Source organism: Streptomyces sp. NPDC085524 (genome assembly GCF_044541755.1).
Lineage (GTDB): Bacteria > Actinomycetota > Actinomycetes > Streptomycetales > Streptomycetaceae > Streptomyces.
The window spans coordinates 122,341-169,214 of the sequence record NZ_JBITTH010000021.1 but is presented as its reverse complement, the minus strand read 5'-3'; the positions used below and the strand labels follow the sequence as shown (position 1 = coordinate 169,214).

44 protein-coding genes, 2 tRNA genes and 1 riboswitch are annotated in these 46,874 nt (G+C 71.9%); of the genes, 11 read left to right on the top strand and 35 right to left on the bottom strand.

Annotated features, from left to right (window positions below):
* Positions 1–133: 133 nt before the first annotated feature.
* A complete protein-coding gene (locus tag ACIGFK_RS29130; protein ID WP_376655656.1) occupies positions 134–892 on the top strand; it encodes an IclR family transcriptional regulator in 759 nt (252 codons plus the stop codon).
* Between the two features lie 114 nt (positions 893–1,006).
* On the opposite strand, the gene ACIGFK_RS29125 is transcribed toward ACIGFK_RS29130, so the two are convergent.
* The 7 genes from ACIGFK_RS29125 to ACIGFK_RS29095 form a co-directional block, all read right to left on the bottom strand.
* Positions 1,007–1,080, bottom strand: a tRNA-Lys gene (locus ACIGFK_RS29125).
* 45 nt (positions 1,081–1,125) lie between these two features.
* Positions 1,126–1,776: a response regulator gene (locus ACIGFK_RS29120; protein ID WP_400054193.1), complete on the bottom strand. Its 651-nt coding sequence runs from the start codon at positions 1,774–1,776 to the stop codon at positions 1,126–1,128.
* Positions 1,764–3,041 (bottom strand): sensor histidine kinase, encoded by a 1,278-nt coding sequence (locus tag ACIGFK_RS29115; RefSeq protein WP_400054191.1) that lies wholly within the window; start codon positions 3,039–3,041, stop codon positions 1,764–1,766. Before ACIGFK_RS29115 ends, ACIGFK_RS29120 begins: the two co-directional genes overlap by 13 nt.
* A gap of 98 nt (positions 3,042–3,139) precedes the next feature.
* Complete coding sequence (locus ACIGFK_RS29110) at positions 3,140–4,828, bottom strand: AMP-binding protein (RefSeq protein ID WP_400054189.1); 1,689 nt, start codon at positions 4,826–4,828, stop codon at positions 3,140–3,142.
* A gap of 26 nt (positions 4,829–4,854) precedes the next feature.
* Positions 4,855–5,466 carry a lytic polysaccharide monooxygenase gene (locus tag ACIGFK_RS29105; protein ID WP_376655652.1) on the bottom strand — a complete coding sequence of 204 codons (612 nt, stop codon included), beginning with the start codon at positions 5,464–5,466 and terminating at the stop codon, positions 4,855–4,857.
* Between the two features lie 200 nt (positions 5,467–5,666).
* Positions 5,667–7,583, bottom strand: a complete 1,917-nt coding sequence (locus tag ACIGFK_RS29100; RefSeq protein ID WP_400054187.1) for an SPFH domain-containing protein — start codon at positions 7,581–7,583, stop codon at positions 5,667–5,669.
* Between the two features lie 11 nt (positions 7,584–7,594).
* Entirely contained in the window at positions 7,595–8,911 is a 1,317-nt protein-coding gene (locus ACIGFK_RS29095; RefSeq protein WP_376655650.1) for a peptidoglycan-binding protein, read from the bottom strand.
* Between the two features lie 250 nt (positions 8,912–9,161).
* Here ACIGFK_RS29095 and ACIGFK_RS29090 point away from each other — a divergent pair.
* Positions 9,162–9,235 (top strand) — tRNA-Lys (locus ACIGFK_RS29090).
* Between the two features lie 66 nt (positions 9,236–9,301).
* Here the strand turns inward: ACIGFK_RS29090 and ACIGFK_RS29085 are convergent.
* The 13 genes from ACIGFK_RS29085 to ACIGFK_RS29025 all read right to left on the bottom strand — a co-directional run bounded on the left by ACIGFK_RS29085 (position 9,302) and on the right by ACIGFK_RS29025 (position 22,472).
* The gene (locus ACIGFK_RS29085; RefSeq protein ID WP_376655649.1) at positions 9,302–9,964 is read right to left on the bottom strand and encodes a class F sortase; all 663 of its coding nucleotides are present in this window, start codon (positions 9,962–9,964) and stop codon (positions 9,302–9,304) included.
* Positions 9,961–10,593 carry a hypothetical protein gene (locus ACIGFK_RS29080; protein ID WP_400054184.1) on the bottom strand — a complete coding sequence of 211 codons (633 nt, stop codon included), beginning with the start codon at positions 10,591–10,593 and terminating at the stop codon, positions 9,961–9,963. Before ACIGFK_RS29080 ends, ACIGFK_RS29085 begins: the two co-directional genes overlap by 4 nt.
* A gap of 137 nt (positions 10,594–10,730) precedes the next feature.
* Positions 10,731–11,510 (bottom strand): HAD-IIA family hydrolase, encoded by a 780-nt coding sequence (locus ACIGFK_RS29075; protein ID WP_376655647.1) that lies wholly within the window; start codon positions 11,508–11,510, stop codon positions 10,731–10,733.
* A gap of 113 nt (positions 11,511–11,623) precedes the next feature.
* Positions 11,624–13,162 carry an alkaline phosphatase family protein gene (locus tag ACIGFK_RS29070; protein WP_400054182.1) on the bottom strand — a complete coding sequence of 513 codons (1,539 nt, stop codon included), beginning with the start codon at positions 13,160–13,162 and terminating at the stop codon, positions 11,624–11,626.
* A 147-nt stretch (positions 13,163–13,309) separates the two neighbouring features.
* The gene (locus ACIGFK_RS29065; RefSeq protein WP_386467831.1) at positions 13,310–14,389 is read right to left on the bottom strand and encodes a 2-aminoethylphosphonate ABC transporter substrate-binding protein; all 1,080 of its coding nucleotides are present in this window, start codon (positions 14,387–14,389) and stop codon (positions 13,310–13,312) included.
* A 115-nt stretch (positions 14,390–14,504) separates the two neighbouring features.
* The gene (locus ACIGFK_RS29060) at positions 14,505–15,302 is read right to left on the bottom strand and encodes an ABC transporter permease (protein WP_386467829.1); all 798 of its coding nucleotides are present in this window, start codon (positions 15,300–15,302) and stop codon (positions 14,505–14,507) included.
* Entirely contained in the window at positions 15,289–16,188 is a 900-nt protein-coding gene (locus ACIGFK_RS29055; protein ID WP_386467862.1) for a 2-aminoethylphosphonate ABC transporter permease subunit, read from the bottom strand. The genes ACIGFK_RS29060 and ACIGFK_RS29055 overlap by 14 nt, the downstream gene beginning before the upstream one ends.
* 241 nt (positions 16,189–16,429) lie before the next feature.
* Positions 16,430–17,479: an ABC transporter ATP-binding protein gene (locus ACIGFK_RS29050; protein WP_400054179.1), complete on the bottom strand. Its 1,050-nt coding sequence runs from the start codon at positions 17,477–17,479 to the stop codon at positions 16,430–16,432.
* A complete protein-coding gene (locus ACIGFK_RS29045) occupies positions 17,476–18,171 on the bottom strand; it encodes a phosphonatase-like hydrolase (protein ID WP_400054177.1) in 696 nt (231 codons plus the stop codon). Before ACIGFK_RS29045 ends, ACIGFK_RS29050 begins: the two co-directional genes overlap by 4 nt.
* Positions 18,172–18,176: 5 nt before the next feature.
* On the bottom strand, positions 18,177–19,298 hold the full coding sequence (locus tag ACIGFK_RS29040) for a TIGR03364 family FAD-dependent oxidoreductase (RefSeq protein ID WP_400054175.1): 1,122 nt from the start codon (positions 19,296–19,298) through the stop codon (positions 18,177–18,179).
* 148 nt (positions 19,299–19,446) lie between these two features.
* On the bottom strand, positions 19,447–20,211 hold the full coding sequence (locus ACIGFK_RS29035; RefSeq protein ID WP_376655640.1) for a GntR family transcriptional regulator: 765 nt from the start codon (positions 20,209–20,211) through the stop codon (positions 19,447–19,449).
* 102 nt (positions 20,212–20,313) lie between these two features.
* The gene (locus tag ACIGFK_RS29030) at positions 20,314–21,114 is read right to left on the bottom strand and encodes a hypothetical protein (RefSeq protein ID WP_386467823.1); all 801 of its coding nucleotides are present in this window, start codon (positions 21,112–21,114) and stop codon (positions 20,314–20,316) included.
* Positions 21,115–21,365: 251 nt separating this feature from the next.
* A complete protein-coding gene (locus ACIGFK_RS29025; protein ID WP_386467821.1) occupies positions 21,366–22,472 on the bottom strand; it encodes an ROK family protein in 1,107 nt (368 codons plus the stop codon).
* 56 nt (positions 22,473–22,528) lie between these two features.
* Between ACIGFK_RS29025 and ACIGFK_RS29020 the strand changes: the two genes are divergently transcribed.
* Positions 22,529–23,608 (top strand): Gfo/Idh/MocA family oxidoreductase, encoded by a 1,080-nt coding sequence (locus tag ACIGFK_RS29020; protein ID WP_376655637.1) that lies wholly within the window; start codon positions 22,529–22,531, stop codon positions 23,606–23,608.
* Between the two features lie 68 nt (positions 23,609–23,676).
* Here ACIGFK_RS29020 and ACIGFK_RS29015 read toward each other — a convergent pair whose 3' ends face one another.
* From ACIGFK_RS29015 to ACIGFK_RS29000, 4 genes are all read right to left on the bottom strand, one after another.
* Positions 23,677–24,534: a fumarylacetoacetate hydrolase family protein gene (locus tag ACIGFK_RS29015; protein WP_376655636.1), complete on the bottom strand. Its 858-nt coding sequence runs from the start codon at positions 24,532–24,534 to the stop codon at positions 23,677–23,679.
* 122 nt (positions 24,535–24,656) lie between these two features.
* Positions 24,657–25,361 carry a YidC/Oxa1 family membrane protein insertase gene (locus ACIGFK_RS29010; protein WP_400054173.1) on the bottom strand — a complete coding sequence of 235 codons (705 nt, stop codon included), beginning with the start codon at positions 25,359–25,361 and terminating at the stop codon, positions 24,657–24,659.
* A gap of 106 nt (positions 25,362–25,467) precedes the next feature.
* The gene (locus ACIGFK_RS29005) at positions 25,468–25,821 is read right to left on the bottom strand and encodes a DUF6412 domain-containing protein (RefSeq protein ID WP_376655634.1); all 354 of its coding nucleotides are present in this window, start codon (positions 25,819–25,821) and stop codon (positions 25,468–25,470) included.
* Positions 25,822–25,935: 114 nt separating this feature from the next.
* Positions 25,936–26,721 carry a class E sortase gene (locus tag ACIGFK_RS29000; RefSeq protein ID WP_376655633.1) on the bottom strand — a complete coding sequence of 262 codons (786 nt, stop codon included), beginning with the start codon at positions 26,719–26,721 and terminating at the stop codon, positions 25,936–25,938.
* Positions 26,722–26,804: 83 nt separating this feature from the next.
* Between ACIGFK_RS29000 and ACIGFK_RS28995 the strand changes: the two genes are divergently transcribed.
* A complete protein-coding gene (locus ACIGFK_RS28995) occupies positions 26,805–27,809 on the top strand; it encodes a tetratricopeptide repeat protein (protein ID WP_400054171.1) in 1,005 nt (334 codons plus the stop codon).
* 51 nt (positions 27,810–27,860) lie between these two features.
* On the opposite strand, the gene ACIGFK_RS28990 is transcribed toward ACIGFK_RS28995, so the two are convergent.
* On the bottom strand, positions 27,861–28,952 hold the full coding sequence (locus tag ACIGFK_RS28990) for an MrcB family domain-containing protein (protein WP_400054199.1): 1,092 nt from the start codon (positions 28,950–28,952) through the stop codon (positions 27,861–27,863).
* A gap of 169 nt (positions 28,953–29,121) precedes the next feature.
* On the opposite strand from ACIGFK_RS28990, the gene ACIGFK_RS28985 reads away from it, so the two are divergent.
* Positions 29,122–32,262, top strand: a complete 3,141-nt coding sequence (locus ACIGFK_RS28985; RefSeq protein WP_400054169.1) for a DUF3427 domain-containing protein — start codon at positions 29,122–29,124, stop codon at positions 32,260–32,262.
* A 28-nt stretch (positions 32,263–32,290) separates the two neighbouring features.
* On the opposite strand, the gene ACIGFK_RS28980 is transcribed toward ACIGFK_RS28985, so the two are convergent.
* On the bottom strand, positions 32,291–32,587 hold the full coding sequence (locus ACIGFK_RS28980) for a hypothetical protein (RefSeq protein ID WP_386467812.1): 297 nt from the start codon (positions 32,585–32,587) through the stop codon (positions 32,291–32,293).
* Positions 32,588–32,867: 280 nt separating this feature from the next.
* On the opposite strand from ACIGFK_RS28980, the gene ACIGFK_RS28975 reads away from it, so the two are divergent.
* Both ACIGFK_RS28975 and ACIGFK_RS28970 read left to right on the top strand, forming a co-directional pair.
* Positions 32,868–33,503: a hypothetical protein gene (locus tag ACIGFK_RS28975; protein WP_400054168.1), complete on the top strand. Its 636-nt coding sequence runs from the start codon at positions 32,868–32,870 to the stop codon at positions 33,501–33,503.
* A gap of 63 nt (positions 33,504–33,566) precedes the next feature.
* Positions 33,567–34,793, top strand: a complete 1,227-nt coding sequence (locus ACIGFK_RS28970) for a zinc ribbon domain-containing protein (RefSeq protein WP_400054166.1) — start codon at positions 33,567–33,569, stop codon at positions 34,791–34,793.
* Here ACIGFK_RS28970 and ACIGFK_RS28965 read toward each other — a convergent pair.
* Positions 34,790–34,981, bottom strand: coding sequence for a hypothetical protein (locus ACIGFK_RS28965; protein ID WP_386467807.1), 192 nt, complete (start codon positions 34,979–34,981; stop codon positions 34,790–34,792). The two genes, ACIGFK_RS28970 and ACIGFK_RS28965, sit on opposite strands and share 4 nt — an antisense overlap.
* Before the next feature lie 228 nt (positions 34,982–35,209).
* On the opposite strand from ACIGFK_RS28965, the gene ACIGFK_RS28960 reads away from it, so the two are divergent.
* Both ACIGFK_RS28960 and ACIGFK_RS28955 read left to right on the top strand, forming a co-directional pair.
* Complete coding sequence (locus tag ACIGFK_RS28960; RefSeq protein ID WP_386467805.1) at positions 35,210–35,746, top strand: GNAT family N-acetyltransferase; 537 nt, start codon at positions 35,210–35,212, stop codon at positions 35,744–35,746.
* Between the two features lie 34 nt (positions 35,747–35,780).
* Complete coding sequence (locus tag ACIGFK_RS28955; RefSeq protein WP_400054164.1) at positions 35,781–36,791, top strand: hypothetical protein; 1,011 nt, start codon at positions 35,781–35,783, stop codon at positions 36,789–36,791.
* On the opposite strand, the gene ACIGFK_RS28950 is transcribed toward ACIGFK_RS28955, so the two are convergent.
* The 5 genes from ACIGFK_RS28950 to ACIGFK_RS28930 all read right to left on the bottom strand — a co-directional run bounded on the left by ACIGFK_RS28950 (position 36,761) and on the right by ACIGFK_RS28930 (position 42,393).
* Positions 36,761–38,209, bottom strand: a complete 1,449-nt coding sequence (locus ACIGFK_RS28950) for a DUF445 domain-containing protein (RefSeq protein WP_400054162.1) — start codon at positions 38,207–38,209, stop codon at positions 36,761–36,763. The two genes, ACIGFK_RS28955 and ACIGFK_RS28950, sit on opposite strands and share 31 nt — an antisense overlap.
* 667 nt (positions 38,210–38,876) lie before the next feature.
* The gene (locus tag ACIGFK_RS28945) at positions 38,877–39,572 is read right to left on the bottom strand and encodes a DUF1707 domain-containing protein (protein ID WP_400054160.1); all 696 of its coding nucleotides are present in this window, start codon (positions 39,570–39,572) and stop codon (positions 38,877–38,879) included.
* Positions 39,573–39,690: 118 nt separating this feature from the next.
* Positions 39,691–40,659: an ATP-binding cassette domain-containing protein gene (locus ACIGFK_RS28940; protein WP_386467799.1), complete on the bottom strand. Its 969-nt coding sequence runs from the start codon at positions 40,657–40,659 to the stop codon at positions 39,691–39,693.
* Positions 40,660–40,661: 2 nt separating this feature from the next.
* The gene (locus ACIGFK_RS28935) at positions 40,662–41,432 is read right to left on the bottom strand and encodes an ABC transporter permease (RefSeq protein WP_376655673.1); all 771 of its coding nucleotides are present in this window, start codon (positions 41,430–41,432) and stop codon (positions 40,662–40,664) included.
* A gap of 157 nt (positions 41,433–41,589) precedes the next feature.
* Entirely contained in the window at positions 41,590–42,393 is an 804-nt protein-coding gene (locus ACIGFK_RS28930; protein WP_386467860.1) for an ABC transporter permease, read from the bottom strand.
* A gap of 187 nt (positions 42,394–42,580) precedes the next feature.
* On the opposite strand from ACIGFK_RS28930, the gene ACIGFK_RS28925 reads away from it, so the two are divergent.
* Entirely contained in the window at positions 42,581–45,028 is a 2,448-nt protein-coding gene (locus ACIGFK_RS28925; RefSeq protein WP_376655671.1) for a transglycosylase domain-containing protein, read from the top strand.
* A 34-nt stretch (positions 45,029–45,062) separates the two neighbouring features.
* Here the strand turns inward: ACIGFK_RS28925 and ACIGFK_RS28920 are convergent, their stop codons facing one another.
* The 3 genes from ACIGFK_RS28920 to ACIGFK_RS28910 form a co-directional block, all read right to left on the bottom strand.
* A complete protein-coding gene (locus tag ACIGFK_RS28920; RefSeq protein ID WP_361137712.1) occupies positions 45,063–45,383 on the bottom strand; it encodes a multidrug efflux SMR transporter in 321 nt (106 codons plus the stop codon).
* Positions 45,384–45,423: 40 nt separating this feature from the next.
* A riboswitch (guanidine-III (ykkC-III) riboswitch) is annotated at positions 45,424–45,496 on the bottom strand.
* 50 nt (positions 45,497–45,546) lie between these two features.
* Entirely contained in the window at positions 45,547–45,888 is a 342-nt protein-coding gene (locus tag ACIGFK_RS28915; RefSeq protein WP_376655616.1) for a GroES family chaperonin, read from the bottom strand.
* Between the two features lie 43 nt (positions 45,889–45,931).
* The gene (locus ACIGFK_RS28910; protein ID WP_376655615.1) at positions 45,932–46,291 is read right to left on the bottom strand and encodes a DUF3618 domain-containing protein; all 360 of its coding nucleotides are present in this window, start codon (positions 46,289–46,291) and stop codon (positions 45,932–45,934) included.
* 82 nt (positions 46,292–46,373) lie between these two features.
* On the opposite strand from ACIGFK_RS28910, the gene bcp reads away from it, so the two are divergent.
* The gene (gene bcp, locus ACIGFK_RS28905; RefSeq protein ID WP_376655614.1) at positions 46,374–46,841 is read left to right on the top strand and encodes a thioredoxin-dependent thiol peroxidase; all 468 of its coding nucleotides are present in this window, start codon (positions 46,374–46,376) and stop codon (positions 46,839–46,841) included.
* The last annotated feature ends 33 nt before the right edge of the window (positions 46,842–46,874 follow it).

Genomic DNA, 46,874 nt, shown 5'->3' with positions numbered 1-46,874 from the left:
GGCATATGCCAGCGGAGTAGCCACAGGCGAGGAGGCGCGATTGAGCCATCAATCTCCTCAACAGGCGCTCCACATGGGCCTCTTGATGGCTATCGTGGTAGAGCAAGCGGTAACAACCTGGTAGGGGGAAACCGTGGCGCTGAAGCCCGAGCCGACCGCGCCGTTCCACTCGGTGCAGTACGCACTGCGCGTACTCGAAACGATCGCACGGCACACCGGTGGTGTGACCGACGTGCAGATCGCGCGTGAGACCGGCCTGCCCGCAGTCCACCTCGCCCCGATGCTGCTCATGCTGCGCCGGGAGGGATACGTGCTGCAGGTGTCCGACGGCGCCTACGCCATAGGGGATTCCCTCGTCCTGCTCGGCTCCGGCGCCGACCGGCAGCAGGCGCTCACCGACAAGCTCCAGGACACCCTCGACCGGCTGCGGGATTCCGTCGGCGCCGCCGTCTACATCAGCCGTTACGTGGACGGCGAGGTCAGGATCACCCAGTTCGCGGACAGCCCGCGCACCCCCAAGGTGCACGAGTGGGTCGATTTCCGCTCCGCCGCGCACGCCAGCGCGGTGGGCAAGTGCCTGCTGACGCAGCTCGACCTGAACGGCCGCCGCGACCACCTGTCCCGGCACAAGATCGCCCGGCTCACGTCGAAGACGATCGTGAACGAGCGGATCCTCTTCTCCAAGCTCGACGCCCAGCCGGCCACCGTGCCGATGCTCGACCTCCAGGAGTACGCCGTGGGCACCGTCTGCGCGGCGGTCCCGATCACGGCGGGCGCCTCGGTGGGCTGCCTGGCCCTGTCGATGCCCGTGGAACACGCCCACCGGCTGCGCGCTGCGGCGGACACCCTGAACCGGAAGGCCGCACCGCTGCTGCTGTCGCTCACCCTGTGAGGCCGGTCGGACCGCGGCGAGCGCGGTGAGGGGCAGCTGCAGCGTTGAGGGGCGACGAGCGCGGAAAACACTTCGGGCGGTTCCCGGTGAACCGGGAACCGCCCGAAGTACAGGTGCGCCGCCAGGGACTCGAACCCCGGACCCGCTGATTAAGAGTCAGCTGCTCTAACCAACTGAGCTAGCGGCGCCTGACAAAGAAAATACTACCTGGTCCCAGGGGGTGCTCCAAACCATCACCCCCGCAGGTAGGCGAGGACGGCCAGCACCCGGCGGTGCGTGTCCTCCGCGGGCGGCAGGTCCAGCTTCCCCAGGATGTTCCCGATGTGCTTGCCCACGGCCGCCTCGGAGACCACCAGCTCCCGGGCCACGGCCCCGTTCGACTTCCCCTCCGCCACCAGCCCCAGCACCTCCCGCTCCCTCGGCGTCAGCGCCGCGAGCGGGTCGCGCCGCCGGCGCAGCAGCCGGCGTACGACCTCGGGGTCCACCACCGTGCCGCCGGCCGCCACGGTGGCCACCGCGTCGAGGAACTGCTCCACCTGCCCGATCCGGTCCTTGAGGAGGTAGCCGACGCCGCTGCCGTCGCCGGAGTCCAGCAGGTCGGCGGCGTACGAGCGCTGCACGTACTGGCTGAGCACCAGCACCGGCAGGCCCGGGCGGGCCGCCCGGAGCTCGACGGCGGCGCGCAGCCCCTCGTCGGTGAAGCCGGGCGGCATCCGTACATCGGTGACGACGACGTCCGGGTCGTGGGCGGCGACGGCGGCGCGCAGCTCGTCCGCGTTCCCGACGGCGGCGGCCACCTCGTGGCCGAAACGCGTCAGCAGGCCGACGAGTCCTTCGCGCAGCAGGACCCCGTCCTCGGCGAGGACGACCTTCAAGGCGTGCAAGGGATCTCCAGGCTCAGGACGGTCGGGCCGCCGGGCGGGCTGGTGATCGTCAGTGTGCCATCGAGGACCGCGATCCGGTCGGCGAGTCCGGTCAGCCCGGACCCGGCGCCCGGATCCGCCCCGCCGCGCCCGTCGTCCCGTACGTCGATCAGCAGCGCGGAGCCCGTGTGCCGGGCGGCGACGGCGGCGCGGGCGGCGCCGCTGTGCTTGCCGACGTTGGCGAGGGCCTCGCACACGCCGAAGTAGGCGGCGGCCTCCACGGACTCGGGGAGCCGGGGCAGGGCCGTGTCGATGTCGGTGTCGACGGGGACGGCCGACCGCTCGGCGACGTCTTCGAGGGCGCCGGGGAGCCCGTAGTCGGTGAGCACCTGGGGGTGGATGCCGTGGATCAGTTCGCGCAGCTCGGCGAGGACCTTGCCGGCCTCCTCGTGGGCCGCGGCGAGCTGGTCGGCGAGCGGGCCGGGAGGCGTGTCGAGGCGGGCGATGCCGAGGCTCATCGTGAGGGCGACGAGGCGCTGCTGGGCGCCGTCGTGGAGATCGCGCTCGATGCGGCGGCGCTCGGCCTCGAAGGCGTCGACGAGCCGGGCGCGGGAGCGGGTGACCTCGTCGAGGCGTCCCTCCAGCTCGTGCTCGCGGGGTGTGAGGAGGGCGCGCGTGAGGGCGGCGCGGGCGCCGGCGAAGGAGCCGAGCGGGAAGAGCAGCGCGGGAAGGAGCACGGCTCCGGCGGCGGCGGTGGCGAAGGCCTGGGGGTAGGTGGTGATCAGCCAGAGTTTCGCGATCCGGGCCTCGCCGTCGCCGAGGGCGAGCTGGAGGGGGGCGGTGAGCAGGGCGAGCGGGAGACCGAGGAAGAAGCCGAGGGCGCAGAGGTCCACCCACCAGAGCAGGAAGCCGTGCAGGAAGGCGTAGCCGAGCTCGCGCCAGGTGGCCTGTTCGCGGTAGCGCAGGCGCGCCCATGCGGCGAGCCCGGGCTCGGCGGGGGTGCGGTGGGGGCTGGGGGCGGGCTCGGTGTCGACGAGGCGGAGCCTGCGGCGCTCGACGGCGGCGGCGGGTATGCCGGCGAGGCCGAGCAGGGCGAGGAGGGGCAGCCCGACGAGCACGACGCCGAGGGCTGCGCCGGCGCCGGCCAGCAGGACCAGTGCGAGGAGCAGCGGGATGCCGGTCAGCGCACTGGCGGCGAGGTAGCCCGCGGAGCGCCAGGGCCAGGCGGAGCGGAGGTACCGGCGGCCGTGGGAAAGGGCCTGCCAGGTGCTGCGGGCGTCGTCCATGCGGCCCAAGCTAGCCGGGGGCGGCGGGTGGTCCCATGGCCCCAGGGGGCGTCCGGGAGGTACGCCTGGCCCTACCCCCGGGCCCCCGGCAGAGGCGGTCAGTGGTTCAGGAGGGGGGATCGGCCGTGGGCCTCGTACTGGGCCAGGAGGGTGGACAGGGCCGGGGCGTCGAGGGGGGCGTAGCCCCCGGTCGGGGTGCGGTGCCAGACCGGGTCCGGGGCGCAGCGGAAGCCCGCGCGGCGCAGGGAGACCCGGTGGACCTTGTTCGTCGCGGTGACCGGCATGTCGGGGACGATGCGCACGTAGCGCGGGGACATCTTCGTCCCCAGGTCCGGCTGCGCGGCCAGGAACGCCGTGAAGGCGTCGGGGTCGAAGCGGGCGCCCTCCCGGAGGGAGACCGCGGCCATCACCTGGTCCCCCGCGACCTCGTCCGGGACCGCGTACACGGCGACCGCCGCCGCGGCCGGCCAGCGGGCCAGGATGTTCTCGATCACCGCGGCGGCCAGGTTCTCGCTGTCGACGCGCAGGCGGTCGTCCGTGCGGCCCGCGAAGTAGAGGAAGCCCTCCGCGTCGCGGAAGAAGAGGTCGCCCGTCCAGTACCAGCCGTCCCGCGTACGGGCGGCCTCCGCGTCCGGGTTGCGCCAGTAGCCCTCGAACAGGCTGCGGCCCCGGTTGACCAGTTCCCCGATGGACGCGGAACCGTTGAGGAGGCGGCCCTCCGCGTCCAGTTCGGCCGGCGGGCATTCGCGGCCCGTCTCCGGGTCGATCACCGCGAGGTCGTCGCCCGCCCCCGCGCGGCCCAGCGCGCCCGGCGGGGTGTCGGGTGTCCGCTGGACGGAGGCGCCGCCCTCGGTGGCCCCGTAGCCCTCGACCAGCCGGACCCCGAACCGCTCGGCGAAGCGGGCCGCGTCCACCGCGCCGGCCTCGGTGCCGAAGCCGAGCCGGAGGCTGTGCGCACGGTCGTGCGGGGTGGGCGGGGTGGCGAGGAGGTACTGGATCGCGCGGCCCACGTACGTGAAGTAGGTGGCGCCGTAGGCCCGTACGTCGTCCAGGAAGGAGGAGGCGGAGAAGCGGCGGCGCAGGGCCACCGCCGCGCCGCCCACCAGCGCCGGGAGCCAGTCCGCGATCACCGCGTTGCCGTGGAAGAGCGGCATGCAGACGTAGTGGACGTCGTCCTCGCCGACCGAGAAGCTCCGGGCCAGTGAGGCCCCGGCACCCGCCAGCCGGCCCTGGGTGCAGACGGCCGCCTTGGGGGCGCCGGTGGATCCGGAGGTGAAGTAGAGGAGGAGGCGGGTGGCCGGCCCCGGCGCGGACAGCACCGCGTCGCCGGGCTTGGCGGCCGCGTAGGGGGCGAGGAGGGCTGCGTACTCCTCGGTGTCGGTGATCAGGAGCCGTACGCCGGGCAGGTCGAGGCCGCGCAGGAGCGGCAGGTGGGCCCGCTCGGTGACGAGGATCCGGCACTCGGTGTGCAGGATGTCGCGGGCCAGCTCGGGGCCGCGCCGGGTGGGGTTGATCCCGGCGACGGCGGCCCCCGCGAGGGCCGCCGCGCCGAGCCAGAACGGGAACTCCGGGGTGTTGTCGAGCAGCACCCCGATGTGGGGCTCGGCCCCCGGGGGCATGAGGTCGACGAGGAGCGCGGCGCGCGCGGCGGCTTCCTGGGCGGTCCGGTGGTGGGTCAGGACGCGCCGCTCGGCGTCGGCGTCCTCGTACATCAGCCCGGGCCGGTGATCACCCCATTGGCGCGCCGTGAGCTCCGCGACGGTTTCCGGTGCAGTCGTCGTCCGCATGCCGCCGGAGGGTAGCTGACGTAGCGTCAGAATTGAACGTCGGAGCAGGCGTAGAAGGCCATCGGGGTGTCGTTGACGGTCCAGACGGCCAGGATCAGGTGGCGGCCGGTCTTGCCGGTGGGCATGTTGCCCTGGTGGACGGTGGTCATGGCGGGCCGGGCGCCGTTGTAGGCGACGGTGAGGAAGGGCTGGGGTTCGAGGTCGGCCCGGGTGAGGGCCTTGGTACCGGTCCAGCCATTCTTGGTGATGTAGTACTTGAAGTCGGTGGTGGAGTGGTTGGCGGTGAACTGCCACCGGAAGCCGTAGCTCTGCCCGTTGGTCACGGCCGTGGTGGGCCAGGCGCCGCCGCGCGGGTCGTCGAGTTCCGCGAACTGCGAGAGGCCCGCGGAACATATCTTGCCGTCGGCGGGGCCGGCCGCCGGGAAGCCCTTGTAGCCCTCCACGCTCTGCGGCTCCCACTGGATGGCTCCGCAGTTGGAGACGGTCTTGTTGGCGCAGAGCTTCTGGCGGCTGATCGGGGTGTCGGTGTAGCCGTGGCTGCTGGCGGTGGGGGCGCTGAGGAGGGTGATCCCGGCGACGAGGCCGAGACCGAGCGCGGCGGCGCCGGCCGCCCGCCCGGGCATGCGGAAGGGACGCATGATGCTGATGCTCCTTGAACGTGGGGGGAGGTTCGGTGAGAGCGTGCGCACGCGTGGGGATTGCTCTTCAGGTCTAGACCAAGTTCCAGGTTATTGACGGGAGTTGGCCATGTCCAGACCAATGGGAGAACGGGTGGTCCGGTCGGTTCCGGCCACCCGTTCTCGTCTTCCTCTCCGTGGTGTGGGAGTGGTGCGCGGTGCTACTCCGCCCGGCCCGTGTAGAAGGCGACCGTGAGGTCCTTCACCAGCGCCTTGCGCTCGTAGTCGTCCAGCTCGACCAGTCCGCGGGAGGTCAGCCGGTGGACGGTGTCGTCGACGGCGTCCACCACCGAGGTCAGCACGGTGTCCCGGTGCTTCGCGTCGATCGCGGCCACCCGGCGGCGGCGCATCGCCTCCGCGACCTCGGGGGCGTACTCGATCCTGGTGGGCTGCGCCGAGTAGACCTCGATCCCGACGGCCTCGGTCTCGGCCGCCAGCATCCGGGTCAGCGCGTCACCGACGGCCTCGGCGTCGCGCAGGGTCGGCGCGTCCTCGTGGAAGGCGTCGGCGGGCAGTTGGGACAGGACGCGGGCCATGGCCGATTCGACCTGCTCGGCCAGGTAGTCGACGTGGTCCTCGACGGCCAGGGTGGCCCGGGCCGTGTCCTTGACCTGCCACACGACTTGGACGACCACCTGGAGGGCGAGGCCGCCGGAGTCCACGGCGGGCATGGGGTCGCTGCGCCAGTGGCGCAGCCGTACGTCGACCCGGCGGCGCAGGAGGAGCGGGCTGATCCAGGTCAGGCCGGTACGCCGGACCGTGCCGCGGTAGCGGCCGAAGAGGGTGAGCACCCAGGCGTGGCCGGTACGGGCGCGGCCGAGGCCGCCGAGGGCGAGGAGCGCGACGACGCCGAGGAAGGCGAGCGGGGGCCAGTGCTGCGCGCGCAGGCCCTGGTAGGCGCGGGGCGTCCCGCCGAAGGCGGCCACGAGGGAGGCGGGTAGGATCCCGGCCCGCCAGAGCACGGCGGTGCAGCCGGAGAGGGCGAGCCCGCCGACGAGCACGCCGACCCAGCCGGGCAGCACCGGCCCGCGGTGCTCCCGGAGCCGGTCGTCCCCGCGGGGGACGCGGCGGCCGGGGGTGGGCTTGGGGGCGGGCCGGGGGGTGCTCTTGCGCGTGGGGGCTGCGGCCTGCTGCGGGGCGGGGGGCGACGTGGGGGACGGGGCGGGCTTGGGCTCGCCGAGGAACGGGAGGTGTACCGGGACCTCGGTGGCGGCCGTGCCGCGGGCCGCGGGGCGGAGGCGGGGGATGTCCTGGGTGTCGTCCTCGCCCTCGCCCTTCTTCCGTTCCGCCTCCCCCGGCTCGGCGCGCAGTCCGCGTGCCACCGCCTGGGCGACGATCTCGGCCACGCCGGGGCCGGGGATGCCCGAGGGTTCGTGGGGGTGCGGGATCTCGGGCTCGGGGCCGGGGTGGCTCCGCAGGCGGAGGGTGGGCTGGGGGGTGGGTTCGGGTGCGTGCGCGTGTTCTGCCACAGGGGGCTCGGGGTCCGCGGCCTCTCGGGGGGCGGCCACGTGCGGGGTGGGGGCCTGCGGCGCTGCCCCCCTGCCCGCCTCTTCCCACAACCGGGGCTCCGCCCCGGACCCGGACCCGTCGCCGGCGCCCTGCTCCGGCCCCTCGCGGGGCGGGGCCACGACCAGTACGGCCGGCAGCCCGGCGGCCCGTACCGGGACCGGGCACACCTCCGGCTCCGCGGCCCAGGACGGGGCGGGGCGCTCCCCCGGCTCCGCGGCCCAGGACGGGGACGGGTGGGCCTCCGGCTGCGCGGCCATGGTGAACGCCGCTGCCGCGACCAGCGGGGCGGCGGGGTCCGCGGCCTCTCGGGGGGCGGCCACGAGGGGGGCGGGGGCCTGCGGCGCTGCTCCCCTGCCCGCCCCTTCCCACAACCGGGGCTCCGCCCCGGACCCCGGGTGCGCGTGCGCCGCCGGGACGGCGGGCCCGGCCGAGGGCTGGTACGGCTCCGGACCGGAGGCTGCTGTCGGCGCCGGGGTGGCAGCAGCCCCGGCCTGGTGGGGGGCCGGCTTGGCCGGAGCGGTGGTGAGTCGGAGGGTGCCCGTGGTCGTGGTGGTGCGGGTGGGGTACATGCTTGCCTCCGTCATGCGAACAGTCGGCGCCAGGTTTCCGGGCCCGGATAGCCGTCGGCCGCCGCTCCGCGCCAGCCCTGCGCGCGCTGGAACGCCTCGACGGCACGGCGGTCGGCCTCGCTCCAGCGCGGGCCCGGGCCGGTCCGGTAGTACTTGCCGAAGCCCTTCTGCACCAGCCGGCGGCCCAGCGCGGTGATGGCCTCGTGGGAGGAGCCCGGGCGGAACACGGACGCCCCGGGGTAGGCCCGTACGCCGCCCGGGCCCGGCGCGCCGCCCGTCGTCGGCGGGATGTCCTTGCCCTGGCGGTCGACCAGCAGCCGCCAGGTGTGCGCGCCCGGGAACCCGTCCGCCTCCGCTCCCGTCCAGCCCTGGGCGAGTTGGAAGGCCTGCGTGGCCAGCCGGTCGGCGTCGGTCCACGCCTTGCCCGGGCCCTGCGGGTAGAAGCGCAGGCCGCCCCGGTCGATCAGCATCCGGCCGAGCCGGGCGATGTGCTCGTTGCTCTGCCCGGGGCCGAACTTCCCGGCGCCCGGGAACGCCGCGGAGGCCTCGGGCGGCGCGCCGGGGGTGTCGATCCCGCCGACGACCCCGTTGTACCGGTACGGGATGTACTTCGCCGCGTTGTTCCAGTACCCGTACGGCGTCGCCAGCTTCCGCGTCGTCGGGCGCGTCTGCTCGTAGGCGATGTAGTGCGTGCGGGTCTCGTCCACCCACCCGCCGAAGAGGGTGACGTGCGAGCCCTTGTTGGGGTCCGCCGGGTTGTGGAAGAGCAGCATGTCCCCCGGCAGCAGCTCCTCCTTCGTGATGCGGGTGGCGAACCTGTCCAGGCTGCCGGTCCATTCGTTCGAGCCCAGGTTCCAGACCATGGAGACGAACCCCGAGCAGTCCTGCCGGTAGCCGTCCGTCCAGTAGTCGGACATGCTGTACGGGACCTTCGCGTCCAGCCACAGCTTCGCCCGGTTGACGATCGTCGCCCGGTCCAGCCGCTTCAGCGCGGTGGCCGGCGCCCCCGGGGCTCCGGGCTTCCCGGCCGGGCCGCCCTTAGGGCCGTGCAGCGGGGACCGGCCGCCCTGGGGGGTGCCCGGGTCGTCCTTCGCCACCGGTCCCGGAGCCGGGGTGGTCACCGCGACCGCGGCCGAGCCGCCACCGCCGAGGACCACTCCCGCCGCGGTCGCCAGGACCAGCGCGCGCCGCGCCCCGCGCGCCGCGGGATGTCCCCCGTCCCGCAGCGGTATGGCCCGCGCGCGGGCCAGTGCCCGGCGATGGTCCGCGCATCCCCGGCAGGGGCAGTCGCCCGCGGGCTCGTACTCCCTGAAAGCGGGCATCGGCATCTGTGCGGGCGTCGGCGCCGACGGCGGCGTCGGCGCCGGCTCATGCATCGGAGGCTGCATCGTCATGCGGTTCCGTCCACTCCCCTGCTCGTCCACTGGTCGACCGGACCGCGTCTGGCGGGGCATCAGATGCGGTACGGCCAGACATATCGTGCACGATAAACCCCCCAAACATGGGTTAATCGGACAAGGCGGGCGTGGCTGGTCACGAGCACCCGCAGAGGTGGGGTAGAGTTTTCCCTGTCAGCAAGCGCCGCTAGCTCAGTTGGTTAGAGCAGCTGACTCTTAATCAGCGGGTCCGGGGTTCGAGTCCCTGGCGGCGCACAGACGGAGGAAGCCCCTCGCAGTGAGAACTGCGAGGGGCTTCTTCGTCTTCCGTCGCGCGCGCCGCTACGCCGCCGTGCCCGGGCGGACTCCCGCGCCCGTCAGGTACGCGGAGACCACCACGTTGGCCGTGTACTCCTTGGCCTCCTTGTCGTACGACCCTCCGCAGGTCACCAGCCGCAGCTCCGCCCGGCCCGCGACCCGCTGCCCGTACGCCTTGTGCGGGTCGAAGCCCGCGCGCTCGTAGACCCGTACGTCCTCGATGGTGAACTCGGCGACGGACCCGTCCGCCCGCGCCACCCGCACCTTGTCGCCCGGCTGCGCCGAGCTCAGGCCGTAGAACACCGCGGGCTTCGCGCGGGTGTCGACGTGCCCCACCATCAGCGCGGTTCCCGCCGCGCCCGGCTGCACGCCCTTGCCCCACCAGCCCACCGTGCCCGGGCTGTCGTACGGGGGCGGCTCGATCGCGCCGTCCTTGTCCAGGTCCCGGGGGATCACCGGGGCCTGGATGCCTATGGAGGGCACGTCGACCCGCTGCGGCAGGGCCCCCGCGAGCGGGGCGCGCGCGGCCGGCAGCCCGGGGCCGACCGCCCCTCCGGCCTGGCCGGCGAGCGGGGCCGGGACCCCGGTGATCTGGCGGCCCCACAGCCACAGCCCGAGGACCAGCACGGACCAGGCCGCGAAGGTCAGCAGCCGCCCGCCGGGGGAACCCTTGGCCTCCCCGCTCATTCGCCGCTGCGTCGGCGGCGCAGGGTCAGCGCCCGGCCCGCCACCGCCAGGGTGGCCACGGCGGCGAGGACCGCGCCGATCACGGTGTGCGGCAGGCCCGGCCCGCCACCGCCGTGGTCCTTCTTGGCCGCCGCGGCCAGCTCGGCGCCGCCGGCCTTCTGCGGCTGCTGCTTGGCGACCTCGGCCGCCATCCCGCCGCCGCCCGCGTGGACCGGCCAGACCGGCGAGGCGTGGTGGCTCGGGTGGTGGCCGATCTCGATGGAGCCGGTGACCTTGTCGTGGCCGTCGCAGGTCACCCGGACGGCGTGCCAGCCGGGCGAGGCGTGCGACGCGATCCGGCCGGACCCGTAGAGCGGGCTGCGGCCGCCGTCGCGCCCGTACAGGTCGACGTCGTCCACGAAGACGGAGGACTTCGCCGAGCCCCGGGTGCCCTCGCAGCCGTGGACGCGCAGCTTGACCTCCGCTCCGGGGTGGGCCGGGTTCGGCTCGACCGAGATGCTGCCACCCCGGTCGCGGCGGTCGCCGTGGTCCTCCTCGCCCGCCAGGGCGGTGGGCGCGGCCACCGTGGTGAGCGCCGTCAGGGCGACGGCCACTCCGGTGGCACGGAGAGCGATCAGAACACTGCGCATGGTGAACCTCCTCGTCAAGGAGATTCACGCGCGGCGCGCCGCTCCGCATCCGGAGCGGCGCCGTACGTGTCAGCCCTGTCAGCCGTACGCCTCAAACACGGTTCGCCCCCATGGCCGAACGCGCCGGGCCGGCCGGGTCAGACGAGGTCGACGAGGTCCGCGATCGAGTCGACCGTCTTCGTAGGGCGGTACGGGAACTGCTCGGTGTCCGCCACCGAGGTCAGGCCGGTGAGCACGAGGAAGGTCTGCATGCCCGCCTCCAGTCCGGCCAGGACGTCGGTGTCCATGCGGTCGCCGATCATCGCGCTGGTCTCCGAGTGCGCGCCGATGGCGTTCAGGCCGGTCCGCATCATCAGCGGGTTGGGCTTGCCGGCGAAGTACGGCTTCTTGCCGGTCGCTTTGGTGATCAGCGCGGCGACGGCGCCGGTGGCGGGGAGCGGACCCTCGGTGGAGGGGCCGGTCTCGTCGGGGTTGGTGCAGATGAAGCGGGCGCCCGCGTTGATCAGGCGGACCGCCTTCGTCATCGCCTCGAAGCTGTACGTCCGGGTCTCGCCGAGGACGACGTAGTCGGGCTCGTGGTCCGTGAGGACGTAGCCGATGTCGTGGAGGGCGGTGGTCAGACCGGCCTCGCCGATGACGTACGCCGTGCCGCCCGGGCGCTGGTCGTCGAGGAACTTCGCCGTGGCCAGGGCCGAGGTCCAGATGTTCTCGACGGGGACGTGCAGGCCCATCCGGGACAGCCGGGCCTGGAGGTCGCGCGGCGTGTAGATGGAGTTGTTGGTCAGCACCAGGAAGGGCTTGCCGGATTCGCGCAGCCGCTTGATGAAGGCATCGGCGCCGGGGATCGGGGTGCCCTCGTGGATCAGGACCCCGTCCATGTCGGTGAGCCAGGATTCGATCGGCTTGCGCTCTGCCACTGGACTGTTCTCCGCTCTGGTGGCTCTGACCTGTGGTCTGTACCACCACCCTAGCGGGAGCGGGCCGCGGACGACGACGGCGTCCACGGCCCGGACACGCGGGCGGAGAGTGCCTAGCCGAGGCGGACGTCGTCGACGGTCCAGTACCAGTTGTTGCTGCCCGCGTAGCGGAAGCGGACCTGGACGTCGGTGGCGCCGGCCGGGACCTGGAGGGCGATCGACTCCGACTTGGCGACGGCGTCGGCGGTGTAGCTCTTGACGACCGCCGGCGCGCCGCCGTTGTACGAGACGAGGACCTGGGCGGTCTGCCCGGCCTCCTGGCGGTAGTGCGTCTGGAAGGTCAGGTTGCGCGTGGTGCCCCCGGTGACCGCCCACTTGGGGGTGATCAGGGTGGAGTCGTAGCTGCCGGTGTGGCTCTTGTCGTCCCACTCGTCGGAGTCGGCGACGGCGAAGACGTCACGGGAGCGGACGTTCAGCTCGCGCCACTGGTCGCGCTGCGCCTGGCTCCAGAACTCGTCGGTCGCGAAGGCCCAGCCGGCCCACTCGGTGACACCGCCCGTGCCCATCTTGGAGTTGTCGACCGCCCAGCCCGCGGGCGGGGTGTGCGTGAAGCCCTTGGTGCCCGCCGGGATGCCCGTCTCGTCCACGCGCGCCTGGAGGTCGGGGCGCAGGGTGTCGAAGGGGTCGTCGTCCGGGGAGTCCAGCGGGACGCCGTCCAGCCCGGTGGTGGGGACGCCGACCTGCTGGAGCGCGGTCGCGGCCACGTCCACCAGCTTGACGTCGCTGCGGACCGAACCGGCCGGGATGCCCGCGCCCTTGGCTATGACGAAGGTGCCGCGCTCCTGGAGGGAGGAGCCGCCGTGGCCGCCCGCGTCGGTGTGCCCGTGGTCGGTGGTGACCAGGATCTTCCAGTTCTCCTGGCCGTAGGTGGGCCGGTTCTGGACGGCGGTGAGGACCTGGCCGATGAGCACGTCGACGCGGGCGATGGTGTCGAGGTACTGCTGGCTGGCGGCGCCGTAGGCGTGTCCGGCGTGGTCGATCTCGCCGAGGTAGACGAAGGCGGCGTCCGGGTTCTGGTCGCGCAGTTCGGCGGCGGCAGCGGCGGCGATCTTCGGGTCCTCGCTGCCGTAACCGTCGCGGTCGCCCTTGAGGTTCAGGCGCTTGTCGACCTTGGCGGAGAAGACCGGGCCGTTCTGGTCGGTGGAGGTGATGGGCTCCCAGTCGGCGGCCGCGTACGTGTTGAGCGCCGGCTTGGCGTTCTCCATGCGGGTCAGGAAGTCCGGGTAGGCCGTGTAGTTCTTGCCGGTGAAGGAGTTGTCCTTCACGCCGTGCTTGTCGGGCCACACGCCGGTGGCGATGGTGGACCAGCCGGGGCCCGAGGAGGTGGCGGCCATCGGGTTCGCGTACAGGGTGCTCTTGGCGGTCATGCCCTGGGCCATCAGGCCCTGCAGGTTCGGGGCGTTGGCGGCCTTGACGCGGTCGAGGACCGTGCCGTCGATGCCGATGACGAGGACCTTGTCGGTGGTGCCGGCCGCGCCGGCGGCGGTGGCGTCGGCGGTGTGCACGCCGAGGGCGGTGGCGAGCAGGGCCGTGGCGGTGGCGGCCACGGCGAGCGTGCGGGTGCGGGTGCGTCCGGGCAGGACAGTGGACACGTACTCCTCCTGGGAGCAAGTGAGCGGCGGAAGGTGCGGGACCTTGCGGGGGCGTGCGTACGGGCCCGGACCGGAGGGTGCGGCTTCGGTCCAGACCCGTTACGCAAGCGTCACCCTCCCGGTCGCGGGTGACCGGGAAGTGACCGGTCAGCTTCCGGTCGCCGACTTCCACGCGTCGACGTAGGCGGAGAGGTTCTTGTCGATGTCGGCCCAGTCCGGCTCGAAGACCTCGACACCCGTCATGATCTTGGTGAGTTCGACGGCGTTCGCGTCGGTCGGCTTGACGTCGGTGCGCGCCGGGAAGCCGCCGCCGACCTCGCTGACCAGCTTCTGGGCGTCCTCGCCGAGGAGGAAGTCGAGGAACTTCTTGCCGTTCTCGGTGTGCGGGGCCTTGGCGACCAGGCCGGCTGCGTAGGGCAGGGCGAAGGTGGTCGGCTTGCCGCCGTCCTTCGCCGGGAACCAGATGCCCAGGTTCGGCATGGACTTGGACTGCGCGTAGTTCATCTGGACGTCGCCGTTGGCGACGAGCAGCTCGCCCTTGTCGGTCTTCGGAGCGAGCTTGCTGGTGGAGGAGGACGGGCCGACGTTGTTGGCCTGGAGCTTCTTCAGGTACTCGTTCGCCGGCTCCTTGCCGCCGAAGTCGTGCATCGCCTTGATGAGCACGGCGGTGCCGTCGCCCGCGACGCCCGGGGTGGAGTACTGGAGCTTGCCCTTGTACTTGGCGTCCAGCAGCTCCTCCCAGGTCTTGGGGGCCTGCGGCAGCTCCTTCTTGTTGTAGACGAAGCCGAAGTAGTTGTTGACGACCGAGGTCCACTTGCCGTCGGCGGCCTTGTCCGCGCCGTTGACCTTGTCGGAGCCCTGGGGCTTGTAGGACTGCAGCAGGCCCTTGCCGTCGGCCTGCTGGATGAAGGGCGGCAGGGTGACGATGACGTCGGCCTGGGTGTTGGTCCTCTCGCGGGCGGCGCGCGCCACGAGCTCGCCGGAGCCGCCCTCGACGAGCTTGACCTCGATGCCGGTCTTCTTGGTGAAGTCGGCGAAGACCTTGTCGTACCAGCCGTCGCCCTTCTCGCCCTTGAGGCCGTCGGCGCTGTAGACGGTGACGACCTTCTCGCCGCCGTCCCTGCCGGAGCCGGCGCTGGAGGGGCCGCCGCAGGCGGTGAGGGAGACGGCGAGGGCGAGGCTGCCGGTGAGGGCGGAGGCGGTGCGGAGCAGGAGCTTGCTGGGCATGGAACTTCCTTACGGGGAAAGGGAGTCAGCGGGGATTCGGCAGGGGACCGAGCGAGGGGGTGGCGTGCAGGGGGTCCTGCGGCGGTCAGCCGGTGGCCGGCCGGCCGGTCGGCGGTCAGCGGTACGAGGCCTTGGTGCGGATCCGGGAGACCGCGAGCAGGACGATCAGGGTGGTGGCCATCAGGACCACGGCGACGGCGGAGCCGCTGTGGAGCGAACCGCGGTCGGTGGCCGTGAAGATGCGGACCGGAAGGGGCATCCAGTCCGGCGGGTAGAGCATCATCGTGGCGCTCAGCTCACCCATGGACAGGGCGAAGCAGAGCCCCGCGGCCGCCGTGAGGGACGGCAGCAGGAGCGGGAGCCTGACCCGCCACAACACGTACGAGGGGCGGGCGCCCAGGGAGGCCGCCGCCTGCTCGTAGGCCGGGTCGAGACGGACGATGGCGGCCGAGACCGACTGGTGGGCGAAGGCCGTGACGAGAACGGTGTGCGCCAGGACGACGATGGAGCCGGTGCCGTTGAGCAGTACCGGGGGCCGGCTGAAGGCGACGAGCACGGCGAGGCCGACGACCACGGACGGCACGGCGACGGGCAGCATGAACAGCGCGTCCAGCAGGCGCTTCCCGCGCTTCTCCAGTGCGGCCCCGGCCAGTGCGGCCCAGGTGCCGACGGTGAGTGCGAGCACGCTCGCGGCCACGGCGGTGACCAGGCTGGTGGTCAGGGCCTGGAGGGATTCGCCCTGTACGGCGGAGGCGTAGTTCGCCGCGGTCGCACCGGAGGGGAAGGCCCCGGACCAGCGGGTGGCGAAGGAGGCCGCGACCACGACGAGCAGGGGCAGGGCGAAGAGGGGCAGGAAGAGGAGGGCGAACAGGCCCCAGGCGGCCCAGCGGCCGGTCCTGCTATGCACCAGCACGCTTGCTCACCACCCGGTAGAGGCCGAACAGGCCGACGGAGATCGCGATGTTGACGACGGCGACCACGCAGGCGGCCGGGTAGTCGGATTCGAGGATGGCCTTGCCGTAGATCAGCATCGGGAGGGTGGTGACGTCCTTGGCTCCGGTGAACAGGACGATCCCGAACTCGTTGAGGCACATGACCAGGACGAGGCTGCCGCCGGCGGCGAGCGCCGGGAGGGCCTCGGGGAGGATCACCCTCCGGATGATCCGGGCGGGGCGGGCGCCGAGGCTCGAGGCGACCTCGAGCTGGGCGCCGTCCAGCTGGGAGAAGGCGGCGAGCAGCGGGCGCATCACGAAGGGCGTGAAGTAGGTGATCTCCGCGAGGAGGACGCCCCAGGGGGTGGTGAGGAAGCGGAACGGCCCTTCGGCAGCGCCGGTGAGGTCGGTCCAGACCCCGTTCGCCATGCCGACGGTGCCGTAGATGAAGAGCAGCGCGAGGGTGATGAGGAAGGAGGGGAAGGAGAGGAAGACGTCGATGAACCTGGCGACGCCGCGGGCGCCGGGGAAGGGCACGAAGGCGATGATCAGCGCGAGCGTGAACCCGAGGAGCAGGCAGCCCGCGGTGGCCCCGACGGCGAGCCAGACGGTGGTTCCGAGCGCCTCGCGGAAGGAGGCGGAGGCGAAGACGGAGCCGTACGCGTCGAAGGCCCCGCCCCCGTTCGCCGGGGTGAACGACTGCTGGACCACCAGCGCGAGCGGGTACAGGAACACGAGCGCGAGCACGACGACGGGCGGCACGGCCCATACGCTGCGCGGCAGCCGGGTCCCCTGCGGGGTGGCTCGCCGGGTCTGCTGCCGGGCTTCGCGCGGGGTGGTGCGGCAGCTCGGCTCCGCCGCACCCACCGGCTCGGAGGCCCGCCCTTCCGGCCCCGCCGGTGATCGCCGCGCGGGGTCCGGGATGTCCGGCCCCTCCGGCGTTCGAGGCGCGGGGTACGGGATCTCCAGCCCCTCCGGCGTTCGAGGCGCGGGGTACGGGATCTCCAGCCCCTCCGGCGTTCGAGGAGCGGGGTGCGGGGCGGAGCCCCGGGGCTTTGCGGAGGGGGCCTGGGGCTGGGCGGCGGCGGGCGCCGCTCGGCGCGTCGGCTCAGCCATCGGACACCCCTGCGGCCAGCAGCACGGCATCGCGCGGTTCGAAGTGGAGCGTGACCCGGTCCCCCAGCGCCGGAGTCTCCCGCAGTTCGGGGAGGTCCGCCTTGACCCGGTGGCCGTCGACGTCCACGTACAGCCGGTGCGTGGAGCCCCGCCACTGGACCTCGGCGATCGTGCCGCTCAGCGCGTTCGGGCCGGCGCCGAGGCCGAGCAGGTGCGGCCGTACGCACAGGGTGGCCGTGGAGCCCGGCAGGGCCCGGCCCCGGTCGAGGGCCAGGGACCGCCCGGCGAACACCGCGCCGCCCTCCGCGACGGTGACCGGCAGCAGGTTCGCGTTGCCGACGAACGACGCCGTGAACTCGGTGCGCGGGGCCCGGTACAGCTCCTGCGGGGTCCCGCAGTCCTGGAGCCGGGCCCTGTCCATGACCGCGATCCGGTCGGCCAGGGTGAGCGCCTCCACCTGGTCGTGCGTGACGTACAGGATGGACACCTCGGGCAACTCGCGGTGCAGCCGGGCCAGTTCCGTGAGCATCCCGGAGCGCAGCTGCGCGTCGAGGGCGGAGAGGGGCTCGTCCAGGAGGAGGACCCCGGGGCGGATGGCCAGCGCCCGCGCGATGGCGACGCGCTGCTGCTGCCCGCCGGACAGCTCGCGGGGGTGCCGTTCGGCGTAGGCCGCCATGCCCGTGAGCTCCAGGGCCTCGGCGACCCGCCCGGGGATCTCCGCCTTCGGCGCCTTCTGCGCCTTGAGGCCGAAGGCGACGTTCTCCTCGACGCGCATGTGCGGGAAGAGCGCGTACTGCTGGACGACCATGCCGATGCCCCGCTTGTGCGGCGGGAGCGCGGTGACGTCCTGCCCGCCGATCAGCACCCGGCCCGCGACGGGCCGGACGAATCCGGCGACCGCGCGCAGCGCCGTGGTCTTGCCCGAGCCGGAGGGGCCGAGGAGGGCCATCACCTCGCCGGGCTCGACGGTGAGGTCGAGGGTGTCCAGTACGGTGTTGCCGCCGTACGCGACGCTGACCCCGTCGAAACGTATGCCGCTCACGCCGACTCCGCCAGCAGCGCGGGGAGTTCGGCGACGGAGCCGAGTACGTGGGTCGCGCCGTGGCGGGTCAGGGCGGCCCGATCGTGGGCTCCGGTGAGGACGCCGGCGACGGTGCCCGCGCCGGCCCGGGTGCCGCTGAGCATGTCGTAGGCGGTGTCGCCGGCCGTCACGATCCCGCGTACGTCGTCCACGGCGCCGGTGCGCAGGAAGGCGGCCAGCACCATGTCCGGGTACGGGCGGCCGCGGCCGCCCGCGTCGGCCGGGCACAGGGTCAGGTCGGCGAGGCCCTGCCAGCCGAGCGCGTCGAGGATGGCGTCCTGGGTGACGCGGGCGAAGCCGGTGGTGAGGACCACGGTGCGGCCCTCGGCGCGGAGCTGCTCGATCGCGGCGCGGGCGCCGGGGATCTCGGAGATCAGGCCGGCGTCGACGAGTTCCCCGTAGGCCTGCTCGAAGGCGGAGTTGGCGCGCCGTGCGAGTTCCTCCGTACCGAAGAGGTGGCGGAAGACGGAGATCTTGGACTCGCCCATGGTGTCGCGGACGTACTGGAGCTTGGCGGCGTGGTCGGCGCTGCCGGGCTCGACTCCGAGGTGTCCGGCGGCCCGCTCGAAGGCGCGCTCGACGAGGCCGCCGTCGGCGACGGTGGTGCCGGCCATGTCGAGGACGACGAGCCTGCTGTTGTGTTCGATGGTCATGCGGCTCACCAGCCCAGTTCGTTCGCGGTGGTCTCGGCGATGGCGGGCGAGCAGGTCATCCCGCGGCCGCCGGGCCCGGTCACCAGCCAGACGCCGTCGGCCACCTGCCGGCGGTGGACGACGCGGGTGGTGTCGGTGCACTGCGCGTACACGCCCGCCCAGCGGCGCCGGACCTTCGGCAGCGGGCGGCCCAGGAAGGACTCGACGACTCCGGCGAGGTGCTCGTACGGGTCCTCGAGGGTGTCGAACGCGAAGGGGTGCTCGTACTCGTGGGTGTCCCCGATGGTCAGCCCGCCGTCGAGGCGCTGGACCATCAGCAGCTGCATCTTGTGCTCTGCTGCGACCGGCGCCTGCGCCTGCCCGGCGTTGAGCGCGTCGAGGGCTTCGCTCCGGTAGGCGGGGTAGTAGCGGAAGCTGTCGGCGTCCGCGACGGAGGTGGTCAGCGGCTCGCCGAGCGGGGCGGTCTGCATCATCTGGAGCCGGACGCGGCGCACGGGCAGTTCGGGGACCAGTTCGCGGACCAGGCCGGACAGCCAGGCGCCGGTGGCGAGGACGACCGCGTCGCCGCGGTGGACGTCGCCGTGGTCGTCGCGGACGGCGCTCGTACCGACGACCTCGCGGACCTCGCGCCCGGGGAGGAAGGTGTAGCGGCCGGTGGCCGTCAGCGCGGCCCGCAGGTGCGGCTGCGCGGTGCGCGGCTCGACGGCCGCGTCCCGCTCGCACCACAGGGCGGCGTCGAACGCGCCGCGCAGGGCCGGGTTGATCTGCCGGGCCTCCTCGGCGGTGACCAGCTCGTAGCCGCGGGCCGCGGCGTCGGGGCGGGCGAGTGCCGCCTCGGCGACGGCGTACTCGCGCTCGCCGCGGACGGGAGTGAGGGAGCCGATGGCGCGGAAGCCCAGGCCGGGCACCTCCGCGCCGATGCGCTCCCAGAGCTCGCGGGCCCGCAGGGCGGTGTCGAGCTCCTCGCCCCCGGCCCGCCCGCTGACCCAGATCTGGCCGAAATTGCGCAGTGATGCGCCGCGGGCCTCGGCCTCTCGCTCGATCTGGACGACCTCGTGGCCGCGTTGGACTGCTTGCCAGGCGTGCATGGTGCCGACCACGCCGCCTCCGACGACTATGACTCTCACGCCGACCAAAGTGGGCGCGCCCCGTGGCCGAGGAGGATCCGAAGGGCAACGCGGCGGTGAACAGCCCCCCAAGCTTGGCCTAGACCCGTTATCTTTCAGTGACCTTCCTACGCCCCATGCCACCCCTTATGGGCGGTTTCCTGCCGGACTATTCGGGGCGCAGACGGGTCGTGAAGCTGAACCGGTCGCCACGGTAGAGCGAACGCACCCGCTCGAGCGGCAGGCCGTCCGTATCCCGCGAGAAGCGGTGGATGAGCAGCATCGGGAGGGCGGGCGGGGTGCCGATCAGCAGGGCTTCGCGGGGGGTCGCGAGGACCGTCTCCAGCTTCTCGTCGGCGTCGCCGAAGGTGATCCCGAGGCTGTCGCGCAGGTAGCCGTAGAAGGAGGAGTCGGGCTGGAAATCGCTGTCCAGGCGGGGTGCGCGGGCCACCCGGATGTAGGTGCTCTCCAGGCCGACGCGCTCGTCGTCGGCGAGCAGCACGCGCTCCAGGTGCCAGACGGGCTCACCGGCTTCGGCGCCGATGCCCGGGGTGAGGTCGGGCGGGCAGGGGAACTGTTCCAGGCCGATGAGGTGACGGCCCGGGCGCCGCCCCTGGCGCCGTACGCCCTCGGTGTAGCTCGCCAGCGACAGCGGCTGCTCCAGCTTCGGCCCGGCGACGACGGTCCCGCGCCCGGAGCGGCGCAGCCGGCCCTCGAGCAGCAGCTCGCGCAGCGCCTGCCGGACGGTCTCGCGGGACACCTCGTACCGCTCGGCGAGATCACGCTCGGTGGGCAGCAGGCCGCCCTCGCCGAGCTCGTCGAGCAGACCGGAGATCCGGGCCTTGACGGCGTAGTACTTGGGGATGCGGCCGTGCTCGGGGATGCCGGAGCGCACGGGTGAGCCGGGGCGGTGCGGCGGGTTCTGTTCTTCCACGGTGGGACTCTATGCGGGAGCGATGTCCCGGCTGAGGTACGGGGGTTCGGGGGGGCGGCCTGCCACTTCACCGGGTGGGGGTTCGGGGGGCGGCCTGCCACTTCACCGGGTGGGGGTGCGCAGGCGCAGCCGCCGGGCCCCGAGTACGAGCCCGCCGCCGACGGCGAGGGCGACGACGGCGCCCGCCCCGTACACCGAGACGGCGTCGCGGTCGCGGTCGCCGGTGTGGGCGAGGGAGCCGGCCGCACCGGGGTCGCTGTCGCCGTCACCGTCGCCGTCGGCGTCCGGGCCCTCGACGGAGAAGCGGTATCCGCCCGCCTCCCCGACCCAGTCGCCGTCGTCCCCCTTGCGCTGGACGAGGGCGGCGTCGGCGACGACCTCGCCGTTGGGGGCGTCCGGCGCGAAGGCGAGGGAGACCTTGACGGTCAGGGTCCCGCCGGCGCCGACGGTGAACCCGGGGAACGCGTCGCCGCCGTCGAACACCGCGATGATCTCGTCGCGGTCGGTCCGCTCCAGGCTGACCGGGAAGGGGCCGCCGGGCGCGTCGAAGTCCATGCGCAGGTGCGCGGGGCGCAGGGCGCGGGCCTTGTCCGTGAAGACGATGACGGGGTGGATGGCCGTGCACTCGGAGTTGGTGGTGTTCGTCAGGTCCAGGTACCAGCTCTGGGGCCCGCCACCGGTCCGGTACACGGCCGGCCCGCCGCGGATCCGCGCCCCGATGGGGAACGCGGCGCTCTTCCCGTCCCCGCAGGTGGCAAGCGCCCGCGAGGGCAGCGCGGGCGCGGGGCGGGCGCCGCCGCCGGTGCCGATGTCCGCGAGGGCGGTGGATCCGGTGGATGCGGTGGCGGCCAGGGTGGCACACAGGACGGCGGTGAGGGCCAGGGCTTTGCGCAGTCGCCGCATGGAAGACCCTCACTGCTCGCCGGACGGGACGTTGGTCGGACCAGCTGACAATCACCCCGGCCCAGCCCGCACCCTGCCACGTGCCCCCCCCCCCATCCCACCACCACGCCTACCCGCCCCCGGTTTACGCCCGGATAGCCGACGCCCGGGCCCGGGCAGAGCCCCCGGCCTTCCTGCGCGGCCGGCCGGCCATTCCAGCCTCGTCGGCGTTTCTTCAGGTGCGGGGCCCGGGGCGGAGCCGCGAGCCACCCTCACCCCGCCCGCCCGAAGAACGGCGCGAGCGCCAACTCCGCCGCCCCCTCCGCCACCCCCACCCGCGCGACCTGCACCACCGGCGGAGCCTGGCGGCTCAGCCCCCGCGCCACGAGCACGCCTCGAACCCCGGTCACGAACACCTCCGGGGCCGCCTCGACCACCCGCCCGCCCAGCAGCACCCGGTCCACGTCCAGCAGCGCGACCAGGTTCGCCGCGCCCTCCCCCAGGATCCGCGCCGCCTCCGCCAGGTCCCCGCGGGCCACCGCGTCCAGGCACAGCACCTCCGCGCACCCGCGCCCCCCGCACCGGCACGGCGGGCCGTCCAGCAGGAGCACCTGGTGCCCGAACTCCCCCGCCGCCGACCGGCCGCCGCGATGGACCCCGCCGCCCAGCCACAGTCCGGCGCCGAGCCCGCTCCCGACGTGCAGGTACGCGGCCGTACCGGTCCCCGGACCGGCCCCGGACAGCGCCGCCCCCGCGGCCCCCGCATTGGTGTCCTTGTCCACCCGCACCGGGACCGGCGCCGGCAGCCGCCCCTCCAGCACCTCCCGCAACGGGTACCCCTCCCATTCGGGGAACCCCGTCACCCGGCCCATCACCCCGCTCACGGAATCCAGCGGCCCCGGCGCGGCCACCCCCACCCCGAGCAGTGCCGGCCCCGCCGGCCCCCGCACCCGCGCGCAGGCCCGTACGACTTCCTCCGCCACGGCGTCCGGCCCGGCTCCGAAGTCCAGCGGGCCCCGGCTCTCGGCGAGGACCCCGCCCGCGAGGTCGACCCGTACGGCCCGCAGCTCGTCGCGGTCGATCTGCACCCCGACCGCGCACCGCGCCTCCCGCACCAGCCGGAGCAGGGTCCGCGGCTTGCCGCCGGTGGACGCCGCGCGGCCGGCCTCCGCGACCAGGCCCTCCGCCGCCAGCCGCGCCGTGATCTTGCTGACGGCCTGCGGGGTGAGCCCCGTACGGGCGGCGAGCGCGGCGCGGTCCAGCCCTTCCGGGCCGGCGCCGCGCAGCAGATCCAGCAGCACGGCCTCGTTGTGCCCGCGCAACCCCGGCAGGTTCACCCCGCCACGCCCACCGCTCCCGTCTCCACTACCCCTGTTCACCCGGCCATTCTCCACCCTCCTTGCACTTTGGCAACACTGTTGCCAAAGTAATGGCCATGAGTACCGCACCCCTCCGCGTCGGCGTCATCGGCTACGGACTCGCCGGTTCCGTCTTCCACGCCCCCCTCGTGGCCGCCACCGACGGGCTCGTCCTCGACACGGTCGTCACCTCCGACCCGGCCCGGCAGGCCCAGGCCCGCGCCGAGTTCCCCGACGTCCGCATCGCCACCTCCGCCGAGGCCCTGTTCGGCGGCGGGGACACGGACGCCCCCGACCTCGTCGTGATCGCCTCCCCCAACAAGACCCACGTCCCGCTCGCCACCACCGCCCTCAAGGCCGGCATCCCCGTCGTGGTGGACAAGCCGCTCGCCGCCACCGCCGCCGAGGCCCGCGAACTCGCCGCCCTCGCCGAGCGCAGCGGCACCTTCCTCTCCGTCTTCCAGAACCGCCGCTGGGACAACGACTTCCTCACCCTGCGCCGCCTCCTCGCCTCCGGCGAGCTCGGCGAGATCCAGCGTTTCGAGTCCCGTTTCGAGCGCTGGCGCCCGCAGCTCAAGGGCGGCTGGCGCGAGTCCGGCGCCCCGGAGGAGATCGGCGGCCTGCTTTACGACCTCGGCAGCCACGTCGTCGACCAGGCCCTGGTGCTCTTCGGCCCGGCCGTACGGGTCTACGCGGAGACCGACGTGCGCCGCCCGGGCGCCGAGGCCGACGACGACACCTTCATCGCCCTCACCCACGCGAACGGCATCCGCTCCCACCTCTACGTCAGCGCGACCACCGCCCAGCTGGGACCCCGCTTCCGCGTCCTCGGTTCGCGGGCCGGCTGGGTCAAGTACGGCCTCGACCCCCAGGAGGGCGCCCTGCGCGAGGGCCTGCGCCCGACGCCCGGCACCCCGTGGGGCGAGGAGCCCGAGCACCTCTGGGGCCTCGTGGGCTCCGGCGAATCCCCGCTGACCGGCGGCGGCATCCCGGTCCGTACGGCGCCGGGCGACTACCCGGCGTACTACGCGGCCGTGGCCGCCGCACTGCGCGAGGGCGGCCCCGCACCGGTCACGGCGTACGAGGCCGCGCACTGCCTCGACGTCCTGGAGGCGGCCCGCAGGTCCTCCCGCGAGGGCGTGACCGTCGAGCTCTAACCCCTCCCGTCGGGGGTGCGCGAAGGGGCGGGCCGCCACCGGCAGCCCGCCCCTCACCGCGCTGTGCACTAAGCGCCCTTGAACTCCTGGCGCTGACGGCCGAGGCCCTCGATCTCCAGCTCCACCACGTCACCGGCCCGCAGGTACGGCTTCGGCTCCGGCTGGCCCATGGCCACGCCGCCCGGCGTACCGGTGACGATGACGTCGCCCGGGTACAGCGTCATGAACTGGCTCAGGTACCGGACTACCTCGCCGACCGGGAAGATCTGGTCCGAGGTGTTCCCGTCCTGCTTGAGCTCGCCGTTGACCCACAGTTTGACGCCGAGCACCTGCGGGTCCGGGATCTCGTCGGCCGTGACCAGCCACGGGCCGAGCGGGGTGAAGGTCTCGCAGTTCTTGCCCTTGTCCCAGGTGCCGCCGCGCTCGATCTGGAACTCGCGCTCCGAGACGTCGTTGACCAGCACGTAGCCGCCGACGTGCGCGAGGCCCTCCTCGGCGGAGGACAGGTAGCGGGCGGTGCCGCCGATGACGACGCCCAGCTCGGCTTCCCAGTCGGTCTTCACGCTGCCGCGCGGGATGAGCACGGTGTCGTCGGGGCCGACGACGGTGTCCGCGGCCTTCAGGAACAGGATCGGCTCCGCCGGCGGCTCGGCGCCGATCTCCGCCGCGTGCCCGAAGTAGTTCAGCCCGATGCCCACGACCTTGCCGATGCGCCCGACGGCGGCACCGGTGCGCAGGCCCTCGGCGTCCAGCACCGGAAGCTCTCCGGACGCCGCCGCGTCCCGCACGCGGGACAGCACGGCGTCGTCGGCGAGCACGGCGCCGTCCACATCCGTGATCAGGCCGGACAGGTCACGCAGGGTCCCGTCCTGGTCGAGCAGCGCGGGGCGCTCCGACCCGACGGGTCCGACACGCAGCAGCTTCATGGGCATTCTCCCGTGGTCGTGGGTGGTCGGCCCATGGGCATGCCACGGGCCGGCCGATGGGTTGCGGCCATCGGAGGATTGGTCGATCCTCCAAGAAACCCACCCAATCCGCAAGACCCTGTTCACAGACTGGAACGCGCCCCTCCGGGCGCCCCTCCGGGCGCCCCTCCGGCCTCCCCTGCGGCCGCCGCCCCGGGCGCTCCCGCGCGCGACTGCAGCCAGGCCCGCTCCGCCACCGACCAGGCCGTGGTGGTCAGCAGGTAGAGCCCGGCGGCCAGCGGCACCACGGCAGCGGTGATCAGCGTCCCGAACGACAGCAGGGGCAGTACGCCGCCCAGCTTGCGCATCGCCGCCTGCTGCTCGGCACTGAGCGCGGGCCCCTCCCCGGCACCCTTCCCTGATGCGGGCAGGACGGGCGCGGGCGCAGCGGCAGCGGCCCGCCGCCCCCGCACCGCACTCCAGGCCGCCACCACGCCGATGGCGGCGAACAGCCCGAGGAACACCAGCCCCTGTGCCCCCAGGAGCCCGCCCTCCCCCAGCGCATCGCCCCACCGGGCGCCGAGCGGCACACCGATCAACCGCTCCCGCAGCAGCTCGTCACCCGAGGAGAAGGCCTGGTACATCAGGAAGAACACCGGCAGCTGCAGCAGCATCGGCAGGCACCCCGCCGCCGGGGTCGCACCCCGGAAGGCGGCCCGGCTCAGCGGGTGCAGGGCGAGCCGCACGAGCACGGTGAACAGCACGATCGCGGCAGCGGTCGCGGACTCGGCCAGCACCGGCTCGAGCAGCCGGCCCAGCGCGGCAACAACATGGACGAAAACGGACACGTGGGCCCTCCGAGGGGTCTCGTCGAACGTCGAAAGCAATGCATTCCGGCGTGACGACCCACGAGGGGCGACAACAGAACTCAGTCAGCAGAAGAGGATGGCGCCCCTACGCGGCCGTCAGGACGAGACGGCCGGGTGCCCTGGGCCGCGACCGGCCCGACGCATCCGGATCGCGCTGCGGCAGGAACGCCGTGCGCTGCTCACGGTCGCGGATCTTCGTCCGTATTCGGTGCGGCGCCACGGGCCGCACGAGGCGTCCGGCGGCAGCCAGCGCCTGCGCGCCCACGGCGAGCGTCGCCGCAAGGGCGACCACCACACCCGCGAGCCCGCTCTCCCCGGCGAAGAGCCCGAGCACTCCCCCGAGCAGCGCCAGCGGCAGCAGCAGGGCGAGCACCCTCGAAGTCCGGGAGAACAGGAGGAAGGAGAGCGAGCGCGCACCATCGCGCCGTTGCCGAGCCATCCGAACCGCCCCCTCCCGCTCCGCGCCCGAACTCCCTTACGAGGCCGGGTACTCGTGATCGATACTAACGGCCCCCGCCGACAATCGGCCCGGCCCACTCACCCGCTCACCCGCTCACCCCTTCAGCTTCCCCCACACCACGAGCCGGTACTTGGAGGTGTACTCCGGCGTGCACGTGGTGAGCGTGATGTACGCGCCGGGCTCGCTGTACCCGTACCCCGGCTTCACGATGCTCCGCGGAACCGGCGCGATCACCCCGGTGTCCCGCTCGGTCGTCTCCCCCAGCACCTGCCCCACCACGTACGTGTACCGCCGGCCCCGCACATCGACGATCAGCTCGTCGCCCGCCTTCAGCCGGTTGATGTGGCGGAAGGGCTCCCCGTGCGTGTTGCGGTGCCCGGCCAGCGCGAAGTTCCCCTGCGCCCCGGGCTGCGCGCTCCCGGAGTACTGCCCGACGTACCCCTTGTCGAGCACGGCCCGCCTGTCGACCCCCTGCGCGACGGGCACGGAGAGCCCGAGCCGCGGAATGCGCAGGACGGCGTACGCCCGGTCCTGGGCGGGCGACGGCCGGACGGCAGGGGCCGGCCCGGACGACGCCCGCGCACCGCCCGCCACCCCCTCACCTGAAGGGGAATCATCGCCATCACCCGGACCGGAGGGCACGGGCGCGGGCTCGGCCACGGGCGCGGGCTCGGGCACGGTCGGGGAATCCCCCCACTCCCCCTCCAGCGCCTGGACCTGCTCCTGCGCGGCGGCCACGGCCTGCCGATTCGTCCACCACACCTGGTGCACCACCAGCAACGCCACGACCACGCCCACCGTGGTGATCGCCTCGGCACCCACCCACAACAGCCGCGCGAGCCCGGCCCGGACCCGCCGGCCGCCCCCCTGCACCACCACGGGCACACGATCCGCACGATCTCGCACGGGCGGCACCTTAAGTCTTCCCCCGCCAACTGACCAGCAGCAGTACGGTGTCAACCATGCGCCCTGACACGCCTGCCGAGCACATCGCCGAAGCCGAGCGCCTCATCCGCACGGCGACCCGCTACCCCGAGGACCAGGAGCCCTTGCTCCTCCAGGCCGCGGCCCACCTCGAACTGGGCGACGCCCGGGACCGCGCCAGCGCGCTGTACGACCAACTCCTGGCCGGCTCGCCCGCCAACCCCCACCTGATCAAGGCCCTGCAGGCCGCGAACCTCTGGGAGTACGGCCACGAGCCGGAGGCCCGCGCCCTCATCTCCGGCATCCGCGCATCCGCCCCCAAGGACCCGGCCCCCTGGGAGGTCATCGCCGAGTCCCTGGAAGCCCACGACGAGCTGCAGGCCTCGCACGACTGCTTCACCGAGGCGGCGGCCCTCCTCATCACCGAGGACGAGCCCCTCACCCCCGCCACGACGGCCCTCCTGACGGGCCGCCACCGGGTCCGCCGCCTCCTCGGACTCTCCCACGACGACTGGGACATGGTCGCCGACACCCGCCACATCGGCCCGATCCCGCTCGACGAACTCCACGACCCGAAGCGCATCTGGGCCCTGGGCTCCGACGACCCGGCCGAACTCCGCGCCGAGATCGCCCGCCTCCGGGCCGAACTGGGCGACCGCCGCGCCGCCCTCTCCCGCCCCTTCCCGGTGGCGATCCTGCACTGGCCGGCCCGTGAACTGGCGGAACTCCTCACCTCGTACCCCACGCTGGCGACGGAGTACACCTCCCACGAGGCCCACCTCCGGGAGATCGAATCCTCCCTCCGCGCCCTGGCCGCCTCGGGCACCACGAACCTCGGCATCGTGACGGCGAGCGTCCCCTCGTACGAAGCCTTCGCAGCCTCGGAGAAAACCTCCCCGGCCTCCCCGTCCCTCCTCCCCGAATACGCCACCACCCTGGCAGCCCGAGGCAAGGCCACCCCCTGGCCCCCTTCCCCGAACGCCCCGTGCTGGTGCACCTCGGGCAAGCCGTACGCGGAGTGCCACGCAGGCGAATTGGACTGAAGGCTCAGAGGCCGGGAACAGGAGGGCGAGGGGCACTCGGTCGCCTCGCCCTCAGTCGACCATTCCCCAAGCAACGGCAGTGGGCGACCCGGCCCATCCGTCGCCGGCGCGCCAGATGGACGCGATGCCTTGGTCCTCCAGGTAAGGGGCGTAAGCCAGGATGTCTTCGGTGAACAGCGCCAGGAGGTGAGGGGCTGGTAGCTGTAGCTCTCGGTACCAGAAGTAGCTGTATTCGAGCAGCTGTCCCACGGCTCCACGCACGGCTGCCGTGGGGTTCCCGTGGTCAACCACCTTGACCTCCACCAACAATTCGGGGCCTCCTTCCCCATCGGTCTCTTGCTGGTGCAGCAGCAGGTCCTTGGGGTGAACGCCCAGGTTGGTCGGCCTGTAGCCGCGCGTCTGAATGTAGGAACCGAAGGCCTCTATGAGGGCCTCATGGTGCTGGTTCTTCCGTTGCTGATTGGCGGCAATGTTCGCGACGTACCCGCGGCTGCTCCTCGGCTTGAAACCGGCAAGAGGATCGATCAGCGAAGGATCTCCACCCCTCATCTCTTCATCGGTTGCCGAGCGGAGGGACTGCCGAGCCGCGGCAGCTCGCTGGAGCAGGCTCGCCGCGACATGCAGGTCGCGCGTCAGCACTTCTTCCGGCGGCATCTCACTGATCTCGTAGCGCCTTGCCACCACGCTGGCCACTTCGTACGACTCGGGACGTGAACCTCGTCTACCGCCGAGGGACGGACGGTGGTCCCAGTCAGCCGCGATCCGAGGCGGCAACGCCGAGTGCAACCTCGCCGCCTGCCGTTCCAAATGAGTGAGGAAAGGTTTCCTCTCCTTGATCGCTTTCTCCAGGTCACTCACGCCCTGCTGAAGCGTGAGGGTCACGGAGGTGAGGTCCGTGCTGAAGATGTAGGCAAGGTAGAGGCCACGCTGCGGCTTGAGGTTGATTTCGGGATCGAAGATCCCGATCCATGGAGCACTTGCAGCCCCACCGACACCCCCGTAGCCGCCCACCACGCACCCTTCCGGCAGCGACAAGCCCTCACGGGCGGCAACGCTCCGGAGCAGGTCCTGGCCAGGCACGCCTCGGCCGCACCCGGCTTCCCGGTCGTACTTCTCCGCCACTTCTATGAGCAATTCCCGCATGGTCACATCGGGAAGCTAGGCAGACGTGAACGCATACACCCAGAGATCAATCAAAATCAGACCAGACTTGGCCAGAAATGAACGATCACCCCTCTGACCCCAAACGCCTCAGTCGGACCCCCTTGATACAACTACCGCAGCAACGATCAAGGAGCAGAGGAGCCCGCCGGTGTCCGAAGAACTGACCCGACAAGCGACACCAGTTGCCGGCTTGTACGAGACCCTGATCACCAGCCGCCTGGAGCAGCGCCTCGAAGAGCTCCGCGACGCCGGGTGGCGCTCCACCGAGGGAGTGGTACGAGACGGATCCACCCCGCACGTCCTGACGCGCCACATCGCACGAACGGTCCGCCGCGTCCTTCAGGACCTCACTCCCGCAGAACAGCTCATCGCCGCCAACCACATCTTGTCCTCGCTGACCACGATCGAAGGTGCGACCCAGGCGGTCGACCTCATCGCCGCTGGGCCGCGTGAGCTCCTCGCCATTGCAGACGAAGAGACGCCGGACGTCTACAGTGTCCGCCCGTCGACCCCGCTGACCGAGACCTCGCTGATAACCAACTCACCGGAGGACCCGAGCCTCGGGTCCGAGCTCCGCGCGGAGCTCGCCACTGCGGACCGTGTCGATCTGCTCTGCGCCTTCGTGAAATGGCACGGCCTGCGGGTGCTCGAGAAGGCGCTGAAGGCCGCGCACGATCGAGGCGTACGGATGCGCGTCATTACGACGACGTACATCGGGGCCACTGAGCGTCGGGCTCTCGACCGCCTGGTGCGCGATTTCAATGCCGAGGTGAAGGTCAACTACGAGCTGCGCTCGACACGGCTCCATGCGAAGGCCTGGCTGTTCCGCCGGAACAGCGGCTACGACACCGCATACGTGGGAAGTTCCAACCTGTCGAAGGCCGCGCTCGTCGACGGTCTCGAGTGGAACGTCCGCCTGTCGTCCACCGCCACCCCTGCGATCCTCGACAAGTTCGAGGCCACCTTCGACTCGTACTGGAACGAGGCCGCCTTCGAGAGCTACGACCCGGACAGGGATGGCGAGCGCCTCGATGACGCGCTCAGCCAGGCCAGCCGTGGCACGAGCACTCCCACCGACCGAAGGATCACCCTCTCCGGGTTGGACGTACGTCCCTACCCGCACCAGCGGGACATGCTCGAACGGCTCGAAGTCGAGCGCGAGGTACACGACCGTCACCGAAACCTGCTGGTGGCAGCGACGGGAACGGGCAAGACGGTCATGGCTGCCCTCGATTACAAACATCTGCTGCAGAAGCATGGAAGGGGCCTGCGCCTCCTCTTCGTCGCCCACCGTCAGGAAATCCTGCGCCAGTCCCTCCGCACCTATCAGGACGTGCTGGTTGACGCGAATTTTGGCCAGGAATTCCACAGTGGAATCATCCCTCGCGAATGGGACCACGTGTTTGCGAGCGTTCAGTCGCTCAGCTCCCGCGGGCTGGATCAGTTCCCCCCGGACCACTTCGACGTGATAGTCATCGATGAGTTCCATCATGGAACTTCTGACACCTACCGCAGACTCGTCAATCACTTCAATCCCATGGAACTCCTGGCCCTCACGGCCACGCCGGAGCGCATGGACGGATTTAAGATCCAAGACGAGTTCTTCGACGGCCGTATCGCTGCGGAGATGCGACTCTGGGAGGCCCTCGAAAATGACCTGCTGAGCCCGTTCCACTACTTCGGCATCACCGACAACACAGATTTGACCGCTGTCGCATGGAAGCGCGGAGCCTACGACAAAGACGCGCTGGGCTCCCTGTTCACCGGGAACGACGCTCGGGCACGACTGGTCGTCAAGGCGGTCCGCGACAAGGTGACGGACCCCGGGAGCATGCGTGCGCTCGGGTTCTGCGTCACGGTCGCGCATGCACAATTCATGGCCCACTTCTTCCAGCGCGCCGGCCTCAACGCAACGTGGCTGTCTGGCGATTCGCGCCAAGATGAGCGTAAGTCTGCTCTTGATCGGCTACGACGGGGTGAGCTCCAAGTGATCTTCTCCGTCGATTTGTTCAACGAGGGATTGGACATCCCCGACGTCGACACCCTCCTTCTCCTGCGACCCACGTCAAGCGCGACCGTCTTTCTGCAGCAACTGGGTCGCGGACTGCGGCGCACCGAGGGCAAAGCCGTACTGACCGTCCTGGACTTCATCGGACAGCACCGCAAGGAGTTCCGATTCGAGGTGCCGTTCCGCGCATTGACCAACCTGACGCGCAACCGACTGCTCACCAATATCGAGCAGGACTTTCCTCGACTGCCGTCCGGGTGTGAGATCATTCTTGAACCCAAGGCCAAAGAGTTCATCATCGATAACATTCGCACTCAAATCGGTGTCAATGTTGCGCAACTGGCCCGAGAGGTTGCCTCGTACGCACAGCCGCTCCTCTCGGAATACCTCACCGAGAGCGGACGTGAGATCAAGGAGATCTACCGCGGCAACGGCAATTCGTGGACGGGCCTGCTCCGCCGCGCCAAGCTGCTCGACTCACCTGCCCCCGAGGGTGAGGAGGCCCTCCTGAAGCGGGTGTCCGCCTTCCTGCACGTCGACGACCCCATCCGCGCAGCCGCGTACACGGCTCTCCTCGAAGACGACGCCCCGGCGTACGACGAGATCGATGAGCAGCATCAGGCCTACGCCCGGATGCTCTATTTCTCCCTGTGGCCGCTGGGCGGCTTCAGCAGCTACCAGGAGGGCTTCGACACGCTCCGACCGCAGCGAGCCTTCAGGGAAGAGCTCCGCCAGGTCCTTGCCCACGTACTCGAGGACGTGGATCACGTCCCCGTGCCCATGCTCGGGGACCATGCCGGCCTCCCGCTCACGATCCACGCCTCGTACAGCCGTGAGGAAATCCTCCCGGCCCTGGGTCAATCGTCCGTCGGCGGCTTCATGCCGGGCCACTTCCGCGAGGGAGTGAAGTGGTGCGAAAACATCCAGACGGACGCCTTGTTGATCACGCTGGAGAAGGACGAGAAGGACTTCTCACCGCTGACCCGCTACAAGGACTACGCCATGAGTGAGTACCAGTTCCACTGGGAGTCCCAAAACCAGACGTCCGAGACCTCGCCCACGGGAGTCCGGTACCAGACCCACGTGGAGCAGGGCTCGCACGTCCTGCTGTTCGTCCGCCGCTACAAGAGGACGGACATCGCGGGGCCCCAGCCCTGGATGCTCCTCGGCCCCGCCGAGTACGTCGAACACAGGGGCAGCAACCCCATGGGGATCGTCTGGAAACTCCACCATGAGATCCCTGCGGACGTCTGGACGTACTCGGCCATCGCCGCGGGCTAACCGTCCTGCCCGGTTCTGCTCCCGCGTTTCACCGGTCGGCCGCGGCGTACGTCGCGGCCGCCATCGCCCCCGCCACCGTGAAGACCGCCGGCCAAGCGCCGATCTTCTTCGCCAGGGGGTGCGATCCCGCGAAGGCGGCCACGTAGGCCGTGCCCAGCAGGGCCGTCGTGGTCGGGGAGGTGCGGCGGTGCCACTCGCGGGCCGCGAGGGTGCCGGCGGCGGCGAGGACCACGCCGCCCAGGGGGCGCTTGCCGGTCCAGCGGGCGGTGGCGTAGCCGCCGAGAAGGCCGCCTGCGGCGAGGGCAGACGTGGGGATGCGGGCCATGTTCGTACCTCCGGTCGATCGGGCTTCGATGGGTCGAGGCTTGCGCAGCTTCTTAAGTATCGGCGCCAGCCGCGTGTGTTCGGGTCATGGTGTTCTCCTGAGCTGGTGCGGGATGGTGGACGTGGGTTCGTGGATCGAATGAGTGACCTTTCACGTGGGCTCTCGTTGATCGGATGACAGCATCGGCCGCCATAGGGGGTGAGTGGTGAAGCGAAAGATGCCGCTCGCAGAGGGCGAGGTCTCCCGGACCGCTTGCGCCCGTGGTGTGCTGCGATCCGGAGTGGATGAGAAGACCGGCGAAGTACTGGGCCGGGTTGTGGTGACTCAGCGGGTCGGCTGGTGCGCCGATCTGGTGTCCACCATGGCCCGATCGCTGATCAGCGAGCACTGGAACACATCCGATGTGGGCATGCTTGCCTCTGGGGAGGATGCCGAAGGCCGCGCGTTACCGTCGAACGCGTGGATGGCGCTGCGGCGTCTGGGGTGGGGCGCCTCCGCTCCTGAGGGCGTCAAGGTCAACGACCGCATCGTGCGGATGGCACAGGAGCAGGCCGGGCGCACCCTGCGATCCGCGCAGTGGCGGGCCGAACTCACCACTGGTGTTCTCACGTCGTGGCCCGCCGACCCCGCCAAGCGCACAGCGGATGAGTGGGTGAACGTGCGCGCTGCCGTACCTGGCGGGCAGCACCTTCCCTCCAGCGTCATCAAGAGCCGTACCCAGCAGATTGCCTCATTCGCCAGAGCCAACGGACGCGTGCCCGCTGATCCCTTCGAGTTGGAGGGCGCGCCGGGTGTGGCGCGAATGCTGCTGCTGTCCGCATGCGACGGGCAGCAGGCCACTATCGAGTGCCGCGAGGACGACCCGAGCCGGGTAGTGCTGCGACTGCAACTGCCTGTTCGCCCCGACCCTCGGTGATACCAAGACTGGACCTGGGTGGCCTGCCCCATCAGCCTGCCCCCGACGGTTCCCGCCGGGGCGGTGGTGCACCTGCCCACTCTGCGTCTTCATCAGGGCCAGGTACGTGCCGACCTCGCCTACAGTCATGCCGTACCCATGGCCCGGTGTGTCGGCCACAGGGTCGCGCTCGGCGTGGACTGGGGCCTGAACACGCTCCTGTCCGCCGGAGCTGTCCGACTTCATGATGACGGGCGGATTACAGCCCTGGGCTCGGGTGGCCAGTTCCGGGCTGCAGGCGTCCTCGCCAAGCAGCACCGCCTGCGCCGCCAGTCCGAGAAGCTGCACGCCAAGAACGCCCGGCATCAGCGCCTCACCGGCGGCCGCGCACAGCGAGACCTCACACCGAACCACCCACTGGAGCACAGGCAGGCACTCGTCCAGGACGAGATCCACCGCGTGAACGCCCGCCGCGCAAACCTGGGCGACGCCCTTGCATGGTCCGCCGCACGCTGGGCCGTCGACCAGGCCATCGCCATCAGTGCCACGGTGATCTACCTCGAAGACTTGCGATCCATGGAAGCTCGCGGCATGGGCCGCACCATGAACACCCGTCTCTCCCAAACTGTGCGCGGCCAGATCGCCGAGCACATGCGGCACCTCGCAGCCGAGACCGGTATCACGGTGGTGAGCGTCCCGGCTCGGGGCACCTCGAAGCACTGCCCGAACTGCCTCAGCCCGCTGCGGCACCGCAAGGCCCCCGACCGGCCCACCACCTCGGGTTGGAAATGGGCCCTGTGTCCAGGCTGCGGCTGGCAGGGTGACCGCGACCAGGGGGCATGGCGGCGTATCGCTGCACGTGGACTGACTCACCAAGCCAAGACGGTGGCGGAGCGCAGCACCCCCACCATGGTCATCCGCGCGACCGTTGACCCTCTGGAAGCCCGCGCGGTCATCACGCCGACTTTGCCCATGGCCAGCCGGGACCGGTCCAAGACCGGACCCACCCGGCACAAGTCAACACGTCCGACGCCCAGGCGACGCCGGACACCCTCCCCCACCGGACCGCAAGGCCCGGCGGGCAAGCGTCCGGAGGGACGCGCTCACACGGACCGGACCCGGCTGCCCCGCGCAGCCCACCGGAACCAGGGCGTAACGACGATCAGCACACCCACCACCGGCCGACACCGGCCACGAGGGGCCGAACTGGGCGCGGGATTCCACCTCCACGCCCACGCCACCCCGCCACAATGGGAAACGGTCCCGGATCCACGTCCGACACCGGATCATTCGGCTGATCAGAGACGCTAACGCGAGCGGCGGGTGAGGCGGTGGGCGCCCGCCAGGCCCAGGGTGATGACGGCGCCGCCGAGGACGCCGTTCGGGAGGGCGTGGCGCACCGAGGAGGGGAGCGCGGCCAGGACTCCCAGGATGATGAAGAAGGACACCGCGCAGCCCGCCAGCCAGATCAGCGCTTTGTTCAAGAGGGTGTTGGGCATGGCGCCGGCTCCGGTTCGTGCTCATCGGTCGGGGTGCGTGATGACCGTTCAACTGCTCCGCCCGGTGCGGCGATGCGGGTGGGCCGCAAGGAGGCGCAGAAGTCGGATTTGTCGCACACCCTCCGGATCTGTGGACCCGGCCTTTCCGGAACCTCCCCGGCGTACATTCGCTCTTGGAGACGGGCGATACGACCGAAGCTGCCCAAGCCGGCCCAAGGAGCTGCAAACGTGATCTGTTACGGATCGGCCGTCCTCGACATCACCGACGAACTGGCCGACGCCTACGGCGAGGTCTTCTCCGCTCCGCCTTGGAACGAGGACGAAGAAACCATTCGCCAGTTTTCGACGCGACTCCAGGCCGACAGCCGCCGCGCCGGCTTCCGGGCCGCCTTCGCGCAGTCCGCAGCCGGCATCGACGGATTCGCCACCGCCTGGCTGACGCCCAGGACCTTCCCCTCGGACCGTGGATACGGCCAGGTGGCCGCACAGCTCGGCCGCCAGCGCGTGCAGGAGCTCCTGGTCGGGGCCCTGGAGATCGACGAGCTCGCCGTACGGCCCTACGCCCGCGGCAACGGCACCGGGCGGGCCCTGCTCGCCGAGATCACCGCCGACGCCCCGGATTCCCGCGCCTGGCTGCTCACCGCCCGCGTGGCCACGGACACCGTGGCCACCTACCGCCGCCTCGGCTGGCACGAGGTCACCCCGCTGCCCGGCACGCAGAACGCCGTCGTCGTCTTCCTCGCCCCGGACCACCCCTCGGCCTGAGTGTCGCGCGTCCCCGTCCGGGCATACCCGGCCCATGATCACTCGCATCGCGCAGCGTCAGCTGAACATGGCCACGTACCAGCAGCTCAAGCAGGCCGGCATCCCGTCCGGGACGATCGCCGGGCGCAGCCGCCCCGGAGGGCCCTGGCAGCGGCTCCTGCCGCGGGTGTACCTGCTCCAGACCGGCCCGCCGGACAGCAGGCAGCACGCGCTGGCCGCCGTCCTGTACGCCGCCCGGCCCCCGGCCGACCCCCTCTCCGGCGGCACCGCCGCGCTTACCGGCGGGGCGGCGCTCGCGCTCCTGGGGATCCGCGACGCCCCGCCCGATCCGCTGGACGTCGTCGTCCGCGCCCCGCGTACGGTGGCCGCCGCCGGCCGGGTCCGTACCGGCTCCACCGCCCGCTGGCCGGCGACCATCTCCGTCTCCGGCGTCCCCTGCACCCGCCCCATCCGGGCCGCGGCGGACTTCGCGGCCCGCGCGGACGACCCCGCCCTGGTGCGCTCCGTACTGGCCAACGTCGTCCAGGGCGGCTGGTGCCACCCGCACGATCTGCACGCCGAACTCCGCGCCGGCCGCCTCCAGCACCGCCCCGCCGTCCTGGCCGCCGCCTCCGAGCTCGTCGCCGGAGTGCGCTCCATCGCCGAGGGCCAGGCACGCGACACCCTGGCGGCGACGGATCTGCCCGCCCCGCTCTGGAACCCACGCCTCTACGGAGCGGACGGCTCCTTCCTCGCCAGCCCGGACGCGTACTGGCCGGAGGAGGGCGTGGCGCTGGAGATCGACTCCGCCGAGTACCACTACACGCGCGACGCCTGGCAGGCGACCCTGCAGCGGCGCTTGCGGCTCGAGGCGCACGGCGTACTGGTCGCCAGCACCACTCCGGCCATCTTCCGGGACACCCCCCAGGACGTGATCGCCGCGCTGCGCGCACTCCTCCTGCTGGGAGCGGACCGCTCGGAGCCGGCGCCCGTCTCGGCCCGCGGGCACGCCCAGCTGGAGCTGCCGCTCCCCCGTTACGCCCCCAGGGCGCGGGACAGCGTATAGATCAGGAGGCCCGCCAGGGCGCCGACCACCGTGCCGTTGATGCGGATGAACTGCAGGTCGCGGCCGATGTGGGCCTCGATCTTGCGGGAGGTGTGCTCGGCGTCCCAGGCCGCGACCGTGTCCGTGATCAGCGAGGTGATCTCGGTGCGGTAGGTGGTGACCACGTAGACGACCGCGCCCTCGATCCAGCCCTCCACCTTCGACTGGAGGCGGCCGTCGGTGGCCAGGCGGGCGCCGAGGGAGATCAGCGAGGAGCGGACGCGCAGGCGGAGTTCGCTGCGCTCGTCCTCCGCCGCCGAGATGATCATCGTACGGATGGCCGTCCAGGCGGAGGTGATCACGTCCTGGATCTCGTCGCGGGCGAGCAGCTCGGACTTCAGGCGCTCGACGCGGGCGCGGGTCTCCGTGTCCGACTGGAGATCGGCCGCGAAGTCCGTCAGGAAGCGGTCCACCGCCCCACGCGCCGGATGCTCCGGCATGTCACGCATCTCCGTGACGAAGCGGAGCAGCTCCTTGTACACGCGCTCGCCCACCTTGCGGTCCACGAAGCGCGGGGTCCAGCCGGGGGCCCCGCCCTGGACGGCGTCCGTGATCGAGCCCTCGTGCGTGACGAGCCAGTCGTGGGCCTTGGCGCAGATCAGGTCGACGGCACGGCGGTGGCCGCCCTCCGCGACGACCTTCTCGAGGGTCTTGCCGATGCCCGGGGCGATCTCGGCGGTCTCGGCGCGGCGGGTGACGGCCTCGCCGACGATGGCCTGGACGTCGGAGTCGCGCAGTACGGTCAGCGCACCGCGCAGGGCGGTGGCGAGCTCCGCCGTGACGCGGTCCGCGTGCGCGGGCTCGGCCAGCCAGGCGCCGAGGCGGCCGCCGATGCCGAGGGCGTGCAGGCGGGCCCTGACCACGTCGGCGGAGAGGAAGTTCTCGCCGACGAACTCCCCGAGGGAGACGCCCAGCTGGTCCTTCTTGGTCGGGATGATCGCGGTGTGCGGGATGGGCAGGCCGAGCGGGTGCCGGAAGAGCGCGGTGACGGCGAACCAGTCCGCGAGCGCGCCGACCATGCCGGCCTCGGCGGCGGCCGCGACGTAGCCGGCCCAGGCGCCGGCGCCCCACGCGTGCTGGGCGACCTTGGCCAGTACGTAGACCAGCGCGACCAGCATCAGGAGGCCGGTCGCGGTGGCCTTCATCCGGCGGACCCCGCGGCGGCGCTCCTCGTCGGCGGCGGAGAAGACGAACCCGGCCGGGGCGGTCGGCTCCGCCGGTCCGGGCGGGGTGAGGGTGTCACGGCCGGTGCCGGTGCCGTTCCGCGGGTCGCGGCCGTTCCCGGGGCCGGTGCCGTTTCCGGGGCCGGTGCCGTTTCCGGGGCCGGTGCCGTTTCCGGGGCCGGTGCCGTCGCCTCCGGCTGTGGTGCGGTTCGTCACGTGCTCCTGCCTTCCCCCGGGGGCGCCGGATTTGTCTGCATAGCATCCGACTCCTGGGAGGCCGGAGGAGTTCCCGCCACGCGGTTTCGCTCCCGCGAGGGGGCCGGGTCTGGTGCGGCGCCGTTGCCGGGGCGCTGCCCCGGACCCCGCTCCTCAAGCGCCGGAGGGGCTGGGTTTTCCGGGGCGGGGCTTTGACACCTCGGGTCGGTCCGCGGTGTCCCTCCGGGGCGTCTCCTCGTCCTCGCGCCTGCAGCCGCAGCTGCGCTACGTGAAGGGCGGTTGCGCGCTCGTCCTGCGGGGACGCCCCGCAGTGCCCCCGCTCCCCCCGCGCAGGCCGAGCCGCCCCCGCGTGGGCCGGGGGTGTGCCGCTGGGGTGGGGACACGGCGGAGTGTCCCCGCAGGACGAGCGCGCAACCACCGCTCACTCCACGCAGCACTGCCCGCAGGCGCGAGGACGAGGAGACACTCCGCCGGGGCACTGCCCCAACCAACCGGCCCCGCCGAGCCGAAACCCAGCCCCGCCGGCGATTGAGGCGCGGGGTCCGGGGCAGCGTCCCGGCAACGGCTCCGCGCCCGGCAGACGGCGGCGTGAACCAACTCCGGCCCCGCCGGCATGAGGCGCGGGCAGCGCCCGGGCAACGGCGCCGCGGCCGACAGCCAGGCCCCGCTACAGCTCCTTGCGGAGTGACGGGCCCTCGCCCTTCAGCCGCTTCTGCGCCTTCGGCGTCTTCGGTGGCTTGACCCGCACGTCCACCCCGCCCCAGAAGGCGAAGCCCGTCACGATCACCCGCGGGGCGTCCGGGTCCACCGGGTCCGCGCCGAGGCGCTGGTCGAAGCCGCCCATGATGCCGATGCCCCGCAGGTCCACGGCCACGCCCGGCGGCACGATGACCTGGATGCCGCCCATGACGGCGATGCAGTTGATCACGACCTCGCGCTGCGCGAAGTCCGCCTCGCGCAGGTCCAGCTCCCCGCCGCCCCAGAAGGCCACCGCGTCGAAGCGGGCCGGGACCGTCCACCGGCCCTTGCGCTGGAACCCCGACATGATCGCCACGGCGGTCGTGGACGTGCCCGTACCTCCGATGCGGGCCGACCACGCCGAGCCCCCGGACCCCGGTGCGGCGTACGGAGCGGGCGCCGCCGGCCCCGCCGCAGCCCCCACCGCCGGCAAGTCCCGCGTCAGGGGCTCCAGTTCCGCGTACGTACGCGACTTGTACGCCGCCTCCAGCCGCTCCTCGAACTCCTCCATGTCGAGGCGGCCCTCGGCAAGGCCGTCGCGCAGGCGCTCCACCACCCGCTCGCGGTCGGCATCGGACGCCCTCAGCTCCGGCAACGGCTTCTCCGGCCGCTCGTCGTCACTCATGCGGACCAGACTATGCACGGATCGGCGCCAGTTGTATGGGGCGGACCCGGAGTTGCACCCCGAGACCGACCCCTGATTTCCCCCTAGTGCTGTGGCCGGAGCTCCGGGGCCCCGCCCCTCACCCCCGCCCCGCGTACATCCGCGCGATCACGTCCTCGATGTCCGGCTCCCGCACCGACAGGTCCACCAGCGGGTACTCCGCCGCCACCGCCGCCACCAGCGGCGCCGCCGACTCCCCCGCCGGGAACGCCAGCCACTGCCGCGGGCCCTCCACCTTCACCACCCGCGCGCCCGGCACCTCGATCGGCGCGAACTCCCGGTCCAGGTCGACCACCAGGGTCCGCTCGGCCTCCCCCACCGAACCCGCCGCGTGCAGCCCGCCCAGCGGGCCGTCGTACATCAGGCGCCCGTGGTCGATCACCATCACCCGCTCGCACAGCTGCTCGATGTCCTGGAGGTCGTGCGTGGTCAGCAGCACCGTCGTGCCGAGCTCCTCGTTCAACTGCCTCAGGAAGCCCCGCACCTTCGCCTTGCTCACCACGTCCAGGCCGATCGTCGGCTCGTCCAGGTACAGCACGTCCGGATCGTGCAGCAGCGCCGCCGCGATGTCCCCCCGCATCCGCTGCCCCAGCGACAGCTGCCGCACCGGTACGTCCAGCAGCTCCGCCAGGTCCAGCCGCTCCACGCAGCGCTCCAGGTTGGTCCGGAACCGCGCCTCCGGGATCCGGTACATGCGCCGCATCAGCCCGTACGAGTCCTTCAGCGGCAGGTCCCACCACAGCGTGGTCCGCTGCCCGAACACCACCCCGATCCGGTGCGCCAGCCGCATCCGCTCGCGCGCCGGATCGATGCCCGCGACGCGCAGCCGGCCGCCGCTGGGGGTCAGGATCCCGGTCAGCATCTTGATCGTCGTCGACTTCCCGGCGCCGTTCGGCCCGATGTAGCCGACCACCTCACCGCGGGCCACCTCGAAACTGATCCCGTCCACCGCTCTGACCTGGCGTTTCTCCCGCCTCAGCGGGCCCACCCGACGCCTCACGTCGAAGACCTTCTCGACCCCGTCCAACGAGATCAGCACATCCGGCACAGCTAGCTCCCCGTACTCCGGTACGAACGGACACCCGCACGCCACGCCAGCGACGCGGGCAGGAACACCACGAAGGCCACCAGCGGGCTCAGGTACGCGACCCACCCCGGCAGCCCCAGCGGATCGGGCCGCCCCAGCAGGTACAGCGCCGGCAGCCAGTTGACGAAGGACAGCGGCACGATGAAGGTCACCGCGCGCACCAGGTCCTTCGCGAACACCGTCGGGGGGTACTGCAGCATCGTGTTCCCGCCGTACGTGAAGGAGTTCTGCACCTCCGCCGCATCCCCCGCCACGAACTGGAACGCCGCCCCCGCCACCATCACCGCACCGAAGATCCCCGCCCCCGACACGATCATCACCGGCACCAGCAGCACCTTGCCCGGCGTCCAGTCGAGCTGCCCGGACAGCTCCCAGAACGCCCAGCCCAGCACCCCCAGCCCCTGCACCACCCGCCCCAGCCTGCGCAGCGCGAACCGGTCCGCCGCCACCTGCGCGAGCACCGGAACCGGACGCACCAGCATCGTGTCGAGCGACCCGTCGCGGATCCGGACGCCGATCCGGTCCGTATTGCCGAGCAGCAGGTCCGCCAGGCCCAGGGAGGCCGAGGCGGTCCCGTACAGCAGGGCGATCTCGGGCAGCGTGAAACCGCCCAGCACGTCCACGTGCGAGAACATGATGAAGATCGCGACGAAGTCCAGGAGGGTGATCGCCGCGTTCCCGAAGGCCGACAGCAGGAACGACGTCCGGTACGTCATCGTCGACCGGATCCACATCCCCACGATCAGCCCGTAGCCCCGCACCCCCTCCACCGCCCGGCTGCGCCGCCGCGGCTCCCCGGACGCAGAAGCCGCCGCGCCCCGCCCCGGGTCCGAACCCCGCCCCGGGCCGGAACCGCGCCCGGGCTCCGGCTCCCGCTCCACCAGCGTCGTCTCAACCACCCTGCACCACCACCTTGCGCGTCGCCGCCGACTGCAACAGCCGCCCCACGCCCAGCAGTACGAGCGCCCACCCGGCCTGGAAACCGAGCGCCTGCGCCACGCCTCCGGCCCCCGCGTGCTTGCCCATCAGCACGTCCACCGGGACCTGCAGGATCGCCGACCACGGCAGCGCCCGCACGAACTCCCCGAAAGCGCCCGGGAAGACGGACAGCGGCAGCAGCATCCCCGAGAAGAAGATCGAGACGACCGTGGCCATCAGGTTGATCCCCGATCCGTCCATCAGCCAGAACGCCATCAGGCCCAACAGGTAGCGCACGGCGAAACTCACCACCAGACCGAGCGCGACGGACACCAGGAACAGCGCCCAGCGCACCGGATCAGCCGGCAGCGCCAGCGTGAAGACCAGCGAACCGGCCAGCACCGGCGCCACCCCGCGCCCCAGCAGCTGGAAGGCCGCCCGGCCCATGTCCGCTGCCAGCCACCACATCTGAAGGTCCGCCGGCCGGTACAGGTCGACCGCGATGTCACCCGTACGGACGCGCTCCTGGATCTCCTCGTGGAAGCCGCCGCCGAGCAACGACGCTGCGGCGAGCAGCGACTGGCTCACCCAGACGAAGGTCAGGGCCTCCGCCTGGTCGTAACCGCCCAGCCCGGGGCGCTCGTCCCACAGCGCCATGTACGTGTACGCGACGATGAAACCGAACACGGTGTTGGTGAACACCCCGGCCGCCGTCGCCGTCCCGTACGTGGCGTAGCGCCGGAACCCGCCGGCGGCCACCGCCAGGTAGAGGCCCACTCGCTGACGCACCGTATCCCTCCGTTTTCCAGGTCGTTCCTACGTCGGCCAAAGCGCGCGAGCTTAGTGCGGAGGGGCGATCCACGCGACCGATTTACGCCCGTCCGGAGCGGAATCACCGGCCATCGGGTAGACACAATGAGGTACAGAAGTGGATATTTCGAACGGCGTCGAGGAGTCCCTGGAGATGAGCGACCAGTCACCACCCCCGGGCTGGACCCCTCGCGACCCGGACTCCCCCGACGAACAGCAGCAGCCGCGCGCACAGCAGCCCGGCGCCCCCGGAAATCCGCCCGAGGCCGGCAGGCCCGGAAGGCCGGGAAGGAAGCCGCGCCGCCAACGCACCGGCTGGCGGCGGCTCGTCCCCACCTGGCGCATGGTCCTGGGCACCGTGCTCCTCGTCGCCCTGCTGCTCGGCGGCGCCCTCGTCGCGGGCTACCTGCTGGTCGACATCCCCCCGGCCAACTCCGCCGCCACCGCGCAGTCCAACGTCTACCTCTACTCCGACGGCTCCCAGCTCGCCCGCGACGGCGAGGTCAACCGCGTCAACGTCCCGCTCTCGCAGATCCCCCGGACCGTCCAGGAAGCCGTACTCGCCGCAGAGGACCGGGACTTCTACTCCGAGCGCGCGGTCGACCCCAAGGCGATGCTCCGAGCCGCCTGGAACACGGCCACCGGCAAGGGCACCCAGTCCGGCTCCACCATCACCCAGCAGTACGTCAAGAACTACTACCTGGGTCAGGAACAGACCATCAAACGCAAGGTCAAGGAGTTCTTCATCGCGATCAAACTCGGTCGCGAGAAGTCGAAGGCCTACATCCTCGAGGGCTACCTCAACACCAGCTACTTCGGCCGCAACGCCTACGGCATCCAGGCCGCCTCCCAGGCCTACTACGGCAAGGACGTCGGCAGACTCAGCGCCGCCGAGGGCGCCTACCTCGCCACCCTCCTCAACTCCCCCAGCGCCTTCGACGTCGTCTCCCACCCCCAGGGCCGCGACCGCGCCCTCGCCCGCTGGAACTACGTACTCGACGGCATGGTCAAGAAGGGCTGGATGCCGGCCGTCGAACGGGCGGCCACCCGGTTCCCCGAACCGGGCAAGGTCCGCCCCGCCGCCGGGCTGTCCGGGCAGCGCGGCTACCTCGTGGAGGCGATCAAGGACTACATCACCGACAACAAGATCCTCGACGAGAAGACCCTCGCAGAGGGCGGCTACCGGATCACCACCACCATCGACAAGCGCCGCCAGAACGCCTTCGTGGACGCCGTCAACGCCGAGGTCATCAGCAAGCTCGAACCCGCGACCCGCAAGGCCGACCGCTACGTGCGCGCCGGAGGCGTATCCATCGACCCGGCCACCGGCAAGGTCGTCGCCATGTACGGCGGCATCGACTACACCAAGCAGTACGTGAACAACGCCACCCGGCACGACTACCAGGTCGCCTCCACCTTCAAGCCGTTCGTCTTCGCGGCCGCCGTCCAGAACGACTCCCGCACCCAGGACGGCCGCCGCATCACGCCGTACACGATCTACAACGGCGACAACAAGCGCCGCGTCGTCGGAAGCCGGATCCCCTACGCCCCCGAGAACGAGGGCCAGGTCTCCTACGGCAACATCACCGTCAACACCGCCACCGACCTCTCCGTCAACGCCGTCTTCGCCCAGATGGTCGTCGACGTCGGCACCGTGAAGGTCAAGAAGACCGCCGTCGACCTCGGCATCCCCGAGGACACCCCGAACTTCGTGCTCGGCCCGGCGATGGCCCTGGGCACCCTCCAAGCCAGCGTCCTCGACATGACCCAGGCGTACGCGACCCTCGCCGACCACGGCCGCCGCACCCCGTACACCTTCCTGGAGAAGATCACCAAGGAGGGCGACACCATCGGCCTGCCCGCGCGCACCCCCGCCCAGGCCGTCAGCCGCGAGTCCGCCGACACCACCACGTCCATGCTGGTCAGCGTCGTCGACAACGGCACCGGCACCGCGGCGCTCGCCGCCGGCCACCCGGCCGCCGGAAAGACCGGCACCGCCGAACTGGACCGCTCGGCCTGGTTCGCCGCCTACACCCCGAACCTGGTCACGGTGGTCTCGATCATGGGCCAGGACCCCGACACCGGAACCCTCGAATCCCTCTACGGCGCCCTCGGCGAAGCGCGCATCGGCGGAGGCGGCTACCCCGCCCGCATCTGGGCCGCCTATACGAAGACGGCCCTGGCGGGCACCGAGCCCGAGGACTTCGACCTCGAACTGCAGCCGGGCGCGGTCCCGCCCCCGCCCTCGCCCAGCTTCGAGCCGACCTCGCCGGAGGAGACCCCGGAGGAGCCCTTCCCGAGCCGCCCCGGCCGCCCGAACCGGCCCACGCCCCCGAACGGGACGAACGGCCAGAACCAGGGCGGGCAGAACAACGGCGGTCAGAACCAGGGCGGCCAGAACAACGGGGGCCAGAACCAGGGAGGCCAGAACAACGGAGGTCAGAACAACGGGGGCCAGGACAACGGCGGCGCCACCGCGGGCGACCAGGGCGGCACCACCACCGGCAGCACCCAGGGCGCCGACGCGGGCACCGGCGCGGACGCGGGCACGGGGGCGGGCGCAGCGGGCCGCCGCCCGCCGCCGTCCGCGTTCCTCGAATAGGGGGCCGGGTCCGGTCGGGCCGGGACCGGACGGGCTAGTGCCCCGAGGTGGCCTTCAGCCCCACCACGGCCACCAGCAGCAGGCTGATGAAGAAGATCCGGGCGGCGGTGACGGGCTCACCCAGCACCGCCATGCCGAGCACGGCCGCACCGGCGGCGCCGATGCCCACCCACACCCCGTACGCGGTACCGATGGGCAGGGTCTTCGCGGCGTACGACAGCAGCACCATGCTCGCGACGATCCCGGCACCCGTGAACACACTGGGCCACAGCCGGGTGAAACCGTCGGTGAACTTCATGCCGATCGACCAGCCGACCTCGAGCAGGCCTGCGACGAGAAGAAGAACCCATGCCATGACGGCACCTCCGGGACGACGAGAAATCGAGCGGTACGGGGGTGCGTCGTCTTGTCCTTGACCCGGTACGGCGCGTCTCGTCGGGGTTCTCCTCCACCGTAGCAAAGGGACACGAAAGGGGCCGGTGATCTCGATCACCGGCCCCTACGCTCTGCTTGGCTGCCTACAGGTACAACCCGGTGGAGTCGGTCGACCCCTCCAGCCGCTCCGCGGCCACCGCGTGCAGGTCCCGCTCGCGCATCAGCACGTACGTCGCCCCGCGCACCTCCACCTCGGCCCGGTCCTCGGGGTCGTACAGCACCCGGTCGCCCGGCTCCACGGACCGTACGTTCTGCCCGACCGCGACCACCTCGGCCCAGGCCAGCCGCTTGCCGACCGCGGCCGTCGCCGGAATCAGGATGCCGCCGCCCGAGCGGCGCTCGCCCTCCGGCAGGTCGGACTTCACGAGCACGCGGTCGTGGAGCATGCGGATGGGCAGCTTGTCGTGGGTGGTGTTCTCGCTCACGCCTCGAACTTACCTGCCCGCGCCCGCCCTGTACTCCGGAGGGTCATCCCCGCTTGCGGCGCGCCGCCACGACGATCAGCCCCACGATCCCCACGGCGACCAGCGCGACGGGCACGATCCGGTCGACGCGCGGAGCCCCGTTCTCATCGCGCAGCCCGGCCTGTACGTCGCTGACGCACCGGTTCACGGCGGCGAAGGCCCGCCCGGCCGTGTGGTCGACGGTCGAGGCGACCCTGGCCTTCGCGTCCCCGATGATCGTGCTCGGGTGCATCCGCACACCGATCTCGTCGAGCGTCTCGGCGAGCTGCTCGCGGCGGCGGACGATGTCCGCCTCGATCTGTGCGGGGGTCCTGGCTTCCGGCACCGCGCTGCCTCCGTCGTCGTTTGTCGTCGTGTCCTGCATGGGGCGTAGTGCCCCGTGGACTCATCGTCAGCTTAGTCTCGTTGCATAACGATGCTGGTGCCCTCCCGAGGAGACTGTTGACATGAGCGAGCGACTGCAGCCGGGCGACACCGCCCCCGCCTTCACCCTGCCCGACGCGGACGGCAACGAGGTCTCGCTCGCCGACCACAAGGGCCGCAAGGTCATCGTGTACTTCTACCCGGCGGCCCTGACCCCGGGCTGCACGAAGCAGGCCTGCGACTTCACGGACAACCTGGACGTGCTGGCCACGGCCGGCTACGACGTCATCGGCGTGTCCCCGGACAAGCCGGAGAAGCTGGCGAAGTTCCGGGAGCAGGAGCACCTGAAGGTCACGCTGGTCGGCGACCCGGAGAAGGCCGTGCTGGAGGCCTACGGTGCGTTCGGCGAGAAGAAGCTGTACGGCAAGACGGTCACGGGCGTCATCCGCTCGACGGTGGTCGTGGACGAGGAGGGCAAGGTGGAACACGCCTTCTACAACGTCAAGGCCACGGGCCACGTAGCCAAGATCATCAAGGACCTGGGCATCTGACCCCACCCCCTGCCGGGCCGGCCCGCACCCACT

Bases quoted from the DNA above. Each gene is read 5' to 3' on its own strand.
- ACIGFK_RS28995 (WP_400054171.1), top strand. From the start codon at position 26,805: ATGCGCCCTGACACGCCTGCCGAGCACATCGCCGAAGCCGAGCGCCTC.
- ACIGFK_RS29020 (WP_376655637.1), top strand. From the start codon at position 22,529: ATGAGTACCGCACCCCTCCGCGTCGGCGTCATCGGCTACGGACTCGCC.
- ACIGFK_RS28965 (WP_386467807.1), bottom strand. From the start codon at position 34,981: ATGCCCAACACCCTCTTGAACAAAGCGCTGATCTGGCTGGCGGGCTGC.
- ACIGFK_RS29115 (WP_400054191.1), bottom strand. From the start codon at position 3,041: ATGGACGACGCCCGCAGCACCTGGCAGGCCCTTTCCCACGGCCGCCGG.
- ACIGFK_RS28980 (WP_386467812.1), bottom strand. From the start codon at position 32,587: ATGGCCCGCATCCCCACGTCTGCCCTCGCCGCAGGCGGCCTTCTCGGC.
- ACIGFK_RS29095 (WP_376655650.1), bottom strand. From the start codon at position 8,911: ATGCCGATGCCCGCTTTCAGGGAGTACGAGCCCGCGGGCGACTGCCCC.
- ACIGFK_RS29100 (WP_400054187.1), bottom strand. From the start codon at position 7,583: ATGTACCCCACCCGCACCACCACGACCACGGGCACCCTCCGACTCACC.
- bcp (WP_376655614.1), top strand. From the start codon at position 46,374: ATGAGCGAGCGACTGCAGCCGGGCGACACCGCCCCCGCCTTCACCCTG.
- ACIGFK_RS28935 (WP_376655673.1), bottom strand. From the start codon at position 41,432: ATGTGGATCCGGTCGACGATGACGTACCGGACGTCGTTCCTGCTGTCG.
- ACIGFK_RS28945 (WP_400054160.1), bottom strand. From the start codon at position 39,572: ATGAGTGACGACGAGCGGCCGGAGAAGCCGTTGCCGGAGCTGAGGGCG.
- ACIGFK_RS28955 (WP_400054164.1), top strand. From the start codon at position 35,781: ATGATCACTCGCATCGCGCAGCGTCAGCTGAACATGGCCACGTACCAG.
- ACIGFK_RS29105 (WP_376655652.1), bottom strand. From the start codon at position 5,466: ATGCGTCCCTTCCGCATGCCCGGGCGGGCGGCCGGCGCCGCCGCGCTC.
- ACIGFK_RS29080 (WP_400054184.1), bottom strand. From the start codon at position 10,593: ATGCGCAGTGTTCTGATCGCTCTCCGTGCCACCGGAGTGGCCGTCGCC.
- ACIGFK_RS29030 (WP_386467823.1), bottom strand. From the start codon at position 21,114: ATGCGGCGACTGCGCAAAGCCCTGGCCCTCACCGCCGTCCTGTGTGCC.
- ACIGFK_RS28925 (WP_376655671.1), top strand. From the start codon at position 42,581: ATGAGCGACCAGTCACCACCCCCGGGCTGGACCCCTCGCGACCCGGAC.
- ACIGFK_RS29110 (WP_400054189.1), bottom strand. From the start codon at position 4,828: ATGCGGACGACGACTGCACCGGAAACCGTCGCGGAGCTCACGGCGCGC.
- ACIGFK_RS29045 (WP_400054177.1), bottom strand. From the start codon at position 18,171: ATGACCATCGAACACAACAGCAGGCTCGTCGTCCTCGACATGGCCGGC.
- ACIGFK_RS28910 (WP_376655615.1), bottom strand. From the start codon at position 46,291: ATGCAGGACACGACGACAAACGACGACGGAGGCAGCGCGGTGCCGGAA.
- ACIGFK_RS28920 (WP_361137712.1), bottom strand. From the start codon at position 45,383: ATGGCATGGGTTCTTCTTCTCGTCGCAGGCCTGCTCGAGGTCGGCTGG.
- ACIGFK_RS29065 (WP_386467831.1), bottom strand. From the start codon at position 14,389: ATGCCCAGCAAGCTCCTGCTCCGCACCGCCTCCGCCCTCACCGGCAGC.
- ACIGFK_RS29005 (WP_376655634.1), bottom strand. From the start codon at position 25,821: ATGGCTCGGCAACGGCGCGATGGTGCGCGCTCGCTCTCCTTCCTCCTG.
- ACIGFK_RS29015 (WP_376655636.1), bottom strand. From the start codon at position 24,534: ATGAAGCTGCTGCGTGTCGGACCCGTCGGGTCGGAGCGCCCCGCGCTG.
- ACIGFK_RS29085 (WP_376655649.1), bottom strand. From the start codon at position 9,964: ATGAGCGGGGAGGCCAAGGGTTCCCCCGGCGGGCGGCTGCTGACCTTC.
- ACIGFK_RS28990 (WP_400054199.1), bottom strand. From the start codon at position 28,952: ATGCGGGAATTGCTCATAGAAGTGGCGGAGAAGTACGACCGGGAAGCC.